The 57,671-nt window shown below is 56.5% G+C and carries 52 protein-coding genes and 3 pseudogenes (2 of these 55 only partly in view); 20 read left to right on the forward strand and 35 right to left on the reverse strand.

Annotation, left to right across the window (positions count from 1 at the left end):
• Positions 1-414 carry the end of an MFS transporter gene (locus AC1MDT_RS10905; RefSeq protein ID WP_480422029.1) on the forward strand. 876 nt of this gene lie to the left of the window's left edge, so the window shows 414 of its 1,290 coding nt (coding positions 877-1,290); its start codon lies beyond the left edge, outside the window; the stop codon is at positions 412-414.
• Between the two features lie 57 nt (positions 415-471).
• On the forward strand, positions 472-1,833 hold the full coding sequence (locus AC1MDT_RS10910) for an outer membrane beta-barrel protein (RefSeq protein ID WP_480422030.1): 1,362 nt from the start codon (positions 472-474) through the stop codon (positions 1,831-1,833).
• Between the two features lie 365 nt (positions 1,834-2,198).
• Here the strand turns inward: AC1MDT_RS10910 and AC1MDT_RS10915 are convergent.
• A pseudogene (locus tag AC1MDT_RS10915) lies at positions 2,199-2,543 on the reverse strand (Lrp/AsnC family transcriptional regulator); the annotation flags it as partial.
• 18 nt (positions 2,544-2,561) lie between these two features.
• Here AC1MDT_RS10915 and AC1MDT_RS10920 point away from each other — a divergent pair.
• The 3 genes and pseudogenes from AC1MDT_RS10920 (at position 2,562) to AC1MDT_RS10930 (ending at position 4,361) form a co-directional block, all read left to right on the forward strand.
• A pseudogene (locus tag AC1MDT_RS10920) lies at positions 2,562-3,178 on the forward strand (LysE family translocator).
• Between the two features lie 63 nt (positions 3,179-3,241).
• Positions 3,242-3,727, forward strand: coding sequence for a MaoC family dehydratase (locus AC1MDT_RS10925; RefSeq protein ID WP_480422031.1), 486 nt, complete (start codon positions 3,242-3,244; stop codon positions 3,725-3,727).
• A 229-nt stretch (positions 3,728-3,956) separates the two neighbouring features.
• A complete protein-coding gene (locus tag AC1MDT_RS10930) occupies positions 3,957-4,361 on the forward strand; it encodes a hypothetical protein (protein WP_480422032.1) in 405 nt (134 codons plus the stop codon).
• Positions 4,362-4,501: 140 nt separating this feature from the next.
• Here the strand turns inward: AC1MDT_RS10930 and AC1MDT_RS10935 are convergent, their stop codons facing one another.
• From AC1MDT_RS10935 to AC1MDT_RS10945, 3 genes are all read right to left on the reverse strand, one after another.
• Positions 4,502-5,839, reverse strand: coding sequence for an MFS transporter (locus AC1MDT_RS10935; RefSeq protein ID WP_480422033.1), 1,338 nt, complete (start codon positions 5,837-5,839; stop codon positions 4,502-4,504).
• 408 nt (positions 5,840-6,247) lie between these two features.
• The gene (locus AC1MDT_RS10940) at positions 6,248-6,604 is read right to left on the reverse strand and encodes a hypothetical protein (RefSeq protein WP_480422034.1); all 357 of its coding nucleotides are present in this window, start codon (positions 6,602-6,604) and stop codon (positions 6,248-6,250) included.
• A gap of 218 nt (positions 6,605-6,822) precedes the next feature.
• Positions 6,823-7,035: a DUF1059 domain-containing protein gene (locus AC1MDT_RS10945; protein ID WP_480422035.1), complete on the reverse strand. Its 213-nt coding sequence runs from the start codon at positions 7,033-7,035 to the stop codon at positions 6,823-6,825.
• Between the two features lie 289 nt (positions 7,036-7,324).
• Here AC1MDT_RS10945 and AC1MDT_RS10950 point away from each other — a divergent pair, with 289 nt between their 5' ends.
• Complete coding sequence (locus AC1MDT_RS10950) at positions 7,325-8,188, forward strand: diguanylate cyclase domain-containing protein (RefSeq protein WP_480422036.1); 864 nt, start codon at positions 7,325-7,327, stop codon at positions 8,186-8,188.
• 290 nt (positions 8,189-8,478) lie between these two features.
• Here AC1MDT_RS10950 and AC1MDT_RS10955 read toward each other — a convergent pair whose 3' ends face one another.
• Positions 8,479-9,393: a LysR family transcriptional regulator gene (locus AC1MDT_RS10955; RefSeq protein WP_480422037.1), complete on the reverse strand. Its 915-nt coding sequence runs from the start codon at positions 9,391-9,393 to the stop codon at positions 8,479-8,481.
• A 330-nt stretch (positions 9,394-9,723) separates the two neighbouring features.
• Between AC1MDT_RS10955 and AC1MDT_RS10960 the strand changes: the two genes are divergently transcribed.
• The 4 genes and pseudogenes from AC1MDT_RS10960 to AC1MDT_RS10975 all read left to right on the forward strand — a co-directional run bounded on the left by AC1MDT_RS10960 (position 9,724) and on the right by AC1MDT_RS10975 (position 14,643).
• Positions 9,724-11,217, forward strand: a complete 1,494-nt coding sequence (locus AC1MDT_RS10960) for a purine-cytosine permease family protein (protein ID WP_480422038.1) — start codon at positions 9,724-9,726, stop codon at positions 11,215-11,217.
• Positions 11,218-11,309: 92 nt separating this feature from the next.
• Complete coding sequence (locus AC1MDT_RS10965) at positions 11,310-12,149, forward strand: nitrilase family protein (RefSeq protein WP_480422039.1); 840 nt, start codon at positions 11,310-11,312, stop codon at positions 12,147-12,149.
• A gap of 1,435 nt (positions 12,150-13,584) precedes the next feature.
• Positions 13,585-13,785 (forward strand): annotated as a pseudogene (locus AC1MDT_RS10970) (HAMP domain-containing protein); the annotation flags it as partial.
• Between the two features lie 102 nt (positions 13,786-13,887).
• A complete protein-coding gene (locus tag AC1MDT_RS10975) occupies positions 13,888-14,643 on the forward strand; it encodes a methyl-accepting chemotaxis protein (RefSeq protein WP_480422757.1) in 756 nt (251 codons plus the stop codon).
• A 257-nt stretch (positions 14,644-14,900) separates the two neighbouring features.
• Here AC1MDT_RS10975 and mqo read toward each other — a convergent pair whose 3' ends face one another.
• Complete coding sequence (gene mqo, locus AC1MDT_RS10980) at positions 14,901-16,553, reverse strand: malate dehydrogenase (quinone) (RefSeq protein WP_480422040.1); 1,653 nt, start codon at positions 16,551-16,553, stop codon at positions 14,901-14,903.
• A 385-nt stretch (positions 16,554-16,938) separates the two neighbouring features.
• Here mqo and ilvD point away from each other — a divergent pair, with 385 nt between their 5' ends.
• The gene (gene ilvD / locus AC1MDT_RS10985; protein WP_480422041.1) at positions 16,939-18,621 is read left to right on the forward strand and encodes a dihydroxy-acid dehydratase; all 1,683 of its coding nucleotides are present in this window, start codon (positions 16,939-16,941) and stop codon (positions 18,619-18,621) included.
• A gap of 118 nt (positions 18,622-18,739) precedes the next feature.
• Here ilvD and AC1MDT_RS10990 read toward each other — a convergent pair whose 3' ends face one another.
• A complete protein-coding gene (locus AC1MDT_RS10990; protein WP_480422042.1) occupies positions 18,740-19,081 on the reverse strand; it encodes a hypothetical protein in 342 nt (113 codons plus the stop codon).
• A gap of 193 nt (positions 19,082-19,274) precedes the next feature.
• On the opposite strand from AC1MDT_RS10990, the gene AC1MDT_RS10995 reads away from it, so the two are divergent.
• Positions 19,275-19,529: a hypothetical protein gene (locus AC1MDT_RS10995; protein WP_480422043.1), complete on the forward strand. Its 255-nt coding sequence runs from the start codon at positions 19,275-19,277 to the stop codon at positions 19,527-19,529.
• Positions 19,530-19,712: 183 nt separating this feature from the next.
• On the opposite strand, the gene hpaC is transcribed toward AC1MDT_RS10995, so the two are convergent.
• Positions 19,713-20,225, reverse strand: a complete 513-nt coding sequence (gene hpaC / locus AC1MDT_RS11000; RefSeq protein WP_480422044.1) for a 4-hydroxyphenylacetate 3-monooxygenase, reductase component — start codon at positions 20,223-20,225, stop codon at positions 19,713-19,715.
• Positions 20,226-20,485: 260 nt separating this feature from the next.
• Here hpaC and AC1MDT_RS11005 point away from each other — a divergent pair, with 260 nt between their 5' ends.
• Positions 20,486-21,115, forward strand: coding sequence for a response regulator transcription factor (locus tag AC1MDT_RS11005; RefSeq protein ID WP_480422045.1), 630 nt, complete (start codon positions 20,486-20,488; stop codon positions 21,113-21,115).
• Positions 21,116-21,316: 201 nt separating this feature from the next.
• Here AC1MDT_RS11005 and AC1MDT_RS11010 read toward each other — a convergent pair whose 3' ends face one another.
• The 8 genes from AC1MDT_RS11010 to AC1MDT_RS11045 form a co-directional block, all read right to left on the reverse strand.
• Positions 21,317-22,267, reverse strand: coding sequence for a PDR/VanB family oxidoreductase (locus AC1MDT_RS11010; protein ID WP_480422046.1), 951 nt, complete (start codon positions 22,265-22,267; stop codon positions 21,317-21,319).
• Between the two features lie 355 nt (positions 22,268-22,622).
• The gene (locus AC1MDT_RS11015; protein WP_480422047.1) at positions 22,623-23,363 is read right to left on the reverse strand and encodes an SDR family NAD(P)-dependent oxidoreductase; all 741 of its coding nucleotides are present in this window, start codon (positions 23,361-23,363) and stop codon (positions 22,623-22,625) included.
• Positions 23,364-23,374: 11 nt separating this feature from the next.
• Positions 23,375-23,875 (reverse strand): aromatic-ring-hydroxylating dioxygenase subunit beta, encoded by a 501-nt coding sequence (locus tag AC1MDT_RS11020; RefSeq protein WP_480422048.1) that lies wholly within the window; start codon positions 23,873-23,875, stop codon positions 23,375-23,377.
• A complete protein-coding gene (locus AC1MDT_RS11025; RefSeq protein WP_480422049.1) occupies positions 23,872-25,155 on the reverse strand; it encodes an aromatic ring-hydroxylating oxygenase subunit alpha in 1,284 nt (427 codons plus the stop codon). The genes AC1MDT_RS11020 and AC1MDT_RS11025 overlap by 4 nt, the downstream gene beginning before the upstream one ends.
• Positions 25,152-26,324, reverse strand: coding sequence for an amidase (locus AC1MDT_RS11030; protein WP_480422050.1), 1,173 nt, complete (start codon positions 26,322-26,324; stop codon positions 25,152-25,154). The genes AC1MDT_RS11025 and AC1MDT_RS11030 overlap by 4 nt, the downstream gene beginning before the upstream one ends.
• A complete protein-coding gene (locus AC1MDT_RS11035) occupies positions 26,321-26,791 on the reverse strand; it encodes a nuclear transport factor 2 family protein (protein WP_480422051.1) in 471 nt (156 codons plus the stop codon). Before AC1MDT_RS11035 ends, AC1MDT_RS11030 begins: the two co-directional genes overlap by 4 nt.
• 3 nt (positions 26,792-26,794) lie before the next feature.
• The gene (locus AC1MDT_RS11040; protein ID WP_480422052.1) at positions 26,795-27,166 is read right to left on the reverse strand and encodes a hypothetical protein; all 372 of its coding nucleotides are present in this window, start codon (positions 27,164-27,166) and stop codon (positions 26,795-26,797) included.
• Between the two features lie 25 nt (positions 27,167-27,191).
• Positions 27,192-28,355, reverse strand: coding sequence for an acyl-CoA dehydrogenase family protein (locus AC1MDT_RS11045; RefSeq protein ID WP_480422053.1), 1,164 nt, complete (start codon positions 28,353-28,355; stop codon positions 27,192-27,194).
• A 269-nt stretch (positions 28,356-28,624) separates the two neighbouring features.
• Between AC1MDT_RS11045 and AC1MDT_RS11050 the strand changes: the two genes are divergently transcribed.
• Both AC1MDT_RS11050 and AC1MDT_RS11055 read left to right on the forward strand, forming a co-directional pair.
• Positions 28,625-30,100 carry a sensor histidine kinase gene (locus AC1MDT_RS11050; RefSeq protein ID WP_480422054.1) on the forward strand — a complete coding sequence of 492 codons (1,476 nt, stop codon included), beginning with the start codon at positions 28,625-28,627 and terminating at the stop codon, positions 30,098-30,100.
• Between the two features lie 680 nt (positions 30,101-30,780).
• Positions 30,781-32,205, forward strand: a complete 1,425-nt coding sequence (locus tag AC1MDT_RS11055; RefSeq protein WP_480422055.1) for an undecaprenyl-phosphate glucose phosphotransferase — start codon at positions 30,781-30,783, stop codon at positions 32,203-32,205.
• 91 nt (positions 32,206-32,296) lie between these two features.
• Here the strand turns inward: AC1MDT_RS11055 and AC1MDT_RS11060 are convergent, their stop codons facing one another.
• From AC1MDT_RS11060 to AC1MDT_RS11120, 13 genes are all read right to left on the reverse strand, one after another.
• Positions 32,297-33,418, reverse strand: coding sequence for a glycosyltransferase 61 family protein (locus AC1MDT_RS11060; RefSeq protein WP_480422056.1), 1,122 nt, complete (start codon positions 33,416-33,418; stop codon positions 32,297-32,299).
• A gap of 84 nt (positions 33,419-33,502) precedes the next feature.
• On the reverse strand, positions 33,503-34,645 hold the full coding sequence (locus tag AC1MDT_RS11065; protein WP_480422057.1) for a hypothetical protein: 1,143 nt from the start codon (positions 34,643-34,645) through the stop codon (positions 33,503-33,505).
• A gap of 271 nt (positions 34,646-34,916) precedes the next feature.
• Positions 34,917-35,657, reverse strand: coding sequence for a WecB/TagA/CpsF family glycosyltransferase (locus AC1MDT_RS11070; RefSeq protein WP_480422058.1), 741 nt, complete (start codon positions 35,655-35,657; stop codon positions 34,917-34,919).
• Entirely contained in the window at positions 35,657-36,844 is a 1,188-nt protein-coding gene (locus tag AC1MDT_RS11075; protein ID WP_480422059.1) for a glycosyltransferase family 2 protein, read from the reverse strand. Before AC1MDT_RS11075 ends, AC1MDT_RS11070 begins: the two co-directional genes overlap by 1 nt.
• Complete coding sequence (locus tag AC1MDT_RS11080) at positions 36,841-38,043, reverse strand: glycosyltransferase (protein WP_480422060.1); 1,203 nt, start codon at positions 38,041-38,043, stop codon at positions 36,841-36,843. The genes AC1MDT_RS11075 and AC1MDT_RS11080 overlap by 4 nt, the downstream gene beginning before the upstream one ends.
• Positions 38,044-38,069: 26 nt before the next feature.
• On the reverse strand, positions 38,070-39,056 hold the full coding sequence (locus AC1MDT_RS11085; protein WP_480422061.1) for a DUF535 family protein: 987 nt from the start codon (positions 39,054-39,056) through the stop codon (positions 38,070-38,072).
• A gap of 7 nt (positions 39,057-39,063) precedes the next feature.
• A complete protein-coding gene (locus tag AC1MDT_RS11090) occupies positions 39,064-40,041 on the reverse strand; it encodes a glycosyltransferase family 2 protein (protein WP_480422062.1) in 978 nt (325 codons plus the stop codon).
• Positions 40,042-40,085: 44 nt separating this feature from the next.
• Entirely contained in the window at positions 40,086-40,610 is a 525-nt protein-coding gene (locus tag AC1MDT_RS11095; protein ID WP_480422063.1) for a serine O-acetyltransferase, read from the reverse strand.
• A gap of 8 nt (positions 40,611-40,618) precedes the next feature.
• Entirely contained in the window at positions 40,619-41,575 is a 957-nt protein-coding gene (locus AC1MDT_RS11100; RefSeq protein WP_480422064.1) for a glycosyltransferase family 2 protein, read from the reverse strand.
• A complete protein-coding gene (locus AC1MDT_RS11105) occupies positions 41,568-42,185 on the reverse strand; it encodes an acyltransferase (protein WP_480422065.1) in 618 nt (205 codons plus the stop codon). Before AC1MDT_RS11105 ends, AC1MDT_RS11100 begins: the two co-directional genes overlap by 8 nt.
• A 131-nt stretch (positions 42,186-42,316) precedes the next feature.
• Entirely contained in the window at positions 42,317-43,783 is a 1,467-nt protein-coding gene (locus AC1MDT_RS11110) for an FAD-dependent oxidoreductase (RefSeq protein WP_480422066.1), read from the reverse strand.
• The gene (locus AC1MDT_RS11115) at positions 43,780-43,974 is read right to left on the reverse strand and encodes a hypothetical protein (protein WP_480422067.1); all 195 of its coding nucleotides are present in this window, start codon (positions 43,972-43,974) and stop codon (positions 43,780-43,782) included. Before AC1MDT_RS11115 ends, AC1MDT_RS11110 begins: the two co-directional genes overlap by 4 nt.
• Before the next feature lie 138 nt (positions 43,975-44,112).
• Positions 44,113-45,489 carry an oligosaccharide flippase family protein gene (locus AC1MDT_RS11120; RefSeq protein WP_480422068.1) on the reverse strand — a complete coding sequence of 459 codons (1,377 nt, stop codon included), beginning with the start codon at positions 45,487-45,489 and terminating at the stop codon, positions 44,113-44,115.
• 93 nt (positions 45,490-45,582) lie between these two features.
• Here AC1MDT_RS11120 and AC1MDT_RS11125 point away from each other — a divergent pair, with 93 nt between their 5' ends.
• Genes AC1MDT_RS11125 through galE form a run of 3 tightly spaced genes read left to right on the forward strand, consistent with a single transcriptional unit; the run spans position 45,583 to position 50,752 of the window.
• Positions 45,583-47,109, forward strand: coding sequence for an O-antigen ligase family protein (locus AC1MDT_RS11125; RefSeq protein ID WP_480422069.1), 1,527 nt, complete (start codon positions 45,583-45,585; stop codon positions 47,107-47,109).
• A 5-nt stretch (positions 47,110-47,114) separates the two neighbouring features.
• Positions 47,115-49,730 (forward strand): cellulase family glycosylhydrolase, encoded by a 2,616-nt coding sequence (locus tag AC1MDT_RS11130; RefSeq protein WP_480422070.1) that lies wholly within the window; start codon positions 47,115-47,117, stop codon positions 49,728-49,730.
• Between the two features lie 44 nt (positions 49,731-49,774).
• Positions 49,775-50,752 carry a UDP-glucose 4-epimerase GalE gene (gene galE / locus AC1MDT_RS11135; RefSeq protein ID WP_480422071.1) on the forward strand — a complete coding sequence of 326 codons (978 nt, stop codon included), beginning with the start codon at positions 49,775-49,777 and terminating at the stop codon, positions 50,750-50,752.
• A 44-nt stretch (positions 50,753-50,796) separates the two neighbouring features.
• Here galE and AC1MDT_RS11140 read toward each other — a convergent pair whose 3' ends face one another.
• From AC1MDT_RS11140 to AC1MDT_RS11160, 5 genes are all read right to left on the reverse strand, one after another.
• Complete coding sequence (locus tag AC1MDT_RS11140; protein ID WP_480422759.1) at positions 50,797-51,546, reverse strand: CpsD/CapB family tyrosine-protein kinase; 750 nt, start codon at positions 51,544-51,546, stop codon at positions 50,797-50,799.
• A gap of 68 nt (positions 51,547-51,614) precedes the next feature.
• Positions 51,615-53,174, reverse strand: coding sequence for a GumC family protein (locus AC1MDT_RS11145; RefSeq protein WP_480422072.1), 1,560 nt, complete (start codon positions 53,172-53,174; stop codon positions 51,615-51,617).
• A 20-nt stretch (positions 53,175-53,194) separates the two neighbouring features.
• On the reverse strand, positions 53,195-54,307 hold the full coding sequence (locus tag AC1MDT_RS11150) for a hypothetical protein (RefSeq protein WP_480422073.1): 1,113 nt from the start codon (positions 54,305-54,307) through the stop codon (positions 53,195-53,197).
• A 26-nt stretch (positions 54,308-54,333) separates the two neighbouring features.
• Complete coding sequence (locus tag AC1MDT_RS11155) at positions 54,334-54,891, reverse strand: polysaccharide biosynthesis/export family protein (protein ID WP_480422074.1); 558 nt, start codon at positions 54,889-54,891, stop codon at positions 54,334-54,336.
• 404 nt (positions 54,892-55,295) lie between these two features.
• Positions 55,296-55,793, reverse strand: coding sequence for a VPLPA-CTERM sorting domain-containing protein (locus AC1MDT_RS11160; protein ID WP_480422075.1), 498 nt, complete (start codon positions 55,791-55,793; stop codon positions 55,296-55,298).
• A 328-nt stretch (positions 55,794-56,121) separates the two neighbouring features.
• On the opposite strand from AC1MDT_RS11160, the gene AC1MDT_RS11165 reads away from it, so the two are divergent.
• Together AC1MDT_RS11165 and AC1MDT_RS11170 are read left to right on the forward strand one after the other, a co-directional pair.
• Entirely contained in the window at positions 56,122-56,523 is a 402-nt protein-coding gene (locus tag AC1MDT_RS11165) for a hypothetical protein (RefSeq protein ID WP_480422076.1), read from the forward strand.
• A gap of 203 nt (positions 56,524-56,726) precedes the next feature.
• Positions 56,727-57,005, forward strand: coding sequence for a DUF3303 domain-containing protein (locus tag AC1MDT_RS11170; protein ID WP_480422077.1), 279 nt, complete (start codon positions 56,727-56,729; stop codon positions 57,003-57,005).
• Between the two features lie 86 nt (positions 57,006-57,091).
• Here the strand turns inward: AC1MDT_RS11170 and AC1MDT_RS11175 are convergent, their stop codons facing one another.
• Positions 57,092-57,671 carry the 3' portion of an efflux RND transporter permease subunit gene (locus AC1MDT_RS11175; protein WP_480422761.1) on the reverse strand. The gene runs 1,850 nt beyond the window's last position, so 580 of the gene's 2,430 nt are visible here — the last part of the coding sequence; the start codon falls outside the window, past its right edge; it ends in the stop codon at positions 57,092-57,094.

Here is a 57,671-nt window from a genome sequence, read left to right on the forward strand (position 1 = left end):
TGGCTCTTGGGCTGGTTTGTCGACCGACGCGGCTTCGGCGCCGTGCTCGTCCCCACATTCATTGTCTCTGCCGTGGCCATCGTTCTGTTCAGTCAGTACTACACCTCGATCAACCTGGCTTACGTGACCATTGCGGTCGCCGGCTTCGGCATCCTCGGCGGCCAAGCGGCACTGAACGCCATGACCTCTACCTTTTATCCGACTGCACTGCGCGCCACCGGCACTGGCTGGACGCTGGGACTCGGTCGCCTGGGGGGCATTTGTGGTCCTTTCATCGGCGCCACTCTGCTGCATCTGCAGTGGTCGACGAGTGACCTGCTGGTGGCCGCAGCCATTCCCGCCAGCATCACCGCCATCGGCATCATTGGCTTCTGGCGCCTGAATCGGACGACGGCTGTGCCAGTCACCAACTAAGCGTTCCGCACTGCGGCCAGCGGATGGCCGCATCCCGATAAAAACAAGAGAAACCCCATGAAGAACATCAACGTCAAATCGTTTGGTGCGGTTCTATTCGCCCTCGCCACGGGTCATTGCCTGGCAGGCCAACCGGCCGATGTCGGCGAAGGCACTGTGTTTCGCAGCATTTTCGGTGACTCGCTGGAGCGCGACTATGGCATCAAGGTGTCCGGCCTGCTCGACGCCGGTTACTCTCGCAACAACAACTCATCCCATGAGGATCGCGAGTCCGGACAGACCAACACCCCCGTGGCCGGTTTCGGCGACGAAGGCTTTGAACTCGGCACCCTTCACCTTTTTGCCGACAAAGCGTTGAAGGCCAATTTCATCCCCCGCGTCACGCCCTTGCCCGGCCCGGCACCCACTGACGCCTCTTTCGGCTTCACGCTCGAGGCCGCCTACGGTCGCAATGCGCAGCAGGCCCGCACTTACGGCTGGGACATGCACTGGGGCATCAACTCTCCAGGTGACGACGATCCGGATAAGGCCCGACGCGACAAACAGAACTTCCTCGCCGTACCTAACATCGCCGCCACGGCTTACCTGCCGTATGCCGGCGGCTTTACCGCAATCGCCGGCATCTTTGGATCAGGGCTCGGCTACGAAATCCCACCCAACGTGCGTGCGGCGCGCAACCCGTTTGCCAGCCGTTCCTACGCCTTTATGACCGAGTCCGGCACTGTTTCCGGGTTCCTGCTGGGCAAACGTCTGGTCAATAACTCCAGCATGTTGCTCGGCGCCGAGTTAGGCGTGATTCAGGGCCAGGGCAATCTGCGCGACAACAACGACAGCAAGGCCTTGCTGGGCGCACTACGCTGGCGTACGCCCGACATGAACACCTGGATCGACTATGAATTTCTCGTCGGTGACTCACAAAACGAGAGCCGCGACGACATACAAACACCTCGCGGTCGTCTGATTTCCAGCGACGGCCAGTTCAAGCAGCAGCACTCGCTCAATGGCTGGCATCGGTTCGATGAAAAGTGGTCAATGGGCGGGGAAATGGTCTACGGCCGTCAAGCGGGCGACGGCAAAGCCTCGACCGTCGACATCGTCACCGGTCCCGGTTTTGATGGGGCGCACTGGTGGGGCGCCAACGTGGTGTTGACCTACCAGCAACGCAAGGACTTGTCGTTCTCTGTGCGGGCGGAGCATTTCGACGACCCGGACGGCTACATTCTGTTCCCCTCCTCCACGTCACGAGGCGCGTTCAATGCGCTGACAACGGGCCTGCGCTACGACTTCAACAAGTACCTGTCGCTACGTCCGGAGCTGCGCTACGACTGGTTCAATGGTCACGACGATGCTCGCCCGTTTGGCAATGGTGATGCGCGCAACCAGCTGACCGGAACTGTGGAAGCGCTGGTGTATTTCTGAGATGTGCTACGCGCTAACGCTATGACTCCGTGACGGGATAAAAGCGTTAGTGCGGCGGTGAAGTTTTCACCTCCATGGCGACGCTTCGGCTTATGGGGTCAGCCGTCGGCGTTCATGACGGGCGGTTTTCGGCCGATTGTGTTGAAAAAGTCGGTCCTTCCAGACTGCCCGCATACTGGTTGCTGAAAACGCCTTTTTTGCGCGCAGCTGCGCGAAATCTGAGCCCTGAATCCTCTGCTCATAGCAAAGATTTCAATCTCAAGCGCGTACTTTTCTGCCGTGGAAACCATGGCCGACTTTTTCAACAGAATCGGCCAGAAGCGGTCACTCCCGACACTCATAAAGAACCCTATGCAGCCTGCCCATCACAAAGGAAGTGGCCTGTCCTGGACGACCCGTTTCATGACGAGCATCGAGGTCAGCCGTTGCACATTGGGTAACGTTGAAAGGCTCTCGTCGTAAAGTCTCTGAAAGGCTGGCAGATCCTGGGTGATTACGTGCAGCAGGTAGTCCGGTTCCCCAAACAGACGCTGGGCATCGACCACCTGGGGTATTTCGATGAGCGCCGTCTCGAACACCTCGACAGCTTGCCTGTCACCCTCCCGGAGCGTGGCAAATACCATGGCAGAAAAGTTCAGGCCGAGCGCGCCTGGATCCAGTTGCGCACGATAGCCCAGCAACACACCGGACTCCTCCAGTGCCCGAACCCGCAAGGAGCGGGTAGCACCATGACCTTCAGCGTTTTCGTTGCATTCTGGGCCGTGTCGATTCTGTTCATCATCACGCCAGGCGCAGACTGGGCCTACGCGATTTCGGCGGGATTGAAGCATCGAGTCGTCCTGCCCGCTGTGGGCGGCCTGTTATCCGGCCACTTGATTGCCACAATGATTGTTGCCGGCGGTGTTGGCACGTTGGTCGCCAACCATCCTGTGGCCTTGTCGGCGCTTACGATTGCCGGGGCCCGCTACCTGCTTTGGTTGGGCGCCAACATGCTTGCCCGCCCTTCCAGCCCCCACGCGGATGAGATTCAGCCGTCAGGCTCATGGAAGCGCTGGGCGCTCAAGGGGCTGTGCGTGAGCGGGCTGAATCCGAAAGTCCTCCTGCTGTTCCTGGCGCTCTTGCCTCAATTTGCCGACGCCACTGCTCCCTGGCCGGTGCCGATGCCGATGATTGCGCTCGGACTCGTCCACACTGTCAGTGTGGCGTGATCTACCTGCTGGTCGGATTTGGCTCGCAGGTCATTCTTCGGGCGCGCCCTGCCGCCGCTCAACAGGTCAGCCGTTTCTCAGGAGCCGCGATGATCATCATCGCGCTGGTGCTGCTGATCGAACAGATGCGCGGTTGATCCCTCTTAAGCGAGACATGCCTTTCTTTTTTAGCCGCAGCCAATTGCTGCCAGGGAGCACTTATGAAAAGCCCGAGAGAACGTGCCGCCGAAGGTCTCCAGGTGGGAGACCGGTTCACGATAGTTCGCTGTTTTACAGAGGATGATATTCGTCAGTTCGCGCAGATCTCTCGAGACTACAACCCGGTTCATTGCGATGCGCGCTACGCCGAACTACGCAGGTTCAAGGCGCCCATTGCCCATGGCCTTCTGACCGCCAGCCTCGTCACCGAAATTGGCGGGCAAATCGGCTGGCTGGCCACAGGGATGAATTTCGAGTTCAAACGACCGGTTTATGCAGGTGAACAAATCGCCTGCCATTGGCTCATCGCTGACATCAACGAACGTGGTCACGCAAAAGCCGAAGTCAGGATACTCAACGCGCAGGGAGTCATGGTGCTGGAGGCAACGACGACCGGCGTCCTGCCCGGAAACGAAGAGCGCGAACGCCTCAAACAAATGCTTGCTGAGGGCGATCTCACTAACGGAGCTGCCGTAACCATAATTTGAAATGGGTGACAAATGGTGTTCCCTTCGTGTGCCTGCCGAGGCCCATGGCGACAGGCAGAAACGGCCAGAAACGGACACTCAATCCCAAAATCGTGCCCCATGAGCAGACGGTCTATCCTGCCGCTTCTCGTCGTAATTACCGAACATAGATAGCAAAAGATCAGAAATCCGCTATTACGTAAGTAATTGCCACTTCATTCATTGCAGATCGTCACAGGTACGACCCACCATGCGAAATCCACTTAAGCATTCGAGAGTTCGTTTTGGTTTTTTACTGGGTGTTATCTCAATGGGGCTGACCGCTTGCAGCAGCGACAAGGACATGACTGCACCTAAAGAAATTACTCGACCACCTATCGATGACAGCGAGACTTCGTCTGTGCGAATCACGACTAGTTGGCTACAACACTCACTCAGCCAAACTGGCTGTCTGGAGCACGCCAGCGCGGCTCTTACAAAAGCGAGATATTTTGTTGAAGCAGGAGACAGATCAGTCTTTGGGTTGCGTGAAGGTATGACTTTTTCGATTCGCTGCGACTACGAAGGCGTTGCTTTTTTAGCAGTGGCTTATCGCCACAGGCCAAGTACTCAAACCCAGGATCGGATCTTGAATGAAATCACCAGGCTATTTTAAGGCCTGCAGGCGTGGGGTATAGCGGCTCGCCCGTAGCGAGACCAATCCCGATCCTCTTCTCTGACGCCCGTGGAGACAACGATTGCCGGCTTGCTGGCATCGAAGCCGGCAGTCACGAGCCCGTCCCGCCAGTTCGCCTCTCAGGCCGCCGCGCCCACGCCGTCACCCTTTACCCCCGTCGGAACATCATGCAGGGAAATCCTTGAGGTCTCCGGCAATGCCAAACCACCGGCCAGCGCGAGCACGGCCACTGCAATCAGATAGAACGCCGGCGACAGGTTGCTGCCGGTGATGCTGATCAACCCTGTCGCCACCAGCGGCGCGGTGCCACCGAAGAGCGTATAGGCCATGTTGTAGGTAATAGCCGAAGCGGTATAGCGAGTACGGGTGGGGAAGGTTTCCGAGAGCAAGGCCGCGGTAACCACGCCACACAACACCGCGCCAATCGCCAAGAGCATAACGCCGACGATAGACGCTGCGAACACGCCGGAACTGGCCATCAGAAACGACGGATACACCGTCACAATCAACAGAGCGCACGCCGTCATCATCGTCACCCGACGCCCTACCCGATCTGAATATAGCCCGGCCAGCGGGCACATCGCCGCGGCGAAGATCAACGCGATCAGCGATACCAGCAACGCCGTTGCACGACTCAGCCCGCCAGCGACTTGCAGGTAGGTCGCGAAGTAGGTGGTGAACATATAGAACGACAGCGCCGTCAGCGACACAAAGGCACCCAGGCAGCAGATCGCCGCGCCATGGTTGCGTAAAGTGTCCTTGAGCGGGGAATGGGCAACCGCATGTTCCTCACTCACGGCCTGGAAAGCCGGGGTTTCATCCAGCTTCCAGCGCATGTAAAGACCAATCAGGCCCAGCGGCGCGGCAATCAGGAACGGCAGGCGCCAGCCCCAGCTACCCATGGCTTCGGCCGATAATGATGCCTCAAGGGTGTAGGCCACCACTGCTGCCGCAGCGAAGGCGGAAAATGTCGACACCGGAATGAAGCTGCCATACCACGCCCTTTTATCGTTGGGTGCATGCTCCATGAGGTAGGCACAGGCACCTGCGTATTCGCCTCCAGCGGAAAAGCCCTGGACGCAACGGATCAGGGTCAGAAGAATCGGCGCCATGACCCCGATAGCGGCATAAGTGGGCAGCAAGCCGATCAAGGTCGTGGCACTCGCCATCATCAGGATTGTCATCGCAAGGGTTCGCTTACGGCCGATCCTGTCGCCCAGCATGCCGAAGACAATCCCGCCAAGGGGCCGAAACGCAAAGGCCACTGCAAACACCGCAAAGGTCTTGAGCAACGCGGCACTGGCGTCGCCGCTGGGGAAAAATTGCTGGGCGATGGTCGTGGCCAGGAAGCCATAGACCGCGAAGTCGAACCACTCGACGAAATTGCCGATGGCAGCGGCGACAATCACTTTTCTCAGCGTTTTCGGGCTGACTTGCTCTGTAGCTGCGCTTGTCATGCTGAACCTCGACATTTCATCCATAAGCGTTCGATTATCGGAGCAGCCACTGAAACGGTTCATTTCAAAAGTGTCATCCGTATAGTCAGTACCGACTCATTGCTATTGGATTCAGCATGATTTATGCCATAGACGAGGGATATCCACTTTTGGCCGAGAGCTGCAATCGCTGAGGTGTATGAAAAAAGCCGCTGACAGTGATGTCAGCGGCTTCTTGTCAGGACACTGGAGTTCGGTCTCGGAAACACCCAAAACCCAATGTGGGAGCGAGCCTGCTCGCGATGGACGTTAATGATAACGCGTGTTTACTGGATAACGCGTCGCATCGAAATCCATCGCGAGCAAGCTCGCTCCTACAATTTGCTTAACTGATCGGCATTAACCGCGCTGGGTGCTTTTTTATGGAACTTACCAGCGACCGTCGCCACGGCCATGGTAGAAGTCGTGATCAAATCCCCTGTGATAACCACCGTCGTAGTAGCCCCGGGGTGGCGCTGGCTCGAACCGGCGGTATTCAATCCGCGGCGCCACCGGTACATAGGCGACTCGCTGGTATTGCGAGGGGTAACGAGGTTGTGGTTCGTAGCCTTGGTATTGTGGACGGTAGTGGTCATGGCCCGAACCGGCGATGACGGTGGCCAGTATCGCACCCACTGCCGCCCCGGCGATGACTGGCACTATCACATCTCGCTCGTTAGCGGATGCCGCACCCGCGGCGACCAGGCAACCGGACAGGATCAAGGCTTGAGTCATCTTTGAAAACATGGTGTCTCCTCTGGCGGATAGGTGTGGATTCGCCATGGACGTATGAAACACCCATTTCGTGTAAGCGCAGGTCTAGGCTCGGTAAAGGTTGAGTAAAGCGATGGCAGGGAGTGTCGCGCTTCGGACCCCACCGGGGTGGGTGCTGATCTCAGAGAAAAACAGGGGCAGACTACGAATGGTCGGCATTTGCGTTAAATCGTGGTCTGTCCCTTTTGATGCTAAGCGGGGCGCGGTGCTTCTACAGGCGGGGTGCCTTCGTGAAACATCGTCTTCAGTTGAGCACGCAGTTCCGGTGAGTCAGTGTGCTTGTGAACACTGACCGCATGCAGTGCGGCAGCTTCGAGCAGTTCGTTTTCAGAGTCTGCGGACAGCGCGACCGAGCATTTGGAATCGCTTGGAAATTCGCGGCAGTCGATGTATTTACGCGCCATGATCTTCTCCTCTACGACGAAGGCAGGCCGTGGCCTGCGTGAACGATCACTCGACGCGCCACCCCAGACTTAAACACGATTGCATGTCGCATCGAGTGTGCCGACTTTTTAAGTATAGGCCCGCCACAGGGCGCATAAAACCGGGGACGGACTGACGTGTGCGTGTCGTATTAGCGAAGCACACTGTTACCAGACCTTGCGTATGCGTACTAAAAGCCTGCAGGATTCCTTGCCGCCGCCCTAAGCGATCGGGCTATGATCAAGCTATATGAACCGGACTCCCTGACCTATGCCCGTTGACCTGCAAGAGCTCTACCCCAAACTGATCCATCTGATGCTGGACACGGTCTTCGTGGTTGATAGGGACAACCAGATTGTATTTGTGAGTGATGCCTGTGAGGCACTGCTTGGTTACCGTGCCAACGAGCTGACCGGCACCCCGATCACCGACTACATGCATCCTGACGACCTGGCGGTCACACGAGCCTCCATTATCCGGGTCATGAATGGTCAACCCCACTTCGATTTCCGCAACCGATATATCCGCAAGGACGGAGGCATCGTACACATCCTGTGGGCTGCCCTCTGGTCCGAAGAGGTGGGGGCGCGGATCGGTGTCGCACGGGACGTGACGGCGCTTAGCCAGGCTGAGGAGGAATTACGTTTCCTCGCCCATCATGATCCGCTGACAAAACTGACCAACCGGTCTCTTTTCAATGATCGATTGGACTCGGCCCTGCGAGCGGCACACCGCCACAACAGCACGCTGGCTTTGCTGTTTCTGGACATTAATGACTTCAAGGGTATCAATGATGTCCATGGCCATGCCGTGGGCGATCGTGTGCTCTGCATGATTGCACGACGGCTGGAAGGCTGCGTACGTGAGACAGACACGGTGGCCCGGATGGGCGGTGATGAGTTCACTGTTCTGTTGACGGATATCCAGTCGGAGGTCGCCGTTTCCGAGAAGATGGCGCAGATTCTCGCGATCATGGCCGAGCCGCTGGGCGCTGAATTTGGGGGGATCAACATGCCGTCCTGCAGTATAGGCGTGGCCTTGTATCCCGCGGACGGAGAGGATGCCGATACGCTGCTCAGCCATGCGGATGACGATATGTACCGAATAAAAAGGCAACGTTCTGCAGCTGGGTGATGAGCCTGCAGGGTACCTTCGGCAAAGCACAGCAGGTTTGAGTCTATTCAAACAGTCCGCTATTGCCCGCTACCAAAGCAGACAGTCCAGCATGGATGTCAAACTGAGACGTAGCGCCTGCTTTGTGCTTCTAATTAATTCCTTGAGAATGAGCTGTATTACCGCTTTCGAAAGCGGCTATGGCGATATATGTCGATTGACATGCGCACGGTGCTGCCGTTGGGTTAGTGCAGTGTGACAATGCGCATAACTTTGGATTTCGCTGAGTCGGAGCTAGTCAAATCAAGTTGTCAGGTGCTTACCGATTTCGCCCCAAAAATGTCGATCAACTCTGTTAAGAAGGCGCTCACCACATCGTGCTGGCGAGTAGAGTGTCGAACCGCTGCATGAAAGCCGACCTCATAGCGCAACTGCTCAGGGTTAAGTGGGTGCAACTGCCCTAATGCTTCATGCTTGGCGGCGTAATGCTGCGGCAGAAAACCCAGGTGTTGGCCCGACAGAATGAGCAAAGCGGCCCCGTCCATACTGTCGGTGAGCGCCGTCAAACGCTCAAGGGACGTGGGTGCCGGCATTTCTGGTAACGGGTGGCTGGGCCAAACCCAGTCGTGCTCGCGAACATCCTCATTATTGAGCGCTCCAACCTTGTCAAAAAGAGGATGCGTGGGGCCGCAATAGGCAATTTGTGTTTCTTGAAACAGCGAAAAATAATCGATGTTGGGCAGACGGTGCCAGAAATAGCCAATCGCCAGATCAAGATGACCATTGATCAGTTTCTCTTCCAGGAACGATGACGACAGCTCGGTAAAGTGGAAATACAGCCCTTCATGATGGGATCGCAGACGGGCGATGGCCAAGGCAATTTTTTTGTTGGCCACGGGGTCGATCTGGCCAAGCAATCCGATATTGATGTTGCCGGTGATCTTGCGGTTGATGTGCTGGACTTCGATGCGAAACCCCTCCGTCGCGGCCATCAATCGGCGGGCCGCATCCAGGAATTGGCTACCCTTGGGCGTGACGAAAAAACCGGCCCGTCCTCGTTCGCAAAGGCGAAACCCCAGCCTCGCTTCCAGCGTGGCGAGTTGCGCACTGATGGTGGGCTGCGTGGTATTGAGCGCCGTTTGTGCTGCCGAAATCCCCCCCGCCTCAACGACGGCAAGAAACACCCGGATCAAGCGTAGATCCAGCTCCGATACAGTCCCCAGCATACGTGCTCCCGATAATCAGCTACATAGACAAACATCAATGTAAACAGTTGGCCTGCGATATTTTACAGCCCCGATCAAATCCATACATTGCAAAGGGCCGGTACTCACAGCCTGAATGCTGGAGAGCGTGAGCGGATGTCTCATGGTACTGGCGGGCAATGATAGGTCGCGTTTTGGTGCAGTTACCACAACGTTTCAGCGACCTCATCGCAAGTTTTTTGGAGCGCCATCTGATCTGGAAGTCGAGCAAGGGTAGTCGTCGACACAACTGACAGCTACACCCATATAAAAACAATTTTCACTATCGATTCCAAGCAAAAGGAGAATCGTATGTCAGAGTCCAAGAGCTCAGCGCGCGCCATCGAGGCGAGCGGCGGGATGGCCATCGAAGGCCGCTCGATCGATTACATTCCGGAAAATGAACGGCACGCCAAACTCAGCAGCCAGGGCCCATTCTGGTTTTTGGGTAACTTCCACTTCTTCACCATTTCCATTGGTTTTGTTGGCCCAAGCCTGGGGCTGTCGGCACTGTGGACGATGTTGGCCGGTGCGCTCGGCATCATGTTTGGCACCATTTTTATGGCTTTCCATGGCTCCCAGGGCCCTGAGATGGGCCTGCCGCAAATGATCCAGTCGCGTGCCCAATTCGGCTATCGCGGCGTGATCCTCGCCTTGATGGCGACGATGTTTGTGTTCGTCGGCTTCAACGTGGTGAACATTTCGCTCATCATGGATGGCCTCAAGCATGTCTTCGGACTCGATCCGACGATTGTGGCCGTCGCCGTCGTGCTGATCGGCGCGTTGCTGGCGATCTATGGCCACGATCTGATGCACAAGGCGTTCAAGTGGGCGCTGCTGGCCACCTTACCGCTCTATACGCTCGTCACCATCGCCTTGATGTTTGGCGTAGGCCACAGCGATGTCGCTCCCGCAACCACCCTCGGCTTCAACTGGGTCGCGTTTGCCACCCTGTTTGCTATTGGTGCCAGCTACAACATTTCCTACGCACCGTATGTCTCCGACTACTCCCGTTATCTGCCGAAAAACACCAGCAGGCCGAAACTGATCGCTGCGGTGTTCCTGGGGGCCTCCTTGTCGGGCGCCTGGATGATCGGCCTGGGTGCCTGGCTGGCGCAGCAGTTGCAAGCGACTGATGCACTGGTGGCGCTGAATCAGGTCGGATCTTCCATGATTCCTGGCTTGGGCAACGTGCTGGTGCTGGTGTCGGTTGCGGGCTTCTTGCCGATCATCGCGCTCAATACCTATAGCGCTATGCTGACGCTGCTGACCGGTGCCGACTCGATCAAGAAAATCACCCCAACGCCTCGCGCTCGTGTGATGTCGATCTTCGCCATCAGCATCATCCTGTTGGCTTGCGTGCTGTCGATCAAAGGCGATGGTATCGCGCTGTTGAATACCTTCCTGGTCGTGCTGCTGTACTTCCTCGTGCCATGGACTGCCGTTAACCTGGTGGATTACTTCTTTGTTCGCAAAGGCCAGTACGCGATTCCACACTTCTTCACCCCTAAAGGCATTTATGGTGCCTGGCAATTCCGCGGGATTATTTCGTACCTGGTTGGATTTGCCGCCATGGTGCCGTTCTTCTACATCTTTGATGCCACAGCCAACAAAGAGGTTTTTGTGGGCCCGATGGCGCATATGCTGAATGGTGTGGACATCTCCTGGCTGGTAGGTCTGCTGGTCTCTGGCCTGACTTATTACATACTCAGTCGTTCGATCGATCTTGAGTCCGAACGTCGGGTCATCGCGTCAATTACCGAAAGAGATATTCTTTCGATGGTGCATGCGTCGACAGCTGATTAGCGTTGAAATTGCTTGGGATCCGTTTGGTTGCAGTGAAGCGGCATTGACCATGACCAGCGGATCCATATTCAAGAACAAAGGAAGTCTGTGAAATGTACACACCCAAAAGTATCACCGTCGCGTGCTGCCAAGTGGCGCCAAAGATTGGCGACCTTGCCTACAACCGAATGCTCTCCGAACGGGTGATTCGTATGGCAGCCTCTCGCGGCGCCCAGGTTGTGGTGCTGCCCGAGTTGGTGCAGAGCGGCTACCTCTTCGCTGACCGTAGCGAAGCGCTGGCCTCGTCTGAATCGACAGATGGACCGACCTTACGCTTGTGGGAAGCACTGGCCCGTGAACTGAATATCGTCATCGTTGCAGGATTCTGCGAGCGGTTAGAGGACGAAGGAGTGGCCAACAGCGCGGCGCTGATCGATGCCCAGGGTTTGCGCGCGGTTTACCGCAAGGCGCACCTCTGGGACGCGGAAAATTCAATTTTCAGCGCCGGAAACGCGCAGCCTCCGGTGGTGGAAACTGCTTTTGGGCGAATCGGCATGATGATTTGTTACGACCTGGAGTTCCCTGAGTGGGTACGGCTACCGGCGTTGGCGGGTGCGGAGCTGCTTTGCGCGCCTGTCAATTGGCCTAATGGTCCTCGACCAGAAACCGAGCGCCCGACTGAAGTGGTGCGAGTTCAGGCCAATGCCTCGGTCAATCGGATGTTCATCGCCGCGTGTGATCGTCACGGCCACGAGCGCGGTGTCGACTGGGTCCAGGGATCGGTTGTCGTCGACGCTGACGGCTATCCTATGACAGGGCCGACGGAGCTGGCAGGCGAGCAGATTTTGCTGGCGACGCTGAACCTCGCCGAAGCGCGTAACAAGCGCATCAGTGACCAGAATGACTTGCATCGTGATCGTCGTCCTCAACTCTATAGCAACTCGCTCGAGTAACAGGTAATAGGGAGGCGCATGGGCAACTTGGCGTGTGCGCCGCTCTCCTAACGTTGTCCCCTATATCTAGCGCCGCCAACTTGACCAGTTCGAGCTGAGGACGATTGGGTAATGTGATGTAGATTGCATCGGCACGTGGTAACCGTACCACCAGGTTAATAGGCCATGCCTCAGGGGCAATAAAGATCGCCCTCCGCGTAGTTTGAGTTGCGTAGAAGCGCTAGCAGCTATCCCACTTCCAACTCTGTCTTAGCTCTGATCGATAGTTGTTGTTGCGAATTTAAACGCAGCCCAGCATGTTTCACCCTGCGTTCTATAGGCAGCGACGGGCGGAGCTACATGATCAGGAAGTCATATGCGATTTAAGTCTATCCAATTTTCGGTTTCGGCTTTTGCCGGTGCGAGTATTTTGGCTGTGGTTGCAGCCTTGGTACTTTATGCAAACTTTGATGGTTCCCGTACTCAAGACCTCGTGCATCAGCGCACAGAGAGTCTGATGCACAAAGCAATCAATGAGCATCTGCTGGCCATGGCGAACGCCCAAGTTGGCCAGCTACAGCGCCAGTTCGAATACCCAATGATCGTGGCCAAATCCCTGGCCACTCTCAATAGTCGACTTGGCCAAACTGGCGATGACGGCACACAACTCGGGATAAGCCGCAAAGCGCTTACTTCTTTAGCCGGTGAATACCTCAAGGACAACCCGAAGCTGCTCGATCTCTACATCGGCTGGGAAACCAACGCTTTTGACAAGAACGATGTCGTTTATGCCGGGAACAAGGAAGCCGGGTATGACGCTACAGGACGATTCATGCCCTGGTGGTACCGCGATGGTGGAAAACTCAAGCTCGAACCACTAACCGTAGAGATAATGGAGAGCCAGGAACGCCAGCCCACTGGCGTACGTACCGGCGAGTACTACCTATGCCCACGGGAAACCGGAAAACCTTGCGTCATAGATCCTGCTTCTTACGACTACGGTGGCAAACAGGTACTCGTGGCGTCCTTCAATGCGCCGATCATGGTCGACGGTCAGTTTCGCGGCATCGTCGGCAACGACTTGGCACTTGACTTCATCCAGGACATGCTCGGCCAGGCCAAGCAAAAGCTTTACTCTGGCGCGGGCGATCTGGCCTTGATCGCGGCCAATGGCAATCTGATCTCCTCTACCCGCGACCCCAGTCTGGTCGGGCAGTCTGCCGAGAAAGTAATAGATCCTGGTCTCCTGCAGCAGCTCAAGCAGAGCACCAGCGAATCCGCCATCATCAACCTGAATCAGGACAGTCAGAAGTACCAATTACTGATGCCTTTTCGCGTGGCTGGCACCGACACCCAATGGACACTGGCCATTGAGCTACCTGCCAAAGCCGTTCTGGCCGACTTGCATCAGTTAGAGGATGAACTTGCAGGTCAGGTGCATGAGCAGACCCTGGGAATGGCCCTGATAGGCCTTCTAGTGGCCGCCCTTGGTCTGGTGGTAATAGGGTTCGTTGGTTACGGAATTGCTCGCCCACTAAAACGCATGGTCGGCATGCTTGACGATATCGCCAAGGGCGACGGCAACCTGACTGTGCGGCTGAACGTTGATCGCGCCGACGAGCTTGGACATATTTCAAAAGGATTCAACACCTTTCTTGGCAAGCTACAGTTGATGATTAGCCAAGTGGTAACGTCGGTACAAAAGGTCAGCGACTCTTCCGAGCAGACTGCCGACATTGCCATCCGCACCAATCAAGGAATGCAGAAGCAACTGGCGCAGATTGAGCTCGCGGCCACTGCCGTGCATGAAATGTCCGCTACCGCCCAGGATGTTGCGCGCAGCGCTACTCGGGCGGCGGAGGCTGCTAACCATGCCGACCAGGCAGCGAATCACGGAAAACGCATTGTCCAGAGCGCCGCCAATGCAATTTCTGCCCAGGCCATCGAGATTGGTCGTGCTGTCAACGTGGTTCAGAACCTGGCAATGCGTAGTGAGAACATCAACATAATCCTGGTTGTTATTCGCGGTATTGCAGAACAGACCAATCTACTGGCGTTGAATGCCGCCATTGAGGCCGCCCGAGCAGGCGAGCAGGGCCGAGGTTTTGCCGTAGTGGCTGACGAAGTTCGTAACTTGGCTCAAAAAACTCAGCGGGCTATCGAAGACATTCAGACGATGATCCAAGAATTGCAAAGCGGCACCAGTGAAGTGGTCAAAGTGATGCAGGGCAGCCAGGAGATGACAGATACCAGTGTGCGCCACGCTAATGAGGCGGCGGATGCACTTGTGTCTATCACTCAGGCGGTGTCAGTGATCAACGACATGAATATCCAGATCGCAAGCGCAGCTGAAGAGCAGAGCTCCGTCGCTGAGGACATCAATCGTAACGTTACCGATATTGGTTTAGTTGCCTCGCAAGTGGCGGGTTGGGCCGACGAGGCCAGCCAGGCCAGCGCCGAAATGATCAAACTGGCCGAGCAACAACGCCGGCTCATCAATCAGTTTCGCGTTTAAGAACGGGGGCTGATCAAACGGGCATCGCTGGCAGACCCTTTCAGCTGCAAAAACCATGGCCGACTTTTTCAACAGTGTCGGCCGATTGCTGCCTGTCGTGAAAGGTTGCAATCGACCCATTATTGAGAGTCCGTGCCGCCTTCTTTTTAGCAACCGCATCGCCCACAAAAAACCCGCTGACCGTCACCGGTTCAGCGGGTTTTTACTATGGATCAGATCATCCAGACGCCCCATCAAAAATCTGATGGAGATCCTGATTACAAAGCCATATCACTAGCAGCACTAGCCTTCGGCGCTTTCGCCTTTTCAGCATCAGCCGGCGCAGCAGCCGGAGCCACCATCTGCCCAATCGCCGGCGGCGGAGTCAGCTGCAGCACCTTGGCGGTGTAGGCCCACTCTTGCGCAACCTTTTCAGGACTGCCATTCAACTGAGTGCCATAGCTCGGCACGATCTGATGCAGCTTTTCCTGCCAGGCGGGGCTAGCCACCTGATCCTTGAACACCTTTTGCAGCACGGCCAGCATGATCGGCGCTGCGGTCGATGCACCCGGCGATGCGCCCAGCAGACCGGCGATGGTGCCGTCGGCAGAAGTGACAATCTCGGTACCCAGTTTCAGCACGCCACCGGCGGCTTCATCACGCTTGATGATTTGCACGCGCTGGCCGGCTTGCCACAGGCGCCAGTCTTCGGCTTTGGCATTCGGGAAGTATTCTTTCAGGGCGTTCATGCGGTCTTCGTCAGACAGCATCAGCTGACCGGCGAGGTACTCGACCAGCGGGTATTCCTTGATACCGACTTTGGTCATTGGCCACACGTTGTGCGGGGTGGTGGTGGTCAGCAGGTCCAGGTACGAGCCTTCCTTGAGGAACTTGGTGCTGAAGGTCGCGAATGGGCCAAACAGGATGACGCGTTTGCCGTCCAGGACACGGGTGTCCAGGTGTGGAACCGACATCGGCGGTGCGCCAACGGAGGCTTTGCCGTAGGCCTTGGCCAGGTGTTGCTCGGCAATGGTCGGGTTCTCGGTCACCAGGAACGAGCCGCCTACCGGGAAGCCTGCGTATTCCTTGGCTTCAGGAATGCCGGACTTCTGCAGCAGGTGCAGGGCACCGCCACCCGCGCCGATAAACACGAACTTGGCGTCTGTTTCGGCTTTGCTGCCGTCTTTCAGGTTTTTGTAGCTGACGCGCCAGGTGCCGTCTTCGTTCTTGGTGATGTCTTGCACTTCGCTAGACAGCTTCAAGTCGAACTTCGGTGTGGTTTGCAGGTGCGCAACGAACTGACGGGTGATCTCGCCGAAGTTGACGTCGGTGCCGATTGGCGTCCAGGTGGCCGCGACTTTCTGGTTCGGGTCACGCCCTTCCATCATCAGCGGAACCCACTTCTTGATCACCGCCGGGTCTTCGGAGTACTGCATGCCGGCGAACAGCGGGCTTGCTTGCAGCGCTTCGTAGCGTTTCTTCAGGAACTTGATGTTGTCGTCGCCCCACACAAAGCTCATGTGCGGCGTGGAGTTGATAAACGAACGCGGGTTTTTCAGCACACCTTGCTGAACCTGCCAGGCCCAGAATTGACGGGAGATCTGGAAGGCTTCGTTGATTTCAACGGCTTTCGGGATCGAGACTTTGCCGTTTTCATCTTCGGGGGTGTAGTTCAACTCAGCCAGGGCGGAGTGACCGGTGCCCGCGTTGTTCCAGCCGTTGGAGCTTTCCAGGGCGACGCCGTCGAGGCGTTCGACCATTTCCATCGACAGGTCCGGTTGCAACTCATTGAGCCAGACCCCGAGGGTCGCGCTCATGATGCCGCCGCCGATCAGCAGTACATCGACCTTCTTTGCCTCTTCCGCGTGAGCGGACGTGATCCCCATCGACAAAGCCAGCCCCAACAGGGCCGTGTTCATTTTTTTAAACATCTGTAGCACCTTTGATAAAACGTCATCCGCCCTTCCCTCCTTATTTACGAGCTCCCGTGTTCACGACATCCAGGCAGTCTGTCGCGGGTGTTCGCACATAAGGATTGGAGGGTGGGCACACAAGGCCGACGTGTCTCCATCGACCTCAGTTATATGTCCCTACTGAACTGACTTTTTATCATTATTGGCCTCAGCTACTTGAGCGACAGTGATTCTGTTGGCGCGCCTCAAGGACACGCAAACTGAATAGGTCAAACCAAGTTGGGGCGAAGAATATCACGACATCTCGAACCCGCGCGTCTGTTACCGACTGGTTAGTCCGAGCACGTGCGCCGGGGCCACTATACTGATCCTGAATTTCTCGGTGAGACCGTGAGGAGCAGTCATGAGCGATAAAGACGATCTGCGCAAATATTCCTCTCAAGTGGTCGACGGCGTAGAGCGTGCGCCCGGTCGCGCCATGCTGCGCGCCGTGGGTTTCACTGATGAGGACTTCAAGAAGCCGCAAATCGGTATCGCCTCGACCTGGGCGATGGTCACGCCGTGCAACATGCACATCGACAAGCTGGCCATTGAGGCCGAAAAAGGCGCGAACGCCGCTGGCGCCAAAGGCGTGATTTTCAACACCATCACCATTTCCGACGGCATCGCCAATGGCACCGAGGGCATGAAGTATTCGCTGGTGTCGCGGGAAGTGATCGCCGACTCGATTGAAGTGGTGGCCGGGTGCGAAGGCTTCGACGGGCTGGTGACCGTGGGCGGTTGTGACAAGAACATGCCGGGGTGCCTGATCGGCATGGCGCGGCTGAATCGGCCTTCGATCTTTGTGTATGGCGGCACTATTCGGCCAGGCGCCGGCCACACTGACATCATTTCCGTGTTCGAGGCCGTGGGCCAGCATGCGCGGGGTGATATCAACGAGATTCAGGTCAAACAGATCGAAGAAGTGGCGATTCCCGGCCCCGGTTCCTGCGGCGGCATGTACACCGCCAATACCATGGCCTCTGCCATCGAGGCGCTGGGCATGAGCCTGCCCGGTTCCAGCTCCCAGGACGCCGTCGGCAGCGACAAGGCCTCGGACAGTTTCCGCGCCGGTCAGCAGGTGATGGAACTGCTGAAGCTGGACCTCAAGCCGCGCGACATCATGACCCGCAAAGCCTTCGAAAACGCTATCCGGGTGGTGATCGCCCTCGCCGGCTCTACCAATGCCGTGCTGCACCTGTTGGCGATGGCGCATGCGGTGGATGTCGAGCTGACGCTGGATGATTTCGTCGAGTTGGGCAAGATTTCCCCGGTGGTTGCCGACCTGCGCCCCAGTGGCCGATACATGATGAGCGAGCTGGTCGCCATCGGCGGCATTCAACCCTTGATGAAGCGCATGCTCGCCGCCGGCATGTTGCATGGCGATGTGCTGACGGTCACGGGCAAGACACTGGCGCAAAATCTGCAAAACGTGCCCGACTACCCCGCCGGCCAGGATGTCATTCTGCCGTTCGACCAGCCGATTAAAAAGGACTCGCACCTGGTGGTGCTGCGCGGCAACCTCTCGCCCACCGGCGCGGTGGCCAAGATCACGGGCAAGGAAGGCCTGCGCTTTGAAGGCACGGCCCGGGTCTACCATGGCGAGGAAGGCGCGCTGGCCGGCATCCTCAATGGCGAAGTCAAAGCCGGCGACGTGATCGTGATCCGTTACGAAGGCCCCAAGGGCGGCCCCGGCATGCGCGAAATGCTCTCTCCGACATCGGCGGTCATGGGCAAAGGGCTGGGCAAGGACGTGGCGCTGATTACCGACGGCCGTTTCTCCGGCGGCTCGCACGGTTTTGTGGTGGGGCATATCACGCCTGAGGCCTTTGATGGCGGCCCGATTGCATTGATCGAAGACGGTGACACCATCACCATCGACGCTGAAACCCGGCAGATTACGGTCGATGTCTCTGACGCCGTGCTGGCTGAGCGCAAGACCCGCTGGGTGCGGCCGCAATCCAAATACAAACGCGGGGTGTTGGCGAAATATGCGAAGACCGTGTCCAGTGCCTCGGAGGGCGCTGTTACGGATAAATATCTTTAGGCATTTCCCCAAACTAATATCGAAAAAAGCCCCGCGACCAAATGGGGCGCAGGGCAAAAAATGGGTTGGTTGCGGCCAACCAAAGGATCGCGTGAAACCGTTGCAGGCGACTAACCGCTTATAGGCAGTCCTGTGCCGCCTGTTCGAAACTGGAAGGCATGAAACTCGAGGCCAGCAATTGGCGCTCGTATAAAAACACTTTGCCCCCGTTCGGGGCTTTGTAGGCCTCCAGCACATTGTCCGCTGCGACTTTGCTGGCCACTACAATCCGGTAACTTCGCTGGGTTTGCGACACGGTTGGGTTCATTGCGCGGCCTTGCAACTTCGGCACCACGCACTGGGTGTACTCGGCGGGTGTTTTTTTGGTCTGCAGCACCAGCGTCGGGTTATTCGGCGCGGAGGCGCAACCGGCCAGCAGTAAGGGGGCGAAGGCCATGACAGGAACAAATAAAAGGCGCATGAATACAGTCCTGAAATAAAATTTTCTGATTCGTTGAGCAACGAGGTTCAGCATCGGCGTCGCGATTTTCCCCCTTTCTACGAAAAACAAAACCTGTGTTTCTTGATGGTCACTATCATCTGAACCGATAGTTGTGCGACGTACCGACTGATGCACGCTCACCCATTGTTGAACAGACTCTTGAGGATCACCCGTGAACGCCCACCAGAAACAGCGAACCTTTGATCTGATCCGCGACGCCATCCTGCCGGAGTTTCGCGATCGGGTAACCGAATACCTGGTCGAATACGAAACCGTGCTGCACGAGGACGCCGCCGACGCCGAACCGGTCCGTGCAGTCGCCCATCAGTTGCGAGGTTACTTGCGGGGATTGAACACCACTCGGGTGTTGGGTATGGCGGATTGGGAAGAGCTGGATCGGCGAGTAGTGGAGTCGTGGCGGTTGTAGTTGCCTCGCGCCACTGCCTCGCCCAGGTTCAGCATACCCCCACTTGGGTATCGCTTTGGGTAAGGGGCACTCATTCGCGAGCAGGCTCGCTCCCACACGGGATCTTCGTTGAGCGCTAATGGTGCGTACGACGCTGATCAAAGGTGGGAGCGAGCCTGCTCGCGAAGAACGATAACGCGGTGTTCAGCAATGCGCCCCCGCATGTTCGACACGGTGAAACAGACGGTTGAAATACACCAGACTGTCCCCCTCCCCGCGCACACCGACCTTCGACAGCTCAACGAACATCACCGAATGCGACCCCACTTCCTTGCACTCGGTGATCCGGCCTTCGAGCTGTACCAGGGCATCGCGCAGCACCGGCACCTCGGCAGCGCCGTCGTCCCACAAGTCCCAGGCAAATCGTTCGGCCATCGGTACTTGGGTCATGCCGGCAAAGTGTCGGGCCAGTTCTTCCTGTTCGCCGCACAGCACGTTGACGCACAAATGGCCGTTGGTGCGGAACACATCGTGGGTGGCACTGTTGCGGTTGACACAGACCAGCACCGTGGGCGGCGAATCCGTCACCGAGCACACGGCGCTGGCCGTGATGCCACAGCGCCCGCCCGGGCCGTTGGTGGTGATGATGTTCACTGCGGCAGGCAACTGCGCCATGGCGTTGCGAAAGTCGATTTGCTGCTGGCTCAGGTTGGCCATGTCGATGCCCCTTCCTTCAGGAGGACCGCCCGTTCGCGGTCCGTAGGTGATGGAACAAGACTAAGGTCCAACGCATTGCGCAACCATCCTGACGATCCCCATGCCGAGGTTGGCTTTCCGCTAGTCGACTAGGTGGTTTCTTTATCGTCAGGGCTCGTCACAGTGAGTATTCTGCTACCTGGCTCCAATGAAAGCTGATGTCCGCCGCAGCGTGTTTGTGTGCGAAAAACAATAACTAGAAATTATCGTGGCAGCCCCTGATGGAAACCCGTAAACCAATTGTTTATATCGTTGATGACGACAAAGACTTGCGCACCTCGCTGGCCTGGTTGCTGGAGTCGGTCAGTGTGCAAGCGCAGTGCTTTGCAGGCGCTGAAGAATTCCTCAGTCACTACGACCCCAAACAACCGGCGTGCCTGGTGCTGGACGTGCGCATGCCGCAGACCAGCGGCTTTCAGCTGCAGGAAATCCTCAACCAGCGCGGCAGCACCTTGCCAACCATCTTCGTGTCAGCCCACGGCGACATTCCGATGTCCGTCACGGCGATGAAGAACGGTGCGCTGGATTTCGTCGAAAAGCCCTACAACCCGCAGCAAATGATCGACCGCATTCAGGCGGCGTTGAAAACCGCCGTGCATGCTCAGGTCGATCAGGAGCAACGCCTGCACATGCAGCGCAAGCTGGCATTGTTGACGGGGCGCGAACGCGAAGTGTTGATGCTGGTGATCGACGGCAAGGCCAGCAAGGTGATCGCCCGCGAGCTGAACATCAGCGTAAAGACCGTGGATGTGCACCGGACCAAGATCAAGGAAAAGATGGGTGTCAGCAGCATCGCCATGCTGGTGCGCGAAGTTCTGCACTTGCCGGCTGAAGAGGCGGTGCGGCACTGACAGCCCTGTCCCCCGTAGCAGCTGCCGAGCCTGCGAGGCAGCTGCTATGTATGGACTCGCCCCCCACTGTCTACCCGCTTTTGAAAAACCGTCGCCCCGTTGCATCTATGTATCAGGCCTATTCGTGGAAGCCGTCTTCGGCTTCTGGCCAAAATTGGAAAAGCTCGTGCTCCCGCGTTGGCTTGTCAGCTTTCTCTGCGGTTAAATGTCCAGTACCAGACGAGCGGAAAGCGCCCGCGAAACGCACGCGCAAATCTGCTTGTTGGAAGCCTTCTCCTTGTTCGACAAACAGTTATCGCGGTGCTCTGGCACGCCCTCAAGCACCTCGACGATGCACGTGCCGCAGATCCCTTCGCGGCACTCGGTGTCGATGTCGCAGCCATGGGCCTGCAGCACATCCACCAGGCGGGTATTGGCCGGCACCTGAAGCACCACGCCGGAGCCGGCCAGTTCCACTTCAAAACTGCCGCTCGGGCCGGCATTCGCCGCCGGGTCGGCCTGAAAGTGTTCGAGGTGGATGGCGTCCTCGCAGCGGCTGCGCGCCGCGACCTCAACCACTTTGTTCATGAACGGTGCCGGACCGCAGGTGTACACATGCGCGAGGCTTCCCGCCTGGTTCAGGCACTCACTCAATGTGGCATCCATATCACCCGGTTCGACGCCATAGTGGAACTGCACTTGTCCGGCAAACGTACTCGCCAGCAGCTCGGCAAACGCCGCGTATTCTGGCGAACGGGCGAAATAATGGAGGCGCCACGGCTGGCCGTTTTCCATCAGTCGATAGGCCATGCTCAGCAACGGCGTCACGCCGATACCGGCAGCGCACAGAACATGTCCGGTCGCCGTCGGGTCGAGGCGGAACAGGTTGCGCGGCGCCCCCATTTCCAGCTCCATGCCCTCTTGCACCTGCTCATGCAGCGCCAGTGAGCCGCCACGCGACTGCGCTTCTTTCTTCACCGCCACCAGGTACGCGCTGCGATCCAGCGGCGGGCTGCATAGCGAGTATTGGCGGGTCACCCCGGTCGGCCCGGTCAGGTCGACATGAGCACCCGGTTCATACGTATCGAGCGGCTGGCCGTCACTGCGCACGAGGCGAAAGGAACGGATATCCAGCGCTTCGTCGACGATCCTTTCGATCTTCACCTTCATCATTGCATCACCTGAGATACGATTTTTATTTAAGGGACAACGCAGCCTGTAGTAGCTGCCGAGCCTGCGAGGCTGCGTCCGCTCGTAGCAGCTGTCGAGCTTGCGAGGCTGCGTCCGCTCGTAGCAGCTGTCGAGCCTGCGAGGCTGCGTCCGCTCGTAGCAGCTGTCGAGCCTGCGAGGCTGCGTCCGCTCGTAGCAGCTGTCGAGCTTGCGAGGCTGCGTTCGGCTGCGCAGCAGTCGTGAAACTGAGTACGCGGTCTTACTGATCCACCACATCGCCTGATTTTCACGACTGCTTCGCAGCCGGACGCAGGCTCGCAGGCTCGGCAGCTGCTACAGGTTCGCGTCGCGACAAATATCAGCGCATGAACAGGCCGCCGTTGATGTCCCAGCAGGCGCCGGTAACGGAGGCCGCGTGGTCGGCAATCAACAACAACACGCTGTCAGCGATGTACTCGGGCGCACCGAGTGTGCCGGCCGGAATCATTTTCAGAATCTGTTCCAGCCGCTCCGGGGCCACGGTTTCACGTACCACCGGCAAGTCCAGCGGCCCCGGCGAGAGGCTGTTGACCGTCACACCTTGTGGGGCCAGCTCACGGGCGAAAACTTTGGTCAGCGTCGCCACGCCCCCCTTGGCCGCCGCGTAATGCGCGCCGGTGGCGGTGCCGCCGTTTTGCCCGGCCAGGGAGGCGATGTTGACGATGCGACCAAAACCTCGCTCGGCAAAGTGCGCGCCGAACACCTGGCAGGCGACAAAGGTGCCGCGCAGGTTGATCGCCATCGACTCGTCGAACTCTTGGGGAGTGATGTCCATCAGCGCTGCGACTTTCGACACGCCAGCGTTGTTCACCAGAATGTCGGTGCCGCCCCAACGCTCGATGAGCAGGTCACGGGCACGCACAAAATCGGCCTTGTTGCGCACATCCAGTTCGATGGCGACGGCACTCGCGCCGCTGCTGTCCAGCTCCGAAGCCAGGCGTTGCACGCCGTCAAGGTGCACATCCGCCAGGCCGACGCGATAACCCGCCGCATGCAAACGGCGAGCGATGCATTCGCCAAGCCCGCGCGAAGCACCGGTTACCAGGGCGACTCGGTTCATGGTGTTGGCCCTCACAGCAGGAAACCGAGCGCGCTGAGGCTGTCGGTGGAATTGATCAAACGCACGACTTTACGTTCAAGCATCGGCACACCGTCGGTGAAGCGAATGCGATGGTTCAGGTCGGCCACGAACGGCGTGTGCACCCCGCGTTTGTAGGCGTACAGCAGCTGCGCGGAATTGACCTCGACCCTGTCCCCCGCCGCTTCCACCAGTCGGAAACGCGAAACGCTACGCACGGTTTTCGCCGCGTCCACCGCCGACGGCGAGTAGCCAGCGGTCAGGCGTTCGATGCGCAAGTCCCGCATGCGCGCATCGTCGTAGGCGTAATTGAGGCTGGCCTCGAAATCTTCGGTGTCCGGGTCAATTGGCACGATGTACCGCCCGCTCTCGCTCCACAACGTCGCCCACTCGGCGTAGTTTTTGTGGTCGAGCAGTTCAGCTTCACGCCAGATGAATTCGATGGCTTGGGCCAACGGGCCGGAAAAACCGTTCAGGGTGTCGTGATTGCTCATTCGCTCATCATCCTTTTCCACATGTCATAGGCACCGCGCATGCCGCCTTCGTCGGTGGCGTGGGAGACCCTGTCGCCGTTCTCGGCGATGATTTCGCGGTTGAGACCGCGGTTGACCAGGATGGGCGCGTCGACGCCGGCGTACGAGCCGCGCTGCACGCGGTCCCAGGCCTCGGCATCGTCGGGGCTGCCGAAACCGAACGGGCCCTGGAAGTGTTCGTGAATGCGCAGGCGTTCGCGGTTAGCGATGTCCGGGCCGCCGTCCATGCCGAGGGCGACATGGCGAATCTCGGTTTCGGTGACCGAGACCGGGCGCAGCACGCGAAAGAACGACATCGACATCGCGACGTTCGGGAACAGGTTCAGGTTGAAGCCGGCGCCGTGCAGCGAGCGCACGATGCGGCGTACTTGCTCGGGCGGCATGGTTTTCGACAGTTCTTGCGTCACATGCGCAAAGCGCTCCTGCAACTGTTCGGTGCCGTCGTCGTGATCCAGATCGACGTGCTCCGGCACCATCACCATCACGCTGTGGCCGTTGCCCAACGAGTGGGTGACCGCTTGTTCGTCGGTCATGAACGAGAGCATTTGCGAGGTTTCTTCATCTACCGACGACATGAATGACTTGTGCACGATCGGGAAGTGATAACCGTCGGTGGTGTTTTCCAGCTGGATCTTCCAGTTGCCCTTGAAACTGAATTTGTGTTCGCCCTGGGTCTTGATCGGGTAGCCGGCGCCCTGCTTCATGAACAGGTCCATCCAGTGTTTGGCCCCGCCGAGGAAATCCACCAGCGGTTCGATCTCGTCGTTGTAACTGGCGAAGACCATGCCGGCGTAACTTTCGACGCGCAGGCTGGTCAGCGGCAACTCGGACTTTTCCAGAATGCCTTCGTAGCCATCCGGGTACGGCAGCGCGCGCAGTTTTCCGTCCAGGCCATACGACCAGCTGTGGTACGGGCAGGTGAAACCGGTGGCATTGCCTTTGTGCTTCTCGCACACGGTAGCGCCACGGTGCCGGCAGCGGTTTTCCAGGACGTTGATGGTGTTCTTCTTGTCGCGAACAACGATCACCGGGCGACGGCCGATAGTGGCAGTTTTGAAGTCGCCGCTGTTGCGCACTTCGCTTTCGTGGGCAACCCACACCCAGGTGCGGTAGAAAATCTTTTCCAGCTCGGCTTCGAACAGCGCCGGATCGTTGTACAGCGAGACGTCGACGCGGTCGTGACTGACCAGTTCGTCCGGGCTTTTCGATGATGCGATCAGCCGGTATTCATGAGTGCTCATGCGGTTCTCCTCATGGCTTTTTTATGACTTTTTTTAGCGGTGGACCGTTCATCGGCCATGCGCAATTGCAGCTGCGCACCGAAGGCGCAAACCTGTTCGTCCTGACCTTTACGGCCGACGATTTGCAGTCCGACTTTCAGCCCGCCGCAATCCAGCTCCACCGGCACTGTCAGCGCGGGATGGCCGCTCAGGTTGAAAGGCCGTACCAGTGGGGTCATGCCGGCCACGGCTTTGCTCGCGCTGCGGGCTTCGATCAGCGTCGGCGGCAGGCTCGGCAGTGTCGGCAAAAGCAGCACTTCAAACGATTCCAGGGCGATATCCACCTGTTGGCTGAAACGCACCCGGACTTTTTCGGCTTGCGTCAAGTCCATGGCCGTGGTGCGGCTAGCGGCCAACAAGCGCTGCTCGACATCCGCGCCAAGCAGGCCCTTACCGGTGAGGTGGCCGAACGCGGCCCAGTTTTCAAAATTGATTACGGTCAGGCCGGCAGCAAACGCAGCGTCGAATTCACTCAGATGTAGATTGCCGCGGCGCCAGCCTGCACGGTCGGCGGCGGCGCCAAGGGACGCTTGCAAGTGCGGGTCGCAAGCGACGTCGAGAAAGCCGACTGACGCATTGCTCGAGGGCAAAGCCTGAGCGTGGAAGCCGGGGCAGATCACCTGCATCGCTGCGATCAAATCCGCCATGTCCGCCGCGAATGGCCCCACACAATCGAGGCTGGAAACCACTGGGTGCGCGCCGACCCGGCTGACTCGGCCATAGGTCGGTTTCAGCCCGGCAATGCCGCAACAGGCGGCCGGCACACGCACCGAACCACCAGTGTCGGTGCCGATGGCGATGTCCGCCAGACCTGCCGCCACCGCCGCGGCCGAACCGCTGGATGAGCCACCCGGCACCCGATCCGGTGCTTGCGGGTTGATTGGCGTGCCGGTCCAGTCGTTGATCCCGGTGACGCCGAACGCCAGCTCATGCAGATTGGTTTTGCCAACGATTTGCCAGCCTGCGTCGAGGATCGCGTCCACCACGTCGGCGTTGCGGGTCGCGGGTGTCGCCTCGGCAAACGCACGGCTGCCCGAACGGGTTGGATGGCCGGCAATGTCGATCGTGTCTTTGATCGCAACCCGTTTACCGCTGCCACCGAGTAAAAATTCGCTGATAAACGTGCTCATGCGCCCAGCCCCGTGTTGAACAAACGTTGAGTGCGAAAATGTGCGATCAACCAGACGCCGTCGTCACACCGAAAATCAATGTTCAACCGCGTGCCGAACAGCTCGCTGCGCCTATCGGCGTAGGTGGAAATCTGCTGCATGATCCACTGCCCTCGAGCCGTGTTGCCGTCGACCATGATCGATTCGCTGGTGAGGTAATGCAGGTTCAGCCGAAAGTGAGCCGACGGCGGCAAGTAACCGCCCACGAACGCCGCCACGGCATCTCGCCCGCGATGCTGTCCAAAGGTCTGCACCGTCTGACTGCCCACGCCTTCCCAGATCGCATCGACGCAAAACAACTGCGCCAACTCGCTGATCTGCGTCGTGGCCCTCGGCACATCGCACAGGTCCATGTAGCGCGCCATCAAGCGGCGCACCTGACTCTCCCCTTCTAGCGTCTCCAGACGCTGTAACAAGGCCTGGTTCATGGCTTAAACCCTGGCGGCGTCAGGGATGGTCAGTGGACGGCCGATGCGCGCTTCAACCCTGGCGTAGCGCCACAGGCTGTATTCGTTGACCGGCGTGGTGCGGAATAGATTGCAGGCGTCGATCACCGACTGGTGGCAATCAACGTCAGCCATGATGTAGACGGTCCAGGGTGAAGTGGTGGACGGGCCGACCATCAGCCGGTCATCGTCCATCGCGCCGAGCACGGTGATGCCAGGCATGGCGCCAAGGGAGCCCATCATCTGGCTGAAGCCTTTCCAGACGCTCAAGCCCTCACCGGTCGGGAGGTCGAAAAAATTCTGGGTGATGCCGATGCAGAAGACGACGCGCAGCGGTTCTTGGGTGGTCTGGGACATGGATTTTGATCCTTGAGTAGAGGGTTCAGAGGTAGCCTGGAAATGGCGGTACGCCGAGAAAGACCGACCCGGCGCCGTCGTACAGGCCTTCACTGAGGAACGCGTGCTGGGTGACCACCATCGAGTCGCGCAGGTAACGCTGCAGCGGATGACGCAGGTAAATGGCGGCGGTGCCGGCGAGGCCGTAAGCGCTCTGCACCACAGCCGCACCGGCTTGGGAAACGTGAATCGCGGACAGGCGCAACAGGCTGGTTTGTTCGGCCGTAACCGGGTTGCCGGCAAGGATCGAATGCCAAACCTGATCGGTGGCGCCGTAGAAGAATCCCCGAGCGGCGCTCAGCTTCGCTTCGGCCTTGGCGATCTCGATACGCACATAAGCGCGGTCGGCCATCTTCGGCGCGCCCGTGATGCCACCGCCGCCGGCCATGCGGCTGACTTCGTCGAGGGCCGCGCGGGCCAGACCGAGGTTGACCACCGCCAGCACTTGCGCGGCGTAGGCGATCGACGGGTAACGGAACAACGGTTCGTCGATGTTCGAGGCGCCGCCGCGAATAAACGTCCAGCGCTCATCGACCTGTTTGTCGGTGACGCGCAGGTCATGGCTGCCGGTGCCTTTGAGGCCAACCACGTCCCAGTTTTCGACGATTTCAACCTGGTTGGCCGGGAACACTGCGGTGCGCGGTTTTCCACCGGCAGCGCCGATGCCGACACCGAGCAGGTCAGCGCCTTTGCAGCCGCTGGCGAATTTCCAGGTACCGTTGACCTGCCAACCGCCGTCGACGGCTTCGGCGGGTTGCAACGGGAACAGGCCGCCGGCAAACACCAGATCGGGGCTTTGTGCGTAGATGTCGGTAAGGGTCTCTTTTGGCAAAGCAGCCAGATAAACCCCAGCGCTACCGAAACTGGCGACCCAGCCTGCGGAGCCGTCGGCTTCGGAAATACGCTCAATCATGCGCAGGAAACGCGAGGGTGCCAGGGCGTCACCGCCAAAGCATTTCGGCGTGGCTGCGCGGTAAATGCCCACCTGCTTGAAGCGCTCGATCATGTCCCGCGGCACGTGAGAACGGGCGTCGAATTCGTCGCGACGTTGACGTACTTCATCCAGCACCTGCTCAAAGTCCTGATTGTCGACGATGTTCTCTTCGACGGCTCGCAGAGGGTCTTTCTCCGTGACAGCTGAACACAGCATGGGCGTCTTCTCCGTTTTGCTTACTGTTAGTAGGGCGTGGCTAAACGACACCGCTCCTACAGAGAAGATGCCTGGCTACCCTTGCATTGGGGTCCAGTGTAAAAACCGCATCCGTTCGCCACTATTGGGGCGTGTAGCCCCAGGACTAAAGAAAACCCCTAGGCCCACCCCGGTTACCTCTGAGCGCAAACCCACACGCAAGCCGGTATAAAAACGCCATACTCCCGTTTCACCGGCTATAGAACGCCTCAGGCGTAAAGGGCTGCGCGATGTACCTGCCAAAACCGAACGACTTTTACACCCTCATCGAAGCCATGCCGTTGTGCATCATTCTTCACGATGCGCAGAGCAAAGAGATTCTCTGGGCCAACACCGCCGCCCTGAGCGCGCTCGGTTTCACGCTGGAAGAACTCACCCCGCTGAAAGCCCCCGACATGACCCGCGACGCGCCCAAGTACCGGCGCTCGGTCGGTTTGCGCTGGCTGGAAGGCGCAGCTCGCACCGGCCAGCGCGCCATCGAGTGGTGCTATCGCTCCAAGCAAGGGGTGGAAATTCTGTCCGAGGCGGTCGCGACCCTGGTGCACCTGGATGGCCGCGATGTGTTGATGGTGCAGTTCCGCGACATCTCCAAGGAAGACAAGGTCAAGCGCGACCTCAAGCGTTTCGAAAGCCGCCTCAAGGCGTTCATGCAGGATCTGGCCGAAGGTGTGGCAGTGCTCGGCCCCCAGGGTGATATCCGCTTTATCAGTGATTCCGGTGCGCACCTGCTCAAAGGAAAGGAACACGCGCTGATCGGTGAAAACTTCCTGGACTGGTGCGATGTCCCTTCACGCCAACGCCTGCTGCTGCAACTGGCCAGCGAAACACCGGCACATGCGCCTTTTAGCGTGCACTACCACCTGCAACGGCGTGACGGTGAGTGGCGCTGGCACGAGGCAACCTGCCGCTTCATCGAGATTGAAGACGACCTGGTCGGCCATCTGCTGTTGTTTCGCGATGTCACCGAGCAGGTGCGCGCCGAGGAAGCCCGCCGCGTCAGTGAACAAAAACTCGAATACCTGGCCCGCTACAACGCGATGGGCGAAATGGCCGTGGCCATCGCCCATGAGCTGAGTCAGCCGCTGGCCGCCACTCGCAACTTTATCGAAGGCGCGCTGATTCGCCTGGGCAAAGAGCAAACCACTGATGAAGGCGTGGCCTGGGGTCTGCAAAATGCCGTGCGGCAAATCGAGCATGCATCGCTGATCATCAAAAGCGTGCGCGATTACGTGGTGAAGCTGGAGCAAACCGAGGAGTTGATCGACCTCAATGAGCTACTGCGCGAAACCCGATACTTCATCAGCCTGCGGGCCGACCCGAGTCTGATCCGGGTTGAAATCGTCACCAACCCCGAGCCGCTGCGGGTGAGTTGCGAGAAGGTGCTGATCGGCCAGGTCATTCTCAACCTGGCGTTCAATGCCATTGAAGAGATGACCGATCTGCCCACCGAGCGTCGTGTGTTGCGCATTCATGCCAGCGCCGACAACGACGTGGCGCTGGTGCGCATCGAAGACTGCGGTCGCGGCATCCAGGCCCAGGCGCAAGAGAAGCTCTTCGACGGCTTTTTCTCCTCCAAAGTCAGCGGCAACGGCATCGGCCTGGCGTTGTGCAAAAACATCATCGGCCGCCACCGTGGCGATATCTGGGCGCAAAACCTGGAACCTTGCGGCGCCGTTTTTACCTTCTCACTCCCCCTCGCTCGCTAAGAAACAACGTCAAAAGATCGCAGCCTGCGGCAGCGCCTACAGGGACCGTATTCCCCTGTAGATACCGTCTTGAACCTCACCGAGCAAGCGCAAGTTTCGGGTCAAAGGGTTGACCCGACTTGAGCACGCCGTAAACGAAGTGCAGCAGCTGGCGAAGCCTGCGTGCGGCTGTGTGTAGGAGCGAGCTTGCTCGCGATGGTCGTTCAGCCACAGAAAATGTGTCGGATGTTCCATCTTCGCGAGCAAGCTCGCTCCTACACACAGCCGCACGCAGGCTTCGCCAGCTGCTACAGGGTATGCGTTGCTGCTGAATTTGCTTAACTGATCGGCATTAAGCCAAGGCCTATCTCCCATTCCCCGGCCAGATTTCCCACGGGTGAAATTGCGCTCGCGGTCGTAGACCGCCTAGAATTCGTTGCCGTCGATGGCGATCAGACACTCGCCAGACAGTCCCGGTTGCTGACGGTGCACGACGAACCGCGGCGATTGAGTAAATGATTGCACAGTAGTGCTAAAGTGACAGTAGCCCGTGACCGCATTCTCCGTGGTTACACATTTCGGCGGTGGGCGGCTTGGCACGAGCATGAGTAGCTTGCCGGTGACGCTAAGACTCTCAAGCGAGAGCGGTTGAACTGAATCTCGTCACATTAAGCGCGAGGGAAAGCAAATGAGGTTTAAGCATGATTTTTGAGCCCAACAGTAGCCGTTCCGTCCTCCAGCGCAGAAGCAGTACCAGTATCGTCATTCAGGCGGGTCTCGATGGGTTAGCGGTGACCGGTGTCGCATGGTTTTTGATCAATTATCATATCGGCTTCATAACGCAGGCTTATGTCATCTTGGTCCTGTTGCTGCTGGGGGCATTGTCTGTCGTGTACGACCACTATGCCATTTACCGCAGCAATGTCGGCTTCGCGGTAAAAGCCTTTAAGCTTTTAAAGGCATGGACGGCCACTTTTGGTTTTCTCGTTGCGATGGCTTTTCTCACCAAACAAAGCGAACAGTACTCGCGCTTATTGGTGGGGCAGTTGTTTGTCCTTGGGTATGTTGCTCAATTGCTTTTGCACCTTGCGACACGTGAAATGCAGAAGAAATATTTGGCCCACTCGACTCAATTGGAAAATGCGCTAATTATTGGCTCGGGCGAGCTGGCGAAATATCTTCACAAAAAAATAAGCAACAACCCCTGGCTGGGTGAGCGCATCGTCGGATGCGTGTTGATTGCTGAGGGCGACGATCAGGGCAAGGCCGGCTCAGCTATCGGGTCAGGTTTGACGATACTGGGCGATATCGCCGACCTTGATGAGCTCGTCATAAAACACTCCATTCGTACCGTCTATTTCGTTACGCCTCTGGGAGGGTCGGAGGTTATCAAGGATGTTTACCTGAGGCTGTTTGATAAGCACATCTCTGTTAACTGGGTACCGGATATTTTTTCGCTGCGCTTGATCAATCACAGTGTTCGCGAAATTGCCGGTATTCCCGTGCTGACCTTGTCTGAAACGCCGCTGATGGGCATGCGTCTGTTTCTGAAGAATCTTGAAGACAAAGTCCTGGCCTTTCTCATCTTGCTTTTTGCCGCGCCGGTGCTGGCGATTGTCGCTATCGCCATCAAGATCGACAGTCCCGGGCCTGTGTTCTTTCGACAACAACGCATGGGGTGGAGTGGCGAAGCATTTCGTATCTGGAAATTCAGAAGCATGGTCGTCCATCAACCATCAGACGGCATCGTCAAGCAAGCACAAAAGAACGATCCGCGTTTGACCAGGGTTGGAGCTTTCATTCGGCGGACCAGCCTGGATGAGCTACCCCAGCTGTTCAACGTATTGATGGGGGAAATGTCCCTGGTGGGTCCCCGCCCACACGCTATTCAGCATGATGTGCAGTACTCTCCCGATATCTCGGATTACTTTGCACGTCACAATATCAAGCCAGGTATTACCGGCCTGGCTCAGGTGCGGGGTTATCGCGGTGAAACCAGAGATATAGAACAGATGATTCGGCGAGTTGATTCGGACATCGAGTACATCAACAACTGGTCGCTCTGGCTCGATTTCGTCATTCTTGTGCGGACGCTGTTTGCCTTCTCCGGCAAGCATGCCTACTAGCGCAAAATTGTTCAGGACAGCGGGGTGGCGTACGCCACCCCGCTCTATTCAATAGTGCTGATGAACTCAACTCCGGCAACCACTTGTAAAACTATGACGGAAATAGATCCAGCGTGCGCTCGACCTCATCGGGGTCGACACTAAAGCCATCACCCTCTTGTTTACCGACCACAAAACCGAAATTTTGCTGATCGCGATCCGTCAGGTATTTGAAAAAACAAAGGAAACGATTAGGGGGCTGCAACACCAGCAGCGAGCCTCCTGGCTGGAGCACATTAACACCATGTATCAGATGACTCCCCTCAATCCCGACAACGGTTCTGGCGCCAGCGCAGGTCGCTACGATAGTCGCCACATCGGATTTAGAAGGATCGATAATGCGAAAACCTCTGCGGTCACGCAGACGTTCAGCCAGTTCCATTTCATTGCGTAACAATCGCAAGTCACCCGTGCCACCTCGTAAGATGAACACGCCTGGGTGAGTGCTGACGTTTACGTGAGACAGCAACTTTTCACTCATCGCACGAAAGCGCATGTGTTTGTGCCGATTTTGACTTAGATCGTCAAAGATCACGAGTTCACGAAAAAATGCATTACGTAAACGAACCGGCTTCAAGCCCAGCCACTTCTCATAGTCGGGCCCGTGAAGCATGCCCATCCTGGCGGTGGAAACAGGGTTGGCCGCGAGTGCGGTGGTCACCGGAACGCCTTCGTCGCAAGCCAATGGATAGGTAATACAATCATCCATTAACCAGGTGCCAAACCATTTATTCCCCCCGGCCGTACAAAACATCGCCCCGCGATCAATTTCGTTTTCCACGCGTATCTTCGGTAACCATCCAGATTTAGGCGACAACCAGGATTTGGCATTATCTTTGTACAGAGCGCCATCGAGGAGCCAGACATCTTTAAGCAGATAGCCTTGTGTTGGACCATGTTCAACACGACCGATGCCTTCCATGGTGCGACGGGGATGCTCGAAAGGATAAAAAAGCTTCTCTTCCCATCCCGTCACACGTTCGAGCTGGTTGGGAAGAAAAAAAGCGGGCGGGGCAATCGCGATGTTGCCTGGAGCAATGTCCCACGTTTTCACTGCGAGACTTTTCAGTGCCAACGACGGTCTCCGTGCCAAGCGTGTTTTAATCATGTGTTTATACGCAACAAGACTCCACTTCGACTGACCGCTACGCCTCAATGTATTGTTTTCCGACATAGGCACCTCTATTGATGTGGTTATACCGAAACAACGTTTTTGGCCAGACGCGCAAACTGTATCTCTTTAAAGTCAGTGACCTGTTCAGGTGGAGATAATAGTTTCCAGAATAGGGGGCGACTTCAGATGACTGTAGCGGCTGCGCAAGGTGTCGAGGAGTGTCTCACCTGGTGTTCTTGAACAATGGAGGTATATTCTGAACAGCCCACCGAACCCCATTTCCCTATATCGACTCGCAATCTCGTCATCACTTGGGCCGTCCGGCACCCCAAGATGAAGGGTGAGTTTATTGCCTTCGACCGCAAATAATGGTGTTTCCCAAAGAAATTGCGCCGCGCCCACCTTGGGCAGTCGAACGAACAAATAGCCGTAGTTACCCAGCGTATCAACATCCCCCCCTCGTCTTCTTTTCCACTCAAGAAGTCCATCGTCCGGTCGGGCCAGACACGTTCCGATATCATAATAATCGAAACCATTTTCTATCGCCCACTCGAGCGCCATGAACGTGGTAATAGAATTGATTTCACGTAATTTTTTAGCATCGGAAAAAACTTCATCCGGATAACCGAAACGGATTGTGCTCCAGTAGCGCTTCCCTCCGCGCGTTATTACGCAACCAAGATGGCAGGCGACAACATTATCCTCCAACAGTACCAGATCGAGCCGCCCGGCACTTTTGGCCACCCTCTGAACTTCGTTCGACTCAATTTGAGAGGCCGCTGAACCATGTCTTGCTCGTGCATAAGGTTGAAGCATTTCCCGATCTGCAGCTTCGATTTCATCATCGTTCAACGCCTGCTTCATACTGTAGCGCAGGCGGTTCTTGCGCAAATTTCGACGTAATTCCGTGTTATATCTTGCGGTAATCTCATCCATTGACCTGCTCAGCGGCACGACAGCACTCAAATAGTGAGGCACATACAATGCACCTACAGTCGGCATTTCACTGACCACCACGGTCTGGCTAGATTTGTCTGCTTTTAACCTGGTTTCAACTACTTGAGATTTAGCGCCGAGGAGAACCTTCACAAACTCCCGCTGGGTTTTCCTGCCCACATAGAGGATGTCGTAATGGCTATCTTCCCGCAATTTGAATCTGACAATTTCCCAGCGCCAAAAACAGGCGCGATCAATTATATCGCGCAGCCATGCGAGCGCCTTCCTTAGCTCGAATCGCGCCGAAGGAGATATCAACTTACGTATCAGTATTGCTATATATTCTTTCATTTGATTATTAGCACAAGCCAAGGGAAGGTGATACGCGTTTGCACATCAATAAACCAACTACTGAAATGAGGCCCGGGCATTAAGATTTTCTGACGCCATTTAGCTGTCTCCAACCTTAATGAAAAAAATAATTTAACATACCCATCAAGCCGACAATGCCAAGCAGAGTAAAGATGCTACGTCAGCGTTTTGCAAGGCCGTTGTGGCACGCGCCGTGTTTGATGATGCCGCCCGGAAACCCGGCTGGGCGTCAAACAACCGGGCTATTGATCTAACGTCCAGCATCTTTGCAGATCAGCGAGCGCAACAAGAACATCGGATTGCCCACCACATAACGGCTGAATAGCCGCTTTGGCTCACTGACTAACCTGAACACCCACTCGCAACCGAGGCCACGCACCCATTGCGGAGCACGAGTCACTTTGCCGCCGAGAAAATCGAGGATTGCCCCTCCGCATACGATCAGACAGGGTACGCCGCTGTCCGCTAGCCTGGCAGCGACGGCTTCTTGCTTGGGCATGCCCATACCCAACACAACCAACTCTGGCTGACACTGCCGGGCCAGGTTTATGTAGGCCTCAACCTCATCAAATCCATGGTGAGCAGAAACGACATTGACCGCATAGACCGCTTCGCTACGCCGTACCGCGTTGGCGAGAAAGGGCTCTTCAGTCCCCCAAAAAGCCACACGCCGCCCCTTGAATGCAGCCAGTAATTTGGGGATAAAGTCTGTGCCATTCATATTCAGCCCCGGCTCCAGGCCGAGTCGGCGAAACAGGATGGCCATGCCGGAGCCGTCTCGCAACAACACGTCAGCAGCAGACAACGCGTCATAGTAGTCGGCGTTGCCCGCCACCAGGTTCATGGCATGGGCATTGACGAATCCAAGCACTGTCGTTACCTCAGTACTGGATAACGCATCAACCAATCTTTGTTCATCAGCACTATCGTTGACCACCCTGAGTTTCTGGACAATCGTTTGCCAGTTACGCTGCCAGGCTAACGCGCGCATCAATTGTCATCTCGCTTCGAACGCACCCACTCAACCTGGCGCTTCAGCACAAAGCCCAGGTACAGGGGGATTTTTTTCAGCGCGTAGAACGGCGCATACAACAAGGCTGAAAAAGAAATGATTCCGCGGCCAAACTGGCTCCATGCCAACAAGATAGTCACACCCAGTAGGGTGACCCCGATGGAAGCTATCAATGCTGGCGCCAAGATTCCGGCCAATAGAAATACCAGCCATGAAAGACCAAATGCCGCCACCAGGACCAATGTCAGCAAGGCCAGCGGCGGGACCAGCAAATCCAGGGTCATGGCCAGCAGATTCCTGTTGCCCTTGCCAATCGACTCCACCAGCAACGTTGGCGTATCACCCAGAATGACCCCTAGATGGCCATGTTCCCAGCGCGTACGTTGGGTAGTTAAGCCCACTTCACTGCGCGGAAAATAACTTGTTACCAGAGCATCGGGGCAAAACAACGGCGGTTTGCCGCTTCGGCAGAAATCCAGGCCCATCTTCAAATCTTCGACGATGTGGCCACTGGCTAAATTGATTAAGGATAGATCCCGCCAGGTGAAAGCCATTCCCGAGCCCATTAACTGACAGGGCAAACCGAGCCGGGCCCAACCTTGCGGCCGCACCAGATTCTTCACACACGAGGCAAATTCAGCAAGCTGCACTTTTAGCCCGGAACCTGCTGGAGCACGCATTAAATAAAGTGATTGGGCTGGCCGCCCTGATTCGATGCAACAAATTGCCAAACGCTCAATCGAGCCTTCGCTCACCTGGCAGTCAGCGTCGACAATGATAATGACGTCTGGTGCAGCGCTCGCCAAATAACGCACCCCAAAGTCCAGCGCATAACCTTTGCCACGTTGGTGATCATTGCGGCGCTCCACCACCTCGGCGCCCGCCGTGCGCGCCAGCGCGACCGTGTCGTCAGAACAGTTGTCCGCCACCACCAACAGACGGTCCCCTTCCAGCAACTGCGGCACAATGGTACTGAGCGTCGCGACGATGACCGAGGATTCATTGTGTGCCGGCACCAACACTGCCAGCCGTGGTCGCAATCCTTGCGCCGACGGGAGCGACTGCACAGGCAGGCAGGCCAGCAGCACTTGGATAAATAGCACCAACACCGGCAGGACAATGAGTAACAACAGTGCGCTGAACATCCAACCCAGTAATGTGATCATGCTTGCGCCTTAAACAAATTAGCCAGCTTGGCCGCTTCGGTATCGATGTCGTGTCGCTCCAGCACGAGCTGATAAGCCGCCTCGCCCATCCGCTGCAACACCTCGACAGGTTGCGCGAGGCAGTCCGCCAGCGCCGCGGCCAATTCGTCCACCGCTCCAGCGGGAAACAACCAACCGTTCTCACCGTGACGCACTAACTCGGGAATACCCGCCACATAGGTTGTCAGTACGGGGCGACGCAAGGCCATGGCTTCCATGATGACCACCGGTAAGCCTTCGGCGAAGCTCGGCAACACCAAGGCCCGCGCCGCCAGAATTTCCGCGCGCACCTGCTCGCTACTGATCCAGCCTGTAATTCGAACATGCGCCTGCAAGCCATGCCGTGCAATCAGCGCTTCGATTTCTGCACGCATTTCCCCATCGCCAGCCAGTACTATCTCAAATACCAAGGCTTGCGCTGCCAGGATGCGAGCGGCCTCAAGCAACAATAGTTGGCCCTTTTGTTCACACAAGCGCCCCACGCAAACAAATCGCGGCACCGACGGTACCGCCACGGCAGGCACATCGTGAAACGCAGGCTCCAGCCCACAATGCACGACCTTTACCTTTGACCAGTACGCATGATCCACCCAACGAAACAGCTGGCTGCGCCCATAAGAACTGATAGCCGCGACAAAAGCCGCGCGCCGGACTTTCTCGCCCAGATGAATAAACTGAGGTTTGTCGAACTCTTCGGGGCCATGCACGGTAAAACTGTACGCCGGCCCGCCGAGTGCGTTGGCCAGCATCACCACCTCGGTGGAGTTGGTGCCGAAATGCGCATGCACATGCTCGGCACCGAACGTCTGCAACCAGGACAGCAGGCGGCACGCCTCAGCCAGATAGACCAAATGGTACGGCCAGGCACGATCAGCACGCCGGCCCATGCGTAGCGCCAGCCACAACGCCGAAAAAAAGCGTCGTGGCTGGGCGCGGAGCACCTGCAGCACCGGCCCTGACAGCGCTTTCAATCCGCCCTGCAGCACATAGAGAGTTTTATCGCGTTCGGACACGTCCTCGGCATCCACCAACTCGGCATCCCAGCCACGCAGCGCAATACGCTGTACCACAAGGCCCTGACGCTCTAACGCCAAAATTTCGCGCCGGATAAAACTATGGCTGACCTTGGGGTATTGATTGATGAAATAAGCGATACGCATAGGAACCAATTCAGATGTCGTTATAGTTAGTTATTACTGTAGGTATTTTCCACAGCGGTACAGTTGTCAGGCGCTACAAACAGCACAGCGGCGCTGGCTGCATAGCTGCCTTGCAGCACGCTGTCTATTTTTTGAAAAGTATCATTTAGAAGTTCATAACGCCGGCGGTACATGGCGCGTTTTTTCGAAGGAATACTTTCAGGCGCCTTGCTGGACAGGGCCATGGGGATTTCAAAAAAGTCTTCACGCTCTGACGGAATCGCTCCATGCTCCAGCCAGATAACATCATAATTTGCCGCCAGCTCCTGCGCTTTATGAGCTCCAAAATAAGGATGACGGTGGTGACGATCCTCATCCCCTACTGCATAAATTTTCGTAACGCCAATATGACGTGCAATATATTTAATAACTTCAATCAGGAAGCTTCTGGGCCGAAGCCCTTCAAAGCTTTTTGTTAATTCCCGGTAGATACTCAAGGATCGTTCGCTGTCCACGCCTTTGTGTATCCCTTGAACGGCACCAATAAATATAACGGTATCACCTCCTGCTCTGCTCAAGGTGAATGCTATTGATGCTATACGCAAATCGCCCTGAAACAAGTTCAGAACCAACTCCCCTTCACGCATAAACCATATCGGACGATCCAGTACCAGGGAACAACCCGCAGCGAACGCTGACAAGTCACTTAACACCAGACGTTCATTTCGACCCAAAAGCAATAACTGCGGACAATTTTTTGTGACCACTTCATAGTGCGAAGCCAATACATCTAATTTATCCTGAAGGCTCCAGCGTTTACTGATGTATGGCCAATGAACAACCCCCACACAATCCCCGCCCAGCTTCTCAAAACCGGCGCTACCCAGAGCGCTCGACATTCGCCCCAAAAACAACTTCAGTTCGGCCCTGTTTTCACCCATTAAAATCATTAATTTAAGCTTGTTTTTCAACGCTCTTAAAGAATACCCGGCATGTAAGGACAATGCGTTTTTGACGATCAGCCAATGATTCATGACAGTCTCACTTGTATTCGATCAGCGCGGATTTTCCGGCGCCGAATCTGTTCAAAAGAAACTTGACCTGCCCGAGCATCTCGGGAAATTTTCCCAATACCAGAAAGAACGCCAGCAGCCAGTTTTCGCGCGCCGATCCACTGCCCCGGCGGGCCAGGCGCACGACTTGCAATGGATAGATCAGCAGCAAAAGTAGCCCATACCCTCCCAGCATCAGGGTCGTGAACATAGTCGCCAGTGGGATACCCAAGCCCCAGAACCAGGCACGGCGCGACTCACGTAGCCAGTGTTGTTCCGGCGCGGCCCCGTGCAAAGAGGCGCCTTCGGCAAAGGCATAGCCACCGCGCAGGGTTCGCCGCCACCACTGGCCGAACCGGGTCATGGTCGCATCGTGCAAGGTCATTTCCGCAGCCAGACGCCAGACCTTCCATCCATTCGCACGCAGGCGCACACACAACTCGGGTTCTTCCCCGGCGATCAGATCTGCTCGAAACCCGGTCGCCGCGGCGAACGCGTCCGCCCGCATCAGCGCATCGCCACCACAAGCCTTGGCCTCACCGATCGGTGTGTCCCATTCGAGATCACACAACAAGTTGTATATCGAGCGCTCTGGGTAACGTTCTCGGCGCCGTCCACAAACCACCGCCACATCAGGATGTGCATCAAGAAAGGCCTGTGCCTGGAGCAACCAGCCGCCGTCAACCTCGCAATCACCATCGACGAACTGCACATAACCCATCGTCGGCAACAAGCGTTTCGCGCAGGCAAATCCTTCATTGCGTGCGCGCGCGGCCGTAAAGGGAATCGTCATGTCCAACTCGACCACCTCGACCCCAAACTGCTGCGCCATCTGCACTGAACCATCCGTTGATCCAGAGTCGACATAAACAATCTTCTGCGCCGTGCCCGCCAGCGAAGCCAGGCAACGCTCAAGCCGCAGGCCTTCATTGCGACCGATGACAACGACACCAATGCCCATAGCCATGGAGTTTTACTCAGCGACGCAATCGAAATAGCCCATCGGATGGCTCATGAGAATTCCTTCTCTTCTGCCCGCCGCCTTTTTTTGATAGTCGCAGGAACACCCACCGCTACCGAATCGTCCGGGACATCGGTCAACACCACGGCGTTGGCACCAATCACGACATTATTACCAATGCGGATATTGCCCAGCACCTTGGCCCCGGCGCCGATATCGACGTTGTTGCCCATCACCGGAGCAATGGGCTCATTCACATTCTTCAAGCCCACAACGACGCCATTACGGATACGGCAATCATCGCCAAACTGCGCGTAACCGCTGATGACGATTCCGCCAAAATGATCGATGACGAAGTTGCGCCCGACCACCACCTCACACGGCAGCTCGATACCCGTGATGATCTGCACCAGTTTGAAGAGCACTTTATAGATAAAGGAGAACAGTTTGCGTAACAGCGCCGGGCGCACCCCGTAGCGCCAGCGTCCAAAGCGATAAACCAGCATCACCCAGAACCCCTGAGCCCCCCAGTCACCCGCGTAGGCATGCAAATCCGCACGTATGTTTTCGAACATAATTGGCTCTACCGTGTGGGTTGGCTAGCGAATTTGGTTTCACGCAGTAGCGCCCAGGTCACCCGGGCATGCTCCCAGCACGCGCCAATTGCGGCCCGGCCGCGGCCCTTCAACAAGGCCTTGAGCGCCAGGATCAGATCCCCCAGAAACACCAGAGACATATGCCAGGCCAACCCCAACCGACCGTGATGCTTGCGGAAGTACAACAATTCGCTTTCGATTTGTAATTTGGGTATCTGTCGACTGACCGCATTGAGCTCGACCACCGACTTGGCACTTTCACCACCAATATGCACCACGGTGGTGTGTGGGTAGAACACCACCTTCCAACCCGCCTGTTTGACGCGTTTGCAGTGGTCCACTTCCTCGTAATAAAGGAAGTAGCGCGGGTCGAACAGACCAACCTGGTCGATGACTTCACGGCGGATCAGGTAATAGCAGCCGGGCACCCAGTCGCACTCGCGGACCGAGGCGTGATCCCAGGCCATATCATCGACCTGCTTCACCACCGGAAAAAATCGTTCAAGCCCTGTGCGAGACAGAAACACATTCAACGGCGTCGGAAAAAAACGACAGGACGGTTGCAAATCACCCTCTCGCCCGACCAACCGAACGCCGAGCACACCACAATCAGGATGCGCTTCCATGTACTCGAGCGTCTTGTTCAGGGTATCCGCGGCCACGAAGGCATCGGTATTGAGAAGTAACGCGTACTTGCCCTGCAGGTGTTCAACCAGTTGATTGTTGGCCCGACCAAAACCGACATTATTTTCATTGGCCAGCAACAATGCCTCGGGGCAAACAGTTGCCAGGCGCTCCAGCGAATTATCGACAGAGGCATTGTCCACCACCAGATAGCGCGCCGGGTTCGCACTATCGGGCTGGCGCAACGCCTTGAACATTGGTTGCAACAGATCCGCTGTATTGTAATTAACGACCAATACATCCAGAGGAGCATTAACCATTGGGTTGTTCGCCAAAAAAATACTCTGCTCTCATCGCTTGCAGCTTTGGCTCCAGTTCCGGATCAAATAAACCATCCCGCTGCTGGATGAGGTCGATCCACGGATAAGTGGCGCAACGCTCTTCGATATTCTTCACCAGCGTTTCCATCGTACAGATAACTCTGGCTGGATTACCCCCGACCACCATCCCGGGTGGAACGTCTCTCAGTACAACAGCACCAGCGGCCACCACTGAATCCGGGCCGATCGTCACGCGCGGCATGATGATAGCGCCATGGCCGATAAAGGAATTCGCACGGATATCGACGGCGCCGACAGAATCGAGTTTTGTTCCGTCACGCGCATTGAGCACATGGACGAGGCCATCGTGGCCGAAGATTGTGCAATCCGATAAACCTACGTTGTCACCGATTCGAAGCATCGCAGGGTCGGTGATGTTGCACCCGAGGTTGATCCATGCGCCTTTACCGGCGGAGTGCAGCCCCCCCCATCGCGCCATATGCTTAGCCCATTCATACCCGTCTGGTTTACATAGCTTTTTATAGAGTGAGGTTCCCCGGCCTGTTGTTTTGGCGTAATGAGCAATAGCGCGCTTTAGTAGACCAATCATCCTGTCAGCCTCAAAAATTCAGCGATATACATTCGTGCCAGGGTTGAATTCACCCTGATTCTTGGTTACCCACTACCTCAGAATAGCCCCTCTCGAAAACTTAACAATCTGATAAACCACAAATATTCTTCTCAGGAATACTTGCCCACCACGGGCCCCGATTGTTGGTTAAGATAATCCGCCAACCTCAGGGCAAGCTGTAGAAGAGGCATCGTAGGATTACTGGCGCCGCCGGTAGCAAAAACACTGCTGCCCGCCACATGAAGATTCTCGACACCGAACACCTTGCAGTTCTCGTCGACCACTCCAAACTCAGGCGAGCTCGCCATTCGCGTGGTCCCCATATGATGAGCATGGGGATTGACCTTCAGTGGCAGAGTCGCGTCATAAACGCACTCATCCAACCTGACAAAGCCCAACCCTGTTTCGGCAAAGCTCTTCGCCACTTCCAGCCCTATGGACTTGATGGTATTCCTGTCTGCAGGGCTCAGCTCCCAATGAATGCTTGCCTTGCGCATCCCCAGCGCATCTCGCCCTTCGAGCAAAGAAACGCGACTATTGGGGTTGGGGAACTGCTCAATCAACGTGCCGAGAACCCCATCCCCAGGGCAATCGAACCTGGTAATAAATTCGATTTTTTGCTCCCCGCCTGCTTCGCAAACGAGATTCTCGAAAAAACTCTTGATGGCCGCCATTCGTCCATAGGATTTCACTTCAGATACAAGTGAGGCCGTCACGTTCCCTTTGCCCGACTGGTGCTCCTTCACGAATGCATCGGTCGTGAAGTACTGTCGAGTATCCTCACTCTGCCCGTCTTTCAGGATGAAGGTCCCCATATCAACGTTCAGGTGCTCCATGAAACATCTACCGACGAATCCATCCTTGCTAACGATGCCGCCCGCTATCAGGGATTCACTGTTGAGTAGCTGCCTGGCATTCTCGATCGCGCCTGTCGCCAAAATGAATTGTTTTGCCGTGATTCGTTCTTGATGTAGCTCGTAGTCCGAGACGACGATCGTCTCTATGCGGCCGGTCTTGCTGTCAAACTCAAGATCGACGCAGTTGCAGTTGATGAAAACATCAAGCCCTTCGGTCTCATTGAGTTCCTTGGCATATTTTTGTGCAAATCGCGTCGGTGGGCTGAGCAAGAAACGATCAGGCTCAAAGTCGTTACCGTCCAACGTCGCATTGATAGCCTTGAATCCAGAGTGCGGCGGAAGATCTAAAATATCCATGGCCGCAGGCAGATTACGCTCGATCTCGGAAAACGCGATTGGCCAGCCGGGCAAGTGCACGGGAGGGCCCACGCTAAAATCGGAGGGTTCAAAGGGACGGCATCGCCCGGCCCAGTGATTGGAGGTCCCGCCAAGGTAGCGCAGGCGAGTTTCCTCGGCGTAGACGTCAAGGCCTGTCGAAGGGCATTTGTAGAGGTTTTGCGAGTTCTCTGAATACTCGTGCCCCCCACCTTCGATAAGCAGCACACGCCAACCATTGCCGGCGAGACGCAAGGCCAGCGTAATGCCGGCCGGCCCGGCGCCTACGATGCAGAAGTCATAGAAGGGCCGGAGTTCCTTTTGCGACTGGTAGTCTTTAATCATGCTTTTGTTTGCCGAAAATGCTGGGCAGGCAGCACCCATCCGTTGATAACAACATACTCGGATTTGCCAGCAGAAGGTCGAGCAACGGCTTTGGAAAATCCAAATGTGATTCCCCCAAGGCTTAACAGGGCAAACGCCTGAAGGAAGCCTCTGCGTCCCATTACAGGGATATTCAAATCAGTTTTTCTCATGATCCAAAGTTCCACAACATCGAGATTGCGTTGGAGATTTCAACTACACATCACGGTCAACATTTTTGGAATCACCATCAACCCCTCAATGGCGACGCCCTGTCGCAGCGCTGGAAACCAGAAGAGAAACAGATCGAATCAAAGCCATTTAGCAAGACCCGTCAACAGCTCCCCGCACAAAGCCCCCACTGCCAGCATCGGCAGCACCACCAGCTCGCGTTTGAGATTGAACAGCCCCAGACGACAATTGACATAGAAAATCAGGACAAGTGTAGGAAAGGTATGCAGGGCGACGCCCCAAATCGCATATTTGACCCCACCAATTGCCAGCAGCAGCGGCAGCAGCACCCATAACGAGACCACGCGAATAATGTTGTCCATGGCCTGGTACTTGGTGAGTCCCAAGGCAATCCAGACCTGATGTGCCACCATATAGCGCATTGTGAAAAAAGACAGTGAAAGAATTGCCATCATGCTGCCGGCCTGGGCATAACGCGCATCGTACAAGATGCTGATGAGCAGTGTGCTGCCGGTCCAGAACAGTCCACAGAAAAACAGCGAGACAAGATCGAACATCAATTTCAAGCGGTAGTACAAAGCGTGGAGCCGTACGGTGTCATTGGTTCTTGAGGCCTCACTGAAGGCCGGCAGGGCCACCGCCCCGAACAACCTTTGCAAGCCAAGTTGAAGCGCTCCCAAAATCAACACAGCAATGGAGTAAACGCCCAATTCGTTAGCCGTCATGCTGCCGCCGAACCAGAAGCGATCACCGTACATGGCCAATACGCCCACTGCCGACGACAACAGTATCCAACGACCGAAGACGAGTAATTCCTGGAGAGCAGCACGCTCCCAATGCAGACGGTTAGGCGGGCCCTCGAACCAGAAATGTCCCAGCAGAGCGCTGACAATTGCCGAGACCAGACCCGCACCCACCAACGACCAGATAGACCGGGTGAAGTAACCGATGACCAGCATCACCAAAAGACCGACAAGCTGGGATGCAAACTCGGCGAGCACGACTTTTTTCTGCTGGAAAGCGCGTACGGCCAAGTCGACTTTGGTCGACTGGAGACCATAGAAGATCGCTGAAACACCAGTCAACGCCAGCACCAGCGGCAACTCCGGTGTTGCATAGGTGGAATTGGGCGCCCACAAGTTAATGACTTGAGCGAACCAGGTGAAGCCAGCAATTAAAAGTGTCGAAGCAAAAAGTATAAGGCCCCGGACAATCTGCACCGTCCACACGGTATTGAGAAACACCGGATCGTCGCCACGCGGGCTCTGGATGATGTTCTGGCGCAAGCCAACATCGGAGAGCAAGTGCAGAACCACCGAAACGGTGGTGGCGATCATCATGATGCCGAACATCTCCGGCATCAGCAGGCGCGCCATGACAAGGTTGCCACCCAAACGAATGGCTTGAGACGTAACAAGCGCGCCGAGATTCCACGCCCCAGCAGATATCGCTCGCCTGCGAAGGCTTGGCGATGGCGATAAATCAACTAACGACATAACAACCTCGGACTCAATGGCACGAAAGGTACTATAGTCGCATTTTGCCATTCAACTAATGGTTCTCTCATCAATCTATAAGTCCGACCATCCATGCCTGAACACTTTCGCGCGTTAATCGTCATTCTGGTCCTTGCTGGCATCGTTTTTGTCATCGCCCGTCGACCAGCAGCCGACCTGATTCCTGACCGCAGTTTCACCCGTCGGCGCAATCTATGGTTCGCATTGACGCTACTGGCCTTTGTTTCGCACAGCTTCTGGGTGTACGCGGGCATTGCCGCCCTCATTTTGTCCTTCACCCAAAAAAGTGAACGCAACCCGGTGGCGCTGTTTTTCCTTCTGCTGTTTCTCATCCCGCCGGCCGCGGCGGAAATTCCCGGCTTCGGCCTGATGAACCATTTTTTTGCCCTTAACCAAATTCGTCTATTGGCGTTGTGTGTGTTGCTTCCGGCTTATCTCGCATTACGCAAGCAAGCAGACACGATCCCTTTCGGACGCACCTGGCCTGACAAGCTGTTAGCCGCCTTCATTATGCTGACGAGCGTGCTTTACCTGCGCGAAACCACGATCACCGACACGTTGCGCCAAACGCTCTACCTGTTACTCGAAGTTTTTTTGCCTTACTACGTTGCCAGCCGAGCGCTGAAGAACCTCAGCGACTTCAAGGACGCTATGTTCGGTTTTGTTCTCGCCGCCATGCTGCTGTCGCTGATAGGTCTCTTCGAGTTCTCCCGGAGTTGGCTGCTCTACAATGCGCTGACTTACGCCATGGGCCTGCAATTTGAATTGTCCAGCTACTTGAACCGTGGTGGCTCATTACGCGCCAGCGTCACCACCGGCCAGGCCATCGCGCTGGGGTATGTCATCAGCGTGGCCATCGGCTTTTACCTGTACTTGCAGGAAAATGTACGCAGCCGATTGCAAAGAAGCCTCGGCGCGCTCCTGCTCGCCGGTGGTCTGTTCGCACCGCTGTCGCGTGGCCCCTGGATCGGTGCTGCCACCATGATCGTCGTGTTCATCGGCTCAGGCCGTAAAGCTGTCAAACGCCTGATGCTGCTGGCGGTCGCCAGCGCGCTTGCCCTTCCCCTGTTGGCCATTGTGCCGGGCGGGCAAAAAGTACTTGATCTGCTACCGTTCATTGGCACAGTGGAAGTAGAGAACATCACCTACCGGCAGCGCTTGATTGATAACGCAGTGATCGTTATCCAGCGCAACCCTTGGCTGGGTTCTTTCGATTTCCGCAGCACACCGGAAATGCAGTCCTTGACTCAGGGCCAGGGCATCGTCGATATCGTGAACACCTATATTGGCGTAGCACTGTCGTTCGGCTTGATTGGACTGACGCTTTTCGTGGCTTTTTTCGTCTGTGTCCTGCAAGGCATTCGCAAGGGGATGCGTTCGTTCCCCGGTAAAGACGATGAGTCGCGCCGACTTGGGCGTGCGCTCCTGGCGACACTGGTCGGGATACTGGTGACCATCGTTACCGTTAGCAGCATCACTGTGATCCCTGTGGTGTATTGGTCGGTCGCCGGACTGGGCGTTGCCTATGCTCAGATGGCGCGCGGACTCAAGCGCACCTCAACTACAGTCACTACAAGTGCCCACCTCCAATTCCGGTAACCCCCATGGCCAAACTTTTTCGCCGCACCCGCCTGCTGCTTCCGGTTCTGTTGTCTTTAACTATTTGGCCGTTTAGCACCTGGGCATCAGACTGGGTCGCCAGCGTCGATGATCAAACCGGCCTGCCAGTGCTGGTGCATGGCGGCAGCCCCGTCGTTGTTTCTAAATTCATCTTCTTTGAGGGCAACTGGGCCTGGACGTATTTTGCAACCGAATTCAAGGTAAACGCCCCCTACAACTACTCTCTGGCAGGCCAGAACAAAAAGCTGGATTTCGACCTGGCTACGAAAATCCAGAAGGAAGACGAGCAGAAACTGACCTGGGATTTTGCCCTGGATGCACACAGCACGAAGACGGGCGTGATGGGCGGAGGTGTTGTCTTCAAGTTCGACCCTGCCCTTTTCTCAGGAGAAATGGGCGAGCCGGTTTTGCTCCCTGACAACAAAGGCTGGTCTTGGGGGAATGCACAAGGGCGACACATCGAGATGCGTTTCGAGCCTGCACTGGCGAGAGTGTATTTTGAACCGGGTGATAAATCCGAGGTACGAGCTTTCTTCTATAAAGACACGATCAAGCCCGGCAGTCAGAACATCAAGGCCACCTTAAGCATATCTGGCGATGTGGCACTCGGCCCTACCACTTCCGAGCGCTTCGGCCTCGCGGACCCAAAGAGTTGGCCGAGTGACAAGCTCGACTGGAAAACCTCACCAGTCGATCTGTCCTTTCTTAACGCTGACGAAAAACCTGCAGGCAAGCACGGCTTCGTCAAAGCGTCCGGTGAGCAACTGCTATTCGCGGACAACACCCCGGCTCGCTTCTGGGGTACCAACGTCACCTCGTATGCACTGTTCCGCACGCCAGACGATGAAATCAAGCAACAGGCTAAACGCCTGTCTGCACTCGGCTTCAATCTCGTGCGACTTCATCACCATGACTCCCCCTGGGCCAGCCCGAACATTTTTGGCGACCCCAGGCTCACACAGGACACCCAGCAACCAAGCGAGGAATCGCTGAAAAAAATCGACTGGTGGATCAAGTGCCTGAAAGACGAGGGCATTTATGTATGGCTCGATATGCACGTCGAGCGAACCGTTACGGCAAAAGACAATATTTATGGCTTCGAAGAGATGCCAAAAAACAGCATCAACAACGCCGACATCAAGGGCTATGCGTATGTAAACATCACTATTCAGCAGGCGATGAAGCGCTTTGCCGCAGCCTATCTGACTCACGTAAACACCTATACCGGTCTCGCCTACAAAGACGATCCGGCGATCGCCGCAGTACTGATTACCAACGAAAACGACGTCACCCATCACTATGGCAATGCCCTGCTGCCAGACAAAAACGTTCCAAAGCACAACAAGCTCTATATGCAAGCGGCCTCGGGTTTTGCCAACGAACACAATCTATCGGCCAACAAAACCTGGCGCGCCTGGGAGCCCGGCCCTTCCAAGCTGTTCCTTAACGATCTGGAGCGAAGTTTCAACGTTGATATGATTCAGCACCTGCGCGCATTAGGCGTGAAGGTGCCCATCGCCACGACCAGCACTTGGGGCGGCAATGGCCTGAGCTCCTTGCCTGCCCTTACGGCCGGCGACGTGATTGACGTTCATAGTTACGGCGGCACGGGGCAGCTAGAGAAAAACCCGCTCACCAGCGACGGTTTAATTGACTGGATTGCCGCCGGCCAGGTCATCGGCAAACCCCTGACCGTCACCGAGTGGAACAATGAACCCTTCCCGACACCCGATCGCCACTCGCTGCCACTTTATATCGCCGGCACCGCCAGCTACCAAGGCTGGGATGCGCTGATGCAATATGCCTACAGCCAGGAGCCGTTAACCGGCGAATGGATGACTGCCGGCAACTGGCACGCCTATAACGACCCTGAACTGCTGGCCACCCTGCCTGCCGCCGCTTTACTTTATCGTCGTGCAGATGTTCGCGAAGCAAACACCACCTATGTCTTCGCGCCGACACCAGGCACTCTATTCAATCAAAACATTTCACCGGCCAACTCTGCGTTACTGCGCACGGCCATGGAGAAAGGCAAGCTGCAAATCGCCATGCCACAGACGCCGGAATTATCCTGGCTGCAGCAGAGCGTTATCCCGAGCAATGCACAGGTATTTCATGACCCGGACCAGTCACTGCTGGACGCCAATGCCAGCGAGTCAACGACAGACACGGGTGAAATAAAGCGCAACTGGAAACAAGGTATCTACACCATCGACACGCCGCGCACCCAGGCAGCGACCGGCTGGATCGGTGGCGAGTCGATCAACCTTGGCAACATCCAGGTTCAAGTGAAGACGGCTAATGCCAGTGTGGTGGTGCAAAGCCTGGACAACGTGCCAGTCGACCATTCGCAGGACTTGCTGATCTCGCTAGGCACCCGCGCCATCCCCAAAGACGGCGACAAAACACCTTTTTATGTTGAGCCCCTCGAAGGCACGCTGACCATTAAGGCACCGCCAGGCCTGACACTTTTCACCCACGGCATACTTGCGCAAATGAAGCCGCTACCCGCGACCTACCTTGATGGGCGCTATACGATCAAGTTCGACGGTCGGCAAGCTTCCAACTGGTTGTTTCTGAAAAAAAGCGTCCCTCTCTGACGCTCTAATCTGCGCTTGCACAGCAAAGTTTCCAGGAGGACAAGATGAAATTTTTAGTGGTTGGCGGCGCTGGCTACATTGGCTCGCACATGGTTAAGCAGCTATTGCGCGCAGATCACCAAGTGGTGGTGGCAGATAACTTCTCCACGGGTCACCGCAGCGCTTTGGTGGGCGGGAAATTGGTTGAACTGGACATCGCCGACGCGCAAGCCTTGGACGCCTTGTTTTGCGCGCAACACTTTGATGCCGTGTTCCACTTCGCCTCATTTATTCAGGTAGGCGAATCCGTGACAGAACCTGCCAAGTATTACCAAAATAACTTGGCTGCCACCCTGACGCTGTTGCAAGCCATGGTTCGAGCGGGGATTAAAAACTTCATTTTTTCCTCGACTGCCGCCGTCTATGGCGACCCGATGTATGTACCCATCGACGAAGAACATCCCAAGGCCGCGATAAACCCTTATGGTCGCAGCAAGTGGATGGTGGAGCAGATGCTTGAAGATTTCGACCGCGCCTATGGGCTGAAATCGGTGTGCCTGCGCTACTTTAATGCCGCCGGTGCAGACCCTGAGGGACAGCTGGGTGAACGCCATGAACCGGAAACCCACCTGCTGCCACTGGTCCTGCAAGCGGCCTCAGGCCGGCGCACAAACATCACTGTGTACGGCCGTGATTACGACACGCCTGACGGCACGTGTATTCGTGACTACGTCCACGTTGTCGATCTGGTTGCCGCTCATGCACTTGCCGTGGATTACCTATTGGCCGGGGGTGCAAGCACGGCTTTCAACCTCGGCAACGGTCAAGGGTTTTCAGTACAGCAAGTGATAGATACCGCGCGCCGCGTAACCGGCCAGGACATCATCATCAGCGAAGCGTCACGCCGTGCCGGCGACCCGCCACGCCTTGTGGCCGACCCACGAAGGGCCAGCGCCTTGCTTGGCTGGCAACCGCAGTTTGCCTCGCTTGAACAGATAGTGGCTCACGCCTGGAGCTGGGAGCAGAAGTATCCTTGGTACTGACAGTCGGCGCTCGCGCTTAACGCCGAGCGCCTGAGGATGACGCTCTAGTAATAAGAGCGATTTTGGTGTTCGGCCTTGTTCAGCACCGTGCCAATCAAATTGGCTGTCCCCAGATGATGCAGGCTTTCCTCGATTTCTTTCTTGGTGTTCATGCCGTTGGCGACCACGAGCAGCACGCAGTCGAATTTAGGCAAGACGGTAATCACATCATCCGAACTCAACAATGGCGGCAAGTCGAAAATCACGATACGTGAGTCGTAACGCTCACGCAGGTCCGTAATCAAATGGCTCACCGCGGGCGATGAAAGCACCTCAGTGGAGTGAGGAATCGGCACACGCGTCGGCAGGACGACAAAGCGCGGCAAGGTCGGGTTGACCAGCACCTCTTGCAACTCTGCTTCATTGGCCAGCAATTCGTTGAGCGATTTCTCCATCGACAGGCCCAGGCAGGCACCCACTGTCGGGCGACGCAGGTCGAAATCCACCAGCAATGCCGTCTTGGTTGTGTGATGGGCGATGCTCATTGCCAGGTTGATCGCCAATACCGTCTTGCCTGCCTCTGGCGTCGGCGAGGTTATGGCGAGCGTGCGCCAGCCATTTTCTTCCATGACTTTCAGAACTTGCGTGCGCAGCAGATCGAAAGCCCCGCTCATATTCGAATTTTTGTTGTAAGCCACAATGCGATTGCGCTCGAGATGGTCTGGCCGCAGCGGTACAACTCGTGTGTGCACATAACTGAGCGCATTCAGCCCTGCAGACTGCGTGGTCGCTGTCATCGCCTTTGGCGTTGTCATGAGACCTGACGAAGGCTGTTGCTCCGAATTTTCGGTATCGGGCTTGATTATTTCCATGTCTATTTTCCTTATGCAAACCGGCCCAGCGTTTTGAATACTAGAAGGTCCAGAGGCATGTAGAGGAAGTGCAATAGTACCAACGAGATCGCAATTATCACGACCCCACCGACGATCAAAAGCGTTCGCCACTTCCTGCGACGCGCCAGTTCCGCCTTGGTGTGAATGTAGGGAATCGAAACCAGTACGCGCCTGCCCACCACACTGCCCAGGGCCTCAACACCACGCACGCGCTGACTCAACATCTCGAGGAGCATCACCAGTGCACCAGCGCCCACCGGGGCGAGTACAAAGCCCATGGCAACCACCTTTTTGCGGTTCGGCCGGACCGGCTTTTCGGGCATCAGCGGCGACTCCAGCAGCACAAAACGCTCCGCTTTGTTTTCCTGCTCCAGGCTTTCGGAAATTTTCGCACCCATTTCCTTCGTGCGGATTTCCTCATATTTTTTGCGAGCGTTGTCATGGTCACGCGTCAGCGTGACCAAGCCACGCTCGACTTGCGGCGTCTCAAGAATTTGCGCCTCGTAGGCTTCAATTTTGCTGAGCAGTTCCCGCTTTTGATCGGCCAGCGACTGGATCCGTGTTTCCGTGGCCGCGACCTGGGCCTGAGCCTTGGCAACCTCCATACTGACGGGAGCCCCTGCACCGCCCCCCACTCCTTTGACAGACTCGAGGGCAGCAATTTTGCGTTTGACGGCGCGAACATCGGGGTGGGCTTCGGTATAGATCGACAGCAACCTGTTGTATTCCGCCTTGAGGCTACCCAAATCTTGCGGTTGCTCAGCTCCCGCCGCCCCAGGCTTGGCCGCGCCCCCGGCACTGGCCGCGGAAACCTCCAGCTGGTTAAAGCGCAACTCCTCACGGGCCGCCTTGTAGTCGCGATCTACCTCTTTAAGCTCGGTTTCGGCGCGCGACAACATATTCATGCGCAACTCCTGATGCTCAGGCAGCGCGTTACTGTGTGCCTGCTTGAAGTCCGCCAACCGGTTCTCCAGGGCTTCCAGTTCGACCCTGAGTTTGTCCGCCTCCTGCGTCAGAAACTCCGTGGTCTCACTGGCGCGCTCGGTGCGCTGCTTGATGTTTTCATCCAGAAACAGCGTCACCAGCTCGTTGGCCACTTTGTTCGCAATCTCGGGCTGGCGGTGCTCAAAGCCCAGGCGGAAAGCAATCGTCACTTCCCCGCGCCCCTTAACGGCGGCACTGACCAAGGAGACTGTAATCGCATTGCGCATTTCGTCGATCTTCTCGGTAACGCTCAGCGGCCTGCTTTGCGAAGCAAAAAGATGGTACTTGTCGATGATCGCTTCCAGATGCTCACGGGTCATCACACGCTGGCGAATGACTTCGATGCGCTCATCGGCAAAGGTATTGTTGTTCGCCGCCACCAGGTCCGGTGAAATCTGCTGAGACTCGACCAGAATCGTGCCGGATGACTCATAAATGGGCGGGATAGCGAGCGCAACCGCCACGCTCAGGCCAAGTATAACCGCGACACTCAGGATCAACAGCAGGGCATGGTGCTTGATGATAGCGATGTAGTCGTTGACCGACATTTCGTATTCTGAGGTCATAATTATCACAATGCTGAATGTCAGAAATCGGGATGACTATATGTCAAAGTCAGCCCCACGACGTTTGCGGTTGCATCCGGCAAGTTATCTTGCAGGCGTTCTTTGTACGTGTAGGATAGGCGCGCCACCCAAAAAGGCGAGAGTTCTTCACTAAACCAGGCACCGGCAGTGCGCAGGGTGTTTGGCGTCTGCCCCGTGGTTTTTTGCCATGAGGTGATAAAACCGGTGCGACTGGTGTCGTCCAGTGCATAACTCCATAGGCCGCTCACGTTATCAGACTCGACGAAACCGCCGTCACCGCTGGCGACAGTACTACGACTGGCGTCGATGCTTGTCTCGACACGATCACCGGTATAGCGCAACGAAAAGCCGCCTTGACCAGTGGGAGTGCTCGAGCCGGAGACTTGATTGACGCCCCCGTAAACCGACCCTTTAAGCCGGTCAGAAATGTCAAAGTTCATACCCACAGCGGGGGTATAACTGTTTGAAGACGACACCCCGGATCCCTGCTGCGGTTCATAACGCTTGGCTCCAAAACGCGCGAACAACTCCACACGCTCGCTCCATGTATAGTTCAAACTCAAGAGGTTCGACAGCTGGTCATAGTTGGTCAGCGTGGAAACATCGTAAGTGACATGGGTGTAATCGGCTTCATCAACCAGGGTAGTACGATCACTGAGCGCAGTGCTCCAGTTGCCGCCGAACATCGATAGCGATTGCGTACCGTCAGGGGCAATCACGCCGGTTCCTTGGACCTCGGAAGAGAGCGTCGAGCTCTGGACATACTGCGCGTTGAGTCCAAAACCACCGTTTTCGGTGTCGCGCTGCCACCCCATCTTCAAATCGGGGTCTTGACGATCCGAAACGACGGAGGTATCGGAGGAGTGCACAACGTTTACACCCAGGCCAAAAGTCCACTGATCCCGGTCGGAAGTCCCGACGAGCGTGTAATCGGGGGCGATGATTGTACGAGTCACGCCCTTTACATTGCTCGTAGCAAGCACCGGGTTGCTATCGTACTCGACCGTCGAGGGGAGAACGATCGCTGATTGCCAAGTGGCTGCATAGGCCACACCGGAACACGGCAAGATCAGGATAGCCGTAGCAACTCCGGTAGTTCGCAGTACAGACAAGATAATCCTTAATGCATCAAGCAAGGTTAGGGTACAACCAGCGTATCGCCGGCCTGGAGTTGGATATTGGTGGACATGTCATGCCCGGAAATCAGATCGCTGTAGTGCACGGGCAGTACCTGTTGAGTGGCACCCTTGCGCCGAATGACCTTGATTTCATCTTTGTCCGCGAACTTGTCGAAACCACCCGTATTGCTCAGTGTTTGCAGTACGTCAAGCGAACCCGGCATCGGCACTGGACCTGGCTTCAACACTTTGCCTTGCACGTAGACGACATTGCCTTCAATGCTTTTGATGACAACGCTGACATTCGGATCGGGTATGTACTTTACAAGCTCGGTAGCGATTTTCTTCGCGGCGCCAGTAGAGTCAAGCCCCTGAACCTCGACCTTCCCTGCCAGCGGGAAGGTAATGCTGCCATCGGGAAGTACACGCACTTCCTCTCTAAGCTTGTCTTCGCCCCAAACGGAAACAACAACGTTGTCGCCCGCTTTTAGCTTGTAATCCGTGTCTTTTTCGTCAGCCCTGGAAACGCCGGGCAAGATAGCCAGCGTGCAGAGTACAGGTATCAATGAACGCAACATTGGGTTCCCTCCACCTAAGTGGTAATGCAAGGAGTTTCACATAAAAACGGGACAAAATCACTCTATCCCATTTCGTGTCAAAGAAGCGATCAAACAGTGCATCTGGCAGCGAATTTTTTACTGACGCAACCCGCCAGCCACCGAAATAGCAGCCAAAAATAGAAAAATAGCCTTATTTAACAATATCTTGGAGTTGATCACGCCACCTCCGACACCCATATGCCAAAATTAAAGCACTTAGCGCACCTACACCGAACCGCGCAACTAACTGACCTCTAACATCACAAGTAACGTGTCATTGCAATACATAAAACCATTCACAAAAAACCAACATCAAATAAATCTTTTCTCTTTCCAGCTACTTGAACTACGAGTTCTGAGCGCCGAAAGCCTAACCCCACTACCTATATCTTCCGCCGGTTGGCAACCACGATAAAACCAATCAGCGCGGACGAAAATAACCAGGCCGCCGCCGGAAGCGGTACTGCATTCGATTGATTGATAAAAGCGCCAGCCCCGACCGCCAGACCTTTATCCTGAGTAGACAGATCAACCACTAACGGGGTATTGGAAAGAGCCGCCATTAAACCGTCGCACGATAAAGTATTGACGGAAACACTAGCCCCCGACTGATTATTTTTGCTGTTGAGTTTGGCAGGTTGGGCATCATCGAAGTACTTATCGGTGATTGAAGAAGGCGCGCCAAGGACGTTTCCAAAAGCATACAGTGCGCCATTCGGGTGCTCTTCCAGAGCCGCGCCGAGTTGAGGCACGGAATCTCCGCAAGCATTGCCTATGCGACTAATTTCATAGGCCAAATTGGTCGCGTGAGCACCCGATACCGCTGCGCCACCGAGCAGCATCAACAACAAAACGTTTTTAAACACAAGTTTCGTATGCATAACACCGCCTCCCTGCACAGAGGGTTACTCTTTTGTGAATGAAGGATTTCGGATCAGGTTAAATGAAATGTATAAGCACATCGCCATTACGTCAATAGCTCGTCACAATAATAAATCAAAATAAAAAATCCCAGCGGATGGCGTCAAAATAACGACACAGCAAACGCTCGATCCTCTGCTAAACAGGCTATCCATATGAAAAAGCCTGAGGTTTGGGAAATGGCAAGCAACAAGTCGTTGGTGCGTTGGCGTCCACAGGCTCTACGGACTCTCTCCCACCCGATTCCCTATGGGCAAACTCGATCGCTGCGCTCTATGATTGAACCCAATGATGACCTCTGCTCCGATCCGCCAACCCTGCCCGCCCGGCGCCTGCGACTGCGGGCGTGACCCGTTGCTGGAAACACCGGGAGCCGATGTGCGCATCCTGTTGCTGACCCGCACGGAAGAAAAGCACCTCATCGAACGCCTGGAAAACCTCCAGAGCTTGAACGACCTGGAGCGTCTGCTACAACGCATGTACGAGCAGCTGGGTATCCGCGTGAGCATTGCCCCCGGCTTCAATGAAGTACGGACCATGCGCGGCATCAGCATCAGCCTCGGCGAGCTGCCGGGATTATGTCGCAAGACCCGTGCATCGATCCCGGCCGCCATTCGCCGCGCGCTGGAGAAGCGACCGGAGATCGCCTACGCACTGCTTAACGCCAACGACCTGTTACGCGACGCATGATGCGGGCGAACGCTTGCCCCCTCTAAAAAATGCCATAGAGGATCAGCGGTCGTACGCACAATGCGCTGTGCTGCTATGCCTTCACATGGGAGATTTCGCTGCACACCAGCCAGGACGGAACTGGAAACCCAACGCGCCTCTGGTCCGGCACTCACCAGGCGTGCAAAGCAATACGGGTGCCAATCCGCAACAGGAGGTGGCCGATGTTATTCATCGTCAGTTGGTCGATCAGCCCGGACAATCGCGACGCCGCAATCGAACGCTTTATCAAGACCGGCGGCGCCCCACCCGCAGGCGTCACGATGCTAGGGCGCTGGCATGCGGTCGGAGGCTCGGCCGGCTTCGGGATTGCCGAAGCCAGTGATGTGGTGCTCATTCAGAAATGGGTGCTGGACTGGAACGATCTCATGAGTATGGAAGTCCACGCGGCATTGACCGACGCGCAAATGGCGCCGCTGCTGGCAGCCACTGTCGGTCAATAAGCGCCATTGAGGCGGCGAGGAATACTCGCTGCCTCAATCTCAAACAACCTCCAGGATCAAACGATCACTGCCGGCGGTCCGTTGGCCTATCGCACTTTACGCAGTAGAAAGTGTGACAACGCCGGGATCAGCACCAGGGCTCCGACCATGTTCCAGATGAACATGAACGTCAGCAGGATGCCCATGTCGGCCTGGAACTTGATCGGCGACCACGCCCAGGTGACGACGCCTGCCGCCAGCGTAATGCCCACCAGCGCCACCACCTTGCCGGTGAAGGCCACTGCATTGCGATACGCCTCGGTCAACGACAGACCGGCACGCTGCTGCGCCAACTGCACACTGAGCAGGTACAACGCGTAATCCACGCCAATGCCCACGCCCAACGCGATCACCGGCAACGTCGCCACTTTCACCCCCATGCCCAACCAGACCATCAGCGCCTCGCAGAGGATCGAGGTCAGCATCAGCGGCACCACCGCCACCACCACCGCACGCCAGCTACGGAAGGTGATGAAACACAACACGATCACCGCGCCGTACACGTAGAACAGCATGGTGTGGTTGGCTTCGCGCACGACGATGTTGGTCGCCGCTTCAATGCCGGCACTGCCGGCCGCGAGCATGAACTGACGGTCGCCCGTGCTGTGTTCGCGGGCGAAGTTCTCG

This window comes from Pseudomonas sp. ASL7 (assembly GCF_056680375.1).

Coding starts and splice junctions, on each gene's coding strand:
- AC1MDT_RS10910 (WP_480422030.1), top strand. CDS start 472: ATGAAGAACATCAACGTCAAATCGTTTGGTGCGGTTCTATTCGCCCTC.
- AC1MDT_RS10925 (WP_480422031.1), top strand. CDS start 3,242: ATGAAAAGCCCGAGAGAACGTGCCGCCGAAGGTCTCCAGGTGGGAGAC.
- AC1MDT_RS10930 (WP_480422032.1), top strand. CDS start 3,957: ATGCGAAATCCACTTAAGCATTCGAGAGTTCGTTTTGGTTTTTTACTG.
- AC1MDT_RS10935 (WP_480422033.1), bottom strand. CDS start 5,839: ATGACAAGCGCAGCTACAGAGCAAGTCAGCCCGAAAACGCTGAGAAAA.
- AC1MDT_RS10940 (WP_480422034.1), bottom strand. CDS start 6,604: ATGTTTTCAAAGATGACTCAAGCCTTGATCCTGTCCGGTTGCCTGGTC.
- AC1MDT_RS10945 (WP_480422035.1), bottom strand. CDS start 7,035: ATGGCGCGTAAATACATCGACTGCCGCGAATTTCCAAGCGATTCCAAA.
- AC1MDT_RS10950 (WP_480422036.1), top strand. CDS start 7,325: ATGCCCGTTGACCTGCAAGAGCTCTACCCCAAACTGATCCATCTGATG.
- AC1MDT_RS10955 (WP_480422037.1), bottom strand. CDS start 9,393: ATGCTGGGGACTGTATCGGAGCTGGATCTACGCTTGATCCGGGTGTTT.
- AC1MDT_RS10960 (WP_480422038.1), top strand. CDS start 9,724: ATGTCAGAGTCCAAGAGCTCAGCGCGCGCCATCGAGGCGAGCGGCGGG.
- AC1MDT_RS10965 (WP_480422039.1), top strand. CDS start 11,310: ATGTACACACCCAAAAGTATCACCGTCGCGTGCTGCCAAGTGGCGCCA.
- AC1MDT_RS10975 (WP_480422757.1), top strand. CDS start 13,888: ATGCAGAAGCAACTGGCGCAGATTGAGCTCGCGGCCACTGCCGTGCAT.
- mqo (WP_480422040.1), bottom strand. CDS start 16,553: ATGTTTAAAAAAATGAACACGGCCCTGTTGGGGCTGGCTTTGTCGATG.
- ilvD (WP_480422041.1), top strand. CDS start 16,939: ATGAGCGATAAAGACGATCTGCGCAAATATTCCTCTCAAGTGGTCGAC.
- AC1MDT_RS10990 (WP_480422042.1), bottom strand. CDS start 19,081: ATGCGCCTTTTATTTGTTCCTGTCATGGCCTTCGCCCCCTTACTGCTG.
- hpaC (WP_480422044.1), bottom strand. CDS start 20,225: ATGGCCAACCTGAGCCAGCAGCAAATCGACTTTCGCAACGCCATGGCG.
- AC1MDT_RS11005 (WP_480422045.1), top strand. CDS start 20,486: ATGGAAACCCGTAAACCAATTGTTTATATCGTTGATGACGACAAAGAC.
- AC1MDT_RS11010 (WP_480422046.1), bottom strand. CDS start 22,267: ATGATGAAGGTGAAGATCGAAAGGATCGTCGACGAAGCGCTGGATATC.
- AC1MDT_RS11015 (WP_480422047.1), bottom strand. CDS start 23,363: ATGAACCGAGTCGCCCTGGTAACCGGTGCTTCGCGCGGGCTTGGCGAA.
- AC1MDT_RS11020 (WP_480422048.1), bottom strand. CDS start 23,875: ATGAGCAATCACGACACCCTGAACGGTTTTTCCGGCCCGTTGGCCCAA.
- AC1MDT_RS11025 (WP_480422049.1), bottom strand. CDS start 25,155: ATGAGCACTCATGAATACCGGCTGATCGCATCATCGAAAAGCCCGGAC.
- AC1MDT_RS11030 (WP_480422050.1), bottom strand. CDS start 26,324: ATGAGCACGTTTATCAGCGAATTTTTACTCGGTGGCAGCGGTAAACGG.
- AC1MDT_RS11035 (WP_480422051.1), bottom strand. CDS start 26,791: ATGAACCAGGCCTTGTTACAGCGTCTGGAGACGCTAGAAGGGGAGAGT.
- AC1MDT_RS11040 (WP_480422052.1), bottom strand. CDS start 27,166: ATGTCCCAGACCACCCAAGAACCGCTGCGCGTCGTCTTCTGCATCGGC.
- AC1MDT_RS11045 (WP_480422053.1), bottom strand. CDS start 28,355: ATGCTGTGTTCAGCTGTCACGGAGAAAGACCCTCTGCGAGCCGTCGAA.
- AC1MDT_RS11050 (WP_480422054.1), top strand. CDS start 28,625: ATGTACCTGCCAAAACCGAACGACTTTTACACCCTCATCGAAGCCATG.
- AC1MDT_RS11055 (WP_480422055.1), top strand. CDS start 30,781: ATGATTTTTGAGCCCAACAGTAGCCGTTCCGTCCTCCAGCGCAGAAGC.
- AC1MDT_RS11060 (WP_480422056.1), bottom strand. CDS start 33,418: ATGTCGGAAAACAATACATTGAGGCGTAGCGGTCAGTCGAAGTGGAGT.
- AC1MDT_RS11065 (WP_480422057.1), bottom strand. CDS start 34,645: ATGAAAGAATATATAGCAATACTGATACGTAAGTTGATATCTCCTTCG.
- AC1MDT_RS11070 (WP_480422058.1), bottom strand. CDS start 35,657: ATGCGCGCGTTAGCCTGGCAGCGTAACTGGCAAACGATTGTCCAGAAA.
- AC1MDT_RS11075 (WP_480422059.1), bottom strand. CDS start 36,844: ATGATCACATTACTGGGTTGGATGTTCAGCGCACTGTTGTTACTCATT.
- AC1MDT_RS11080 (WP_480422060.1), bottom strand. CDS start 38,043: ATGCGTATCGCTTATTTCATCAATCAATACCCCAAGGTCAGCCATAGT.
- AC1MDT_RS11085 (WP_480422061.1), bottom strand. CDS start 39,056: ATGAATCATTGGCTGATCGTCAAAAACGCATTGTCCTTACATGCCGGG.
- AC1MDT_RS11090 (WP_480422062.1), bottom strand. CDS start 40,041: ATGGCTATGGGCATTGGTGTCGTTGTCATCGGTCGCAATGAAGGCCTG.
- AC1MDT_RS11095 (WP_480422063.1), bottom strand. CDS start 40,610: ATGTTCGAAAACATACGTGCGGATTTGCATGCCTACGCGGGTGACTGG.
- AC1MDT_RS11100 (WP_480422064.1), bottom strand. CDS start 41,575: ATGGTTAATGCTCCTCTGGATGTATTGGTCGTTAATTACAATACAGCG.
- AC1MDT_RS11105 (WP_480422065.1), bottom strand. CDS start 42,185: ATGATTGGTCTACTAAAGCGCGCTATTGCTCATTACGCCAAAACAACA.
- AC1MDT_RS11110 (WP_480422066.1), bottom strand. CDS start 43,783: ATGATTAAAGACTACCAGTCGCAAAAGGAACTCCGGCCCTTCTATGAC.
- AC1MDT_RS11115 (WP_480422067.1), bottom strand. CDS start 43,974: ATGAGAAAAACTGATTTGAATATCCCTGTAATGGGACGCAGAGGCTTC.
- AC1MDT_RS11120 (WP_480422068.1), bottom strand. CDS start 45,489: ATGTCGTTAGTTGATTTATCGCCATCGCCAAGCCTTCGCAGGCGAGCG.
- AC1MDT_RS11125 (WP_480422069.1), top strand. CDS start 45,583: ATGCCTGAACACTTTCGCGCGTTAATCGTCATTCTGGTCCTTGCTGGC.
- AC1MDT_RS11130 (WP_480422070.1), top strand. CDS start 47,115: ATGGCCAAACTTTTTCGCCGCACCCGCCTGCTGCTTCCGGTTCTGTTG.
- galE (WP_480422071.1), top strand. CDS start 49,775: ATGAAATTTTTAGTGGTTGGCGGCGCTGGCTACATTGGCTCGCACATG.
- AC1MDT_RS11140 (WP_480422759.1), bottom strand. CDS start 51,546: ATGACAACGCCAAAGGCGATGACAGCGACCACGCAGTCTGCAGGGCTG.
- AC1MDT_RS11145 (WP_480422072.1), bottom strand. CDS start 53,174: ATGACCTCAGAATACGAAATGTCGGTCAACGACTACATCGCTATCATC.
- AC1MDT_RS11155 (WP_480422074.1), bottom strand. CDS start 54,891: ATGTTGCGTTCATTGATACCTGTACTCTGCACGCTGGCTATCTTGCCC.
- AC1MDT_RS11160 (WP_480422075.1), bottom strand. CDS start 55,793: ATGCATACGAAACTTGTGTTTAAAAACGTTTTGTTGTTGATGCTGCTC.
- AC1MDT_RS11165 (WP_480422076.1), top strand. CDS start 56,122: ATGATGACCTCTGCTCCGATCCGCCAACCCTGCCCGCCCGGCGCCTGC.
- AC1MDT_RS11170 (WP_480422077.1), top strand. CDS start 56,727: ATGTTATTCATCGTCAGTTGGTCGATCAGCCCGGACAATCGCGACGCC.